At 33.2% G+C, this 53,618-nt stretch carries 74 protein-coding genes (2 of these 74 only partly in view); 31 read left to right on the top strand and 43 right to left on the bottom strand.

From position 1 onward, the window contains the following. The 3 genes from AC6EJA_RS08750 to AC6EJA_RS08740 form a co-directional block, all read left to right on the top strand. Window positions 1–175 carry the final stretch of a hypothetical protein gene (locus tag AC6EJA_RS08750; RefSeq protein WP_498502277.1) on the top strand. 230 nt of this gene lie to the left of the window's left edge, so 175 of the gene's 405 nt are visible here — the last part of the coding sequence; its start codon lies off the left edge, out of view; it ends in the stop codon at window positions 173–175. A 60-nt stretch (window positions 176–235) separates the two neighbouring features. Beyond that, complete coding sequence (locus AC6EJA_RS08745; protein WP_498502276.1) at window positions 236–466, top strand: hypothetical protein; 231 nt, start codon at window positions 236–238, stop codon at window positions 464–466. A 161-nt stretch (window positions 467–627) separates the two neighbouring features. Continuing rightward, window positions 628–753, top strand: a complete 126-nt coding sequence (locus AC6EJA_RS08740; protein ID WP_498502275.1) for a hypothetical protein — start codon at window positions 628–630, stop codon at window positions 751–753. Between the two features lie 25 nt (window positions 754–778). Here the strand turns inward: AC6EJA_RS08740 and AC6EJA_RS08735 are convergent, their stop codons facing one another. Together AC6EJA_RS08735 and AC6EJA_RS08730 are read right to left on the bottom strand one after the other, a co-directional pair. Beyond that, on the bottom strand, window positions 779–1,072 hold the full coding sequence (locus AC6EJA_RS08735; protein WP_498502274.1) for a hypothetical protein: 294 nt from the start codon (window positions 1,070–1,072) through the stop codon (window positions 779–781). A 536-nt stretch (window positions 1,073–1,608) separates the two neighbouring features. Then, the gene (locus AC6EJA_RS08730; protein ID WP_498502273.1) at window positions 1,609–1,839 is read right to left on the bottom strand and encodes a DUF8635 family protein; all 231 of its coding nucleotides are present in this window, start codon (window positions 1,837–1,839) and stop codon (window positions 1,609–1,611) included. A gap of 75 nt (window positions 1,840–1,914) precedes the next feature. On the opposite strand from AC6EJA_RS08730, the gene AC6EJA_RS08725 reads away from it, so the two are divergent. Beyond that, window positions 1,915–2,100: a Nif11-like leader peptide family natural product precursor gene (locus tag AC6EJA_RS08725; protein ID WP_498502272.1), complete on the top strand. Its 186-nt coding sequence runs from the start codon at window positions 1,915–1,917 to the stop codon at window positions 2,098–2,100. A 71-nt stretch (window positions 2,101–2,171) separates the two neighbouring features. Here the strand turns inward: AC6EJA_RS08725 and AC6EJA_RS08720 are convergent, their stop codons facing one another. The 3 genes from AC6EJA_RS08720 to AC6EJA_RS08710 all read right to left on the bottom strand — a co-directional run bounded on the left by AC6EJA_RS08720 (window position 2,172) and on the right by AC6EJA_RS08710 (window position 4,660). After that, complete coding sequence (locus tag AC6EJA_RS08720; RefSeq protein ID WP_498502271.1) at window positions 2,172–3,248, bottom strand: chlorophyll a/b binding light-harvesting protein; 1,077 nt, start codon at window positions 3,246–3,248, stop codon at window positions 2,172–2,174. A gap of 300 nt (window positions 3,249–3,548) precedes the next feature. Continuing rightward, complete coding sequence (locus tag AC6EJA_RS08715; protein ID WP_498502270.1) at window positions 3,549–3,821, bottom strand: small RNA NsiR4-regulated ssr1528 family protein; 273 nt, start codon at window positions 3,819–3,821, stop codon at window positions 3,549–3,551. Between the two features lie 125 nt (window positions 3,822–3,946). Beyond that, window positions 3,947–4,660: a GAF domain-containing protein gene (locus AC6EJA_RS08710; protein WP_498502269.1), complete on the bottom strand. Its 714-nt coding sequence runs from the start codon at window positions 4,658–4,660 to the stop codon at window positions 3,947–3,949. A 586-nt stretch (window positions 4,661–5,246) separates the two neighbouring features. Between AC6EJA_RS08710 and AC6EJA_RS08705 the strand changes: the two genes are divergently transcribed. After that, on the top strand, window positions 5,247–6,749 hold the full coding sequence (locus tag AC6EJA_RS08705) for an FAD-binding domain-containing protein (protein WP_498502268.1): 1,503 nt from the start codon (window positions 5,247–5,249) through the stop codon (window positions 6,747–6,749). A 41-nt stretch (window positions 6,750–6,790) separates the two neighbouring features. On the opposite strand, the gene AC6EJA_RS08700 is transcribed toward AC6EJA_RS08705, so the two are convergent. The 5 genes from AC6EJA_RS08700 to AC6EJA_RS08680 form a co-directional block, all read right to left on the bottom strand. Next, window positions 6,791–7,249: a peroxiredoxin gene (locus tag AC6EJA_RS08700; protein WP_498502267.1), complete on the bottom strand. Its 459-nt coding sequence runs from the start codon at window positions 7,247–7,249 to the stop codon at window positions 6,791–6,793. Between the two features lie 174 nt (window positions 7,250–7,423). Further along, entirely contained in the window at window positions 7,424–8,914 is a 1,491-nt protein-coding gene (locus AC6EJA_RS08695; RefSeq protein ID WP_498502266.1) for a cryptochrome/photolyase family protein, read from the bottom strand. 4 nt (window positions 8,915–8,918) lie between these two features. After that, window positions 8,919–9,047, bottom strand: coding sequence for a DUF2256 domain-containing protein (locus AC6EJA_RS08690; protein ID WP_498502265.1), 129 nt, complete (start codon window positions 9,045–9,047; stop codon window positions 8,919–8,921). A 95-nt stretch (window positions 9,048–9,142) separates the two neighbouring features. Further along, entirely contained in the window at window positions 9,143–9,679 is a 537-nt protein-coding gene (locus AC6EJA_RS08685; RefSeq protein ID WP_498502264.1) for a PAP/fibrillin family protein, read from the bottom strand. 242 nt (window positions 9,680–9,921) lie between these two features. Further along, window positions 9,922–10,224 carry a hypothetical protein gene (locus tag AC6EJA_RS08680; RefSeq protein WP_498502263.1) on the bottom strand — a complete coding sequence of 101 codons (303 nt, stop codon included), beginning with the start codon at window positions 10,222–10,224 and terminating at the stop codon, window positions 9,922–9,924. A 610-nt stretch (window positions 10,225–10,834) separates the two neighbouring features. On the opposite strand from AC6EJA_RS08680, the gene AC6EJA_RS08675 reads away from it, so the two are divergent. Beyond that, on the top strand, window positions 10,835–11,014 hold the full coding sequence (locus AC6EJA_RS08675) for a hypothetical protein (protein ID WP_498502262.1): 180 nt from the start codon (window positions 10,835–10,837) through the stop codon (window positions 11,012–11,014). Window positions 11,015–11,073: 59 nt separating this feature from the next. On the opposite strand, the gene AC6EJA_RS08670 is transcribed toward AC6EJA_RS08675, so the two are convergent. Then, window positions 11,074–11,622 carry a hypothetical protein gene (locus AC6EJA_RS08670; RefSeq protein WP_498502261.1) on the bottom strand — a complete coding sequence of 183 codons (549 nt, stop codon included), beginning with the start codon at window positions 11,620–11,622 and terminating at the stop codon, window positions 11,074–11,076. Between the two features lie 358 nt (window positions 11,623–11,980). Here AC6EJA_RS08670 and AC6EJA_RS08665 point away from each other — a divergent pair, with 358 nt between their 5' ends. Beyond that, a complete protein-coding gene (locus AC6EJA_RS08665) occupies window positions 11,981–13,168 on the top strand; it encodes a DegT/DnrJ/EryC1/StrS family aminotransferase (protein ID WP_498502260.1) in 1,188 nt (395 codons plus the stop codon). Here the strand turns inward: AC6EJA_RS08665 and AC6EJA_RS08660 are convergent. From AC6EJA_RS08660 to AC6EJA_RS08650, 3 genes are all read right to left on the bottom strand, one after another. Beyond that, window positions 13,165–13,446, bottom strand: coding sequence for a DUF1651 domain-containing protein (locus AC6EJA_RS08660; protein WP_498502259.1), 282 nt, complete (start codon window positions 13,444–13,446; stop codon window positions 13,165–13,167). The genes AC6EJA_RS08665 and AC6EJA_RS08660 overlap by 4 nt on opposite strands. Window positions 13,447–13,536: 90 nt before the next feature. Further along, the gene (locus AC6EJA_RS08655; RefSeq protein ID WP_498502258.1) at window positions 13,537–14,430 is read right to left on the bottom strand and encodes a polysaccharide deacetylase family protein; all 894 of its coding nucleotides are present in this window, start codon (window positions 14,428–14,430) and stop codon (window positions 13,537–13,539) included. Window positions 14,431–14,578: 148 nt separating this feature from the next. Next, window positions 14,579–15,307: a 5'-methylthioadenosine/adenosylhomocysteine nucleosidase gene (locus tag AC6EJA_RS08650; protein WP_498502257.1), complete on the bottom strand. Its 729-nt coding sequence runs from the start codon at window positions 15,305–15,307 to the stop codon at window positions 14,579–14,581. 84 nt (window positions 15,308–15,391) lie between these two features. Between AC6EJA_RS08650 and AC6EJA_RS08645 the strand changes: the two genes are divergently transcribed. The 3 genes from AC6EJA_RS08645 to AC6EJA_RS08635 all read left to right on the top strand — a co-directional run bounded on the left by AC6EJA_RS08645 (window position 15,392) and on the right by AC6EJA_RS08635 (window position 17,041). Next, a complete protein-coding gene (locus tag AC6EJA_RS08645) occupies window positions 15,392–15,910 on the top strand; it encodes an adenine phosphoribosyltransferase (protein ID WP_498502256.1) in 519 nt (172 codons plus the stop codon). Between the two features lie 89 nt (window positions 15,911–15,999). Then, window positions 16,000–16,767, top strand: coding sequence for a YdcF family protein (locus AC6EJA_RS08640; protein ID WP_498502255.1), 768 nt, complete (start codon window positions 16,000–16,002; stop codon window positions 16,765–16,767). Between the two features lie 124 nt (window positions 16,768–16,891). Continuing rightward, window positions 16,892–17,041: a hypothetical protein gene (locus tag AC6EJA_RS08635; RefSeq protein ID WP_498502254.1), complete on the top strand. Its 150-nt coding sequence runs from the start codon at window positions 16,892–16,894 to the stop codon at window positions 17,039–17,041. Between the two features lie 191 nt (window positions 17,042–17,232). On the opposite strand, the gene AC6EJA_RS08630 is transcribed toward AC6EJA_RS08635, so the two are convergent. The 5 genes from AC6EJA_RS08630 to AC6EJA_RS08610 form a co-directional block, all read right to left on the bottom strand. Further along, on the bottom strand, window positions 17,233–17,340 hold the full coding sequence (locus tag AC6EJA_RS08630) for a high light inducible protein (protein WP_498502253.1): 108 nt from the start codon (window positions 17,338–17,340) through the stop codon (window positions 17,233–17,235). A gap of 116 nt (window positions 17,341–17,456) precedes the next feature. After that, a complete protein-coding gene (locus tag AC6EJA_RS08625; protein WP_498502252.1) occupies window positions 17,457–18,800 on the bottom strand; it encodes an ammonium transporter in 1,344 nt (447 codons plus the stop codon). 143 nt (window positions 18,801–18,943) lie between these two features. After that, window positions 18,944–19,168, bottom strand: coding sequence for a hypothetical protein (locus AC6EJA_RS08620; RefSeq protein ID WP_498502251.1), 225 nt, complete (start codon window positions 19,166–19,168; stop codon window positions 18,944–18,946). A 142-nt stretch (window positions 19,169–19,310) separates the two neighbouring features. Next, on the bottom strand, window positions 19,311–20,612 hold the full coding sequence (locus tag AC6EJA_RS08615; RefSeq protein ID WP_498502250.1) for an NRAMP family divalent metal transporter: 1,302 nt from the start codon (window positions 20,610–20,612) through the stop codon (window positions 19,311–19,313). Between the two features lie 361 nt (window positions 20,613–20,973). After that, a complete protein-coding gene (locus AC6EJA_RS08610; RefSeq protein WP_498502249.1) occupies window positions 20,974–21,285 on the bottom strand; it encodes a hypothetical protein in 312 nt (103 codons plus the stop codon). A gap of 887 nt (window positions 21,286–22,172) precedes the next feature. Between AC6EJA_RS08610 and AC6EJA_RS08605 the strand changes: the two genes are divergently transcribed. Beyond that, entirely contained in the window at window positions 22,173–22,430 is a 258-nt protein-coding gene (locus AC6EJA_RS08605; protein WP_498502248.1) for a hypothetical protein, read from the top strand. Between the two features lie 202 nt (window positions 22,431–22,632). Here AC6EJA_RS08605 and AC6EJA_RS08600 read toward each other — a convergent pair whose 3' ends face one another. Further along, window positions 22,633–22,779: a hypothetical protein gene (locus AC6EJA_RS08600; RefSeq protein ID WP_498502247.1), complete on the bottom strand. Its 147-nt coding sequence runs from the start codon at window positions 22,777–22,779 to the stop codon at window positions 22,633–22,635. 286 nt (window positions 22,780–23,065) lie between these two features. Between AC6EJA_RS08600 and AC6EJA_RS08595 the strand changes: the two genes are divergently transcribed. The 3 genes from AC6EJA_RS08595 (at window position 23,066) to AC6EJA_RS08585 (ending at window position 23,986) form a co-directional block, all read left to right on the top strand. Beyond that, window positions 23,066–23,221: a hypothetical protein gene (locus AC6EJA_RS08595; protein ID WP_498502246.1), complete on the top strand. Its 156-nt coding sequence runs from the start codon at window positions 23,066–23,068 to the stop codon at window positions 23,219–23,221. Window positions 23,222–23,314: 93 nt separating this feature from the next. Next, window positions 23,315–23,539: a DUF3721 domain-containing protein gene (locus AC6EJA_RS08590; protein WP_498502245.1), complete on the top strand. Its 225-nt coding sequence runs from the start codon at window positions 23,315–23,317 to the stop codon at window positions 23,537–23,539. Window positions 23,540–23,557: 18 nt separating this feature from the next. Further along, the gene (locus tag AC6EJA_RS08585) at window positions 23,558–23,986 is read left to right on the top strand and encodes a DUF3721 domain-containing protein (RefSeq protein WP_498502244.1); all 429 of its coding nucleotides are present in this window, start codon (window positions 23,558–23,560) and stop codon (window positions 23,984–23,986) included. Window positions 23,987–24,038: 52 nt separating this feature from the next. Here the strand turns inward: AC6EJA_RS08585 and AC6EJA_RS08580 are convergent, their stop codons facing one another. After that, the gene (locus AC6EJA_RS08580) at window positions 24,039–24,821 is read right to left on the bottom strand and encodes a metal ABC transporter permease (RefSeq protein ID WP_498502243.1); all 783 of its coding nucleotides are present in this window, start codon (window positions 24,819–24,821) and stop codon (window positions 24,039–24,041) included. A 53-nt stretch (window positions 24,822–24,874) separates the two neighbouring features. Between AC6EJA_RS08580 and AC6EJA_RS08575 the strand changes: the two genes are divergently transcribed. Then, window positions 24,875–25,276, top strand: a complete 402-nt coding sequence (locus AC6EJA_RS08575) for a Fur family transcriptional regulator (protein ID WP_498502242.1) — start codon at window positions 24,875–24,877, stop codon at window positions 25,274–25,276. Between the two features lie 16 nt (window positions 25,277–25,292). Here AC6EJA_RS08575 and AC6EJA_RS08570 read toward each other — a convergent pair whose 3' ends face one another. Further along, window positions 25,293–25,988, bottom strand: a complete 696-nt coding sequence (locus AC6EJA_RS08570; RefSeq protein WP_498502241.1) for an ABC transporter ATP-binding protein — start codon at window positions 25,986–25,988, stop codon at window positions 25,293–25,295. Window positions 25,989–26,647: 659 nt separating this feature from the next. On the opposite strand from AC6EJA_RS08570, the gene AC6EJA_RS08565 reads away from it, so the two are divergent. Beyond that, a complete protein-coding gene (locus AC6EJA_RS08565; RefSeq protein ID WP_498502240.1) occupies window positions 26,648–27,058 on the top strand; it encodes an MAPEG family protein in 411 nt (136 codons plus the stop codon). A 92-nt stretch (window positions 27,059–27,150) separates the two neighbouring features. Here the strand turns inward: AC6EJA_RS08565 and AC6EJA_RS08560 are convergent, their stop codons facing one another. The 3 genes from AC6EJA_RS08560 to AC6EJA_RS08550 form a co-directional block, all read right to left on the bottom strand. After that, a complete protein-coding gene (locus AC6EJA_RS08560) occupies window positions 27,151–27,423 on the bottom strand; it encodes a hypothetical protein (RefSeq protein WP_498502239.1) in 273 nt (90 codons plus the stop codon). 104 nt (window positions 27,424–27,527) lie between these two features. After that, on the bottom strand, window positions 27,528–27,686 hold the full coding sequence (locus tag AC6EJA_RS08555) for a hypothetical protein (protein WP_498502238.1): 159 nt from the start codon (window positions 27,684–27,686) through the stop codon (window positions 27,528–27,530). 569 nt (window positions 27,687–28,255) lie between these two features. Next, on the bottom strand, window positions 28,256–28,579 hold the full coding sequence (locus AC6EJA_RS08550) for a hypothetical protein (RefSeq protein WP_498502237.1): 324 nt from the start codon (window positions 28,577–28,579) through the stop codon (window positions 28,256–28,258). A gap of 209 nt (window positions 28,580–28,788) precedes the next feature. Here AC6EJA_RS08550 and pstS point away from each other — a divergent pair, with 209 nt between their 5' ends. Continuing rightward, window positions 28,789–29,778: a phosphate ABC transporter substrate-binding protein PstS gene (gene pstS, locus AC6EJA_RS08545; protein ID WP_498502236.1), complete on the top strand. Its 990-nt coding sequence runs from the start codon at window positions 28,789–28,791 to the stop codon at window positions 29,776–29,778. Window positions 29,779–30,025: 247 nt separating this feature from the next. Here the strand turns inward: pstS and AC6EJA_RS08540 are convergent, their stop codons facing one another. Then, entirely contained in the window at window positions 30,026–30,547 is a 522-nt protein-coding gene (locus AC6EJA_RS08540) for an AbrB family transcriptional regulator (protein ID WP_498502235.1), read from the bottom strand. A 208-nt stretch (window positions 30,548–30,755) separates the two neighbouring features. Between AC6EJA_RS08540 and AC6EJA_RS08535 the strand changes: the two genes are divergently transcribed. Next, window positions 30,756–30,983, top strand: coding sequence for a hypothetical protein (locus tag AC6EJA_RS08535; RefSeq protein WP_498502234.1), 228 nt, complete (start codon window positions 30,756–30,758; stop codon window positions 30,981–30,983). Window positions 30,984–31,002: 19 nt separating this feature from the next. Here AC6EJA_RS08535 and AC6EJA_RS08530 read toward each other — a convergent pair whose 3' ends face one another. The 3 genes from AC6EJA_RS08530 to AC6EJA_RS08520 form a co-directional block, all read right to left on the bottom strand. After that, entirely contained in the window at window positions 31,003–31,428 is a 426-nt protein-coding gene (locus AC6EJA_RS08530) for a nuclear transport factor 2 family protein (protein WP_498502233.1), read from the bottom strand. 203 nt (window positions 31,429–31,631) lie between these two features. Then, window positions 31,632–32,066 (bottom strand): alternative ribosome rescue aminoacyl-tRNA hydrolase ArfB, encoded by a 435-nt coding sequence (arfB, locus tag AC6EJA_RS08525; RefSeq protein ID WP_498502232.1) that lies wholly within the window; start codon window positions 32,064–32,066, stop codon window positions 31,632–31,634. Between the two features lie 529 nt (window positions 32,067–32,595). Further along, on the bottom strand, window positions 32,596–32,769 hold the full coding sequence (locus tag AC6EJA_RS08520; protein ID WP_498502230.1) for a hypothetical protein: 174 nt from the start codon (window positions 32,767–32,769) through the stop codon (window positions 32,596–32,598). Window positions 32,770–32,935: 166 nt separating this feature from the next. Between AC6EJA_RS08520 and AC6EJA_RS08515 the strand changes: the two genes are divergently transcribed. Together AC6EJA_RS08515 and AC6EJA_RS08510 are read left to right on the top strand one after the other, a co-directional pair. Beyond that, window positions 32,936–33,088 (top strand): hypothetical protein, encoded by a 153-nt coding sequence (locus tag AC6EJA_RS08515; protein ID WP_498502229.1) that lies wholly within the window; start codon window positions 32,936–32,938, stop codon window positions 33,086–33,088. Between the two features lie 249 nt (window positions 33,089–33,337). Further along, window positions 33,338–33,595, top strand: a complete 258-nt coding sequence (locus tag AC6EJA_RS08510) for a DUF1651 domain-containing protein (protein WP_498502227.1) — start codon at window positions 33,338–33,340, stop codon at window positions 33,593–33,595. A gap of 90 nt (window positions 33,596–33,685) precedes the next feature. On the opposite strand, the gene AC6EJA_RS08505 is transcribed toward AC6EJA_RS08510, so the two are convergent. Next, window positions 33,686–33,907: a hypothetical protein gene (locus AC6EJA_RS08505; protein ID WP_498502226.1), complete on the bottom strand. Its 222-nt coding sequence runs from the start codon at window positions 33,905–33,907 to the stop codon at window positions 33,686–33,688. A 271-nt stretch (window positions 33,908–34,178) separates the two neighbouring features. Next, window positions 34,179–34,355, bottom strand: coding sequence for a hypothetical protein (locus AC6EJA_RS08500; RefSeq protein WP_498502225.1), 177 nt, complete (start codon window positions 34,353–34,355; stop codon window positions 34,179–34,181). Window positions 34,356–34,655: 300 nt separating this feature from the next. On the opposite strand from AC6EJA_RS08500, the gene AC6EJA_RS08495 reads away from it, so the two are divergent. Then, window positions 34,656–34,997, top strand: a complete 342-nt coding sequence (locus tag AC6EJA_RS08495) for a DUF1330 domain-containing protein (protein WP_498502224.1) — start codon at window positions 34,656–34,658, stop codon at window positions 34,995–34,997. 28 nt (window positions 34,998–35,025) lie between these two features. Further along, the gene (locus tag AC6EJA_RS08490; RefSeq protein WP_498502223.1) at window positions 35,026–35,226 is read left to right on the top strand and encodes a DUF8681 family protein; all 201 of its coding nucleotides are present in this window, start codon (window positions 35,026–35,028) and stop codon (window positions 35,224–35,226) included. Window positions 35,227–35,243: 17 nt separating this feature from the next. Here the strand turns inward: AC6EJA_RS08490 and AC6EJA_RS08485 are convergent, their stop codons facing one another. From AC6EJA_RS08485 to AC6EJA_RS08475, 3 genes are all read right to left on the bottom strand, one after another. Beyond that, window positions 35,244–36,308, bottom strand: a complete 1,065-nt coding sequence (locus tag AC6EJA_RS08485; protein WP_498502222.1) for a methyltransferase domain-containing protein — start codon at window positions 36,306–36,308, stop codon at window positions 35,244–35,246. Window positions 36,309–36,549: 241 nt separating this feature from the next. After that, complete coding sequence (locus AC6EJA_RS08480) at window positions 36,550–37,446, bottom strand: hypothetical protein (protein ID WP_498502221.1); 897 nt, start codon at window positions 37,444–37,446, stop codon at window positions 36,550–36,552. 80 nt (window positions 37,447–37,526) lie between these two features. Beyond that, window positions 37,527–38,405, bottom strand: coding sequence for a metal ABC transporter solute-binding protein, Zn/Mn family (locus tag AC6EJA_RS08475; RefSeq protein WP_498502220.1), 879 nt, complete (start codon window positions 38,403–38,405; stop codon window positions 37,527–37,529). A 389-nt stretch (window positions 38,406–38,794) separates the two neighbouring features. Here AC6EJA_RS08475 and AC6EJA_RS08470 point away from each other — a divergent pair, with 389 nt between their 5' ends. Both AC6EJA_RS08470 and AC6EJA_RS08465 read left to right on the top strand, forming a co-directional pair. Next, window positions 38,795–40,498, top strand: coding sequence for a protein adenylyltransferase SelO family protein (locus AC6EJA_RS08470; RefSeq protein WP_498502219.1), 1,704 nt, complete (start codon window positions 38,795–38,797; stop codon window positions 40,496–40,498). Window positions 40,499–40,519: 21 nt separating this feature from the next. Beyond that, window positions 40,520–42,277, top strand: coding sequence for an FAD-dependent oxidoreductase (locus tag AC6EJA_RS08465; RefSeq protein ID WP_498502218.1), 1,758 nt, complete (start codon window positions 40,520–40,522; stop codon window positions 42,275–42,277). 167 nt (window positions 42,278–42,444) lie between these two features. Here the strand turns inward: AC6EJA_RS08465 and AC6EJA_RS08460 are convergent, their stop codons facing one another. Beyond that, entirely contained in the window at window positions 42,445–42,747 is a 303-nt protein-coding gene (locus tag AC6EJA_RS08460; protein ID WP_498502217.1) for a DUF8646 family protein, read from the bottom strand. A 385-nt stretch (window positions 42,748–43,132) separates the two neighbouring features. On the opposite strand from AC6EJA_RS08460, the gene AC6EJA_RS08455 reads away from it, so the two are divergent. Then, complete coding sequence (locus AC6EJA_RS08455; RefSeq protein WP_498502216.1) at window positions 43,133–44,140, top strand: SDR family oxidoreductase; 1,008 nt, start codon at window positions 43,133–43,135, stop codon at window positions 44,138–44,140. A gap of 382 nt (window positions 44,141–44,522) precedes the next feature. Here AC6EJA_RS08455 and AC6EJA_RS08450 read toward each other — a convergent pair whose 3' ends face one another. From AC6EJA_RS08450 to AC6EJA_RS08435, 4 genes are all read right to left on the bottom strand, one after another. Next, window positions 44,523–44,711 (bottom strand): hypothetical protein, encoded by a 189-nt coding sequence (locus tag AC6EJA_RS08450; RefSeq protein WP_498502215.1) that lies wholly within the window; start codon window positions 44,709–44,711, stop codon window positions 44,523–44,525. A 418-nt stretch (window positions 44,712–45,129) separates the two neighbouring features. Then, on the bottom strand, window positions 45,130–45,291 hold the full coding sequence (locus AC6EJA_RS08445) for a hypothetical protein (RefSeq protein WP_498502214.1): 162 nt from the start codon (window positions 45,289–45,291) through the stop codon (window positions 45,130–45,132). Window positions 45,292–46,188: 897 nt separating this feature from the next. Beyond that, window positions 46,189–46,353, bottom strand: a complete 165-nt coding sequence (locus AC6EJA_RS08440; protein ID WP_498502213.1) for a hypothetical protein — start codon at window positions 46,351–46,353, stop codon at window positions 46,189–46,191. Between the two features lie 256 nt (window positions 46,354–46,609). Continuing rightward, complete coding sequence (locus AC6EJA_RS08435) at window positions 46,610–47,041, bottom strand: hypothetical protein (protein WP_498502212.1); 432 nt, start codon at window positions 47,039–47,041, stop codon at window positions 46,610–46,612. A gap of 918 nt (window positions 47,042–47,959) precedes the next feature. Here AC6EJA_RS08435 and AC6EJA_RS08430 point away from each other — a divergent pair. Together AC6EJA_RS08430 and AC6EJA_RS08425 are read left to right on the top strand one after the other, a co-directional pair. Continuing rightward, window positions 47,960–48,475 (top strand): HPP family protein, encoded by a 516-nt coding sequence (locus AC6EJA_RS08430; RefSeq protein WP_498502211.1) that lies wholly within the window; start codon window positions 47,960–47,962, stop codon window positions 48,473–48,475. A 278-nt stretch (window positions 48,476–48,753) separates the two neighbouring features. Continuing rightward, window positions 48,754–49,182, top strand: coding sequence for a cupin domain-containing protein (locus tag AC6EJA_RS08425; RefSeq protein ID WP_498502210.1), 429 nt, complete (start codon window positions 48,754–48,756; stop codon window positions 49,180–49,182). Window positions 49,183–49,371: 189 nt separating this feature from the next. Here AC6EJA_RS08425 and AC6EJA_RS08420 read toward each other — a convergent pair whose 3' ends face one another. Next, window positions 49,372–49,584 (bottom strand): hypothetical protein, encoded by a 213-nt coding sequence (locus AC6EJA_RS08420; RefSeq protein ID WP_498502209.1) that lies wholly within the window; start codon window positions 49,582–49,584, stop codon window positions 49,372–49,374. A gap of 330 nt (window positions 49,585–49,914) precedes the next feature. Between AC6EJA_RS08420 and AC6EJA_RS08415 the strand changes: the two genes are divergently transcribed. From AC6EJA_RS08415 to AC6EJA_RS08400, 4 genes are all read left to right on the top strand, one after another. After that, window positions 49,915–50,100, top strand: coding sequence for a hypothetical protein (locus tag AC6EJA_RS08415; RefSeq protein ID WP_498502208.1), 186 nt, complete (start codon window positions 49,915–49,917; stop codon window positions 50,098–50,100). 366 nt (window positions 50,101–50,466) lie between these two features. Further along, the gene (locus AC6EJA_RS08410; protein WP_498502207.1) at window positions 50,467–50,667 is read left to right on the top strand and encodes a DUF3721 domain-containing protein; all 201 of its coding nucleotides are present in this window, start codon (window positions 50,467–50,469) and stop codon (window positions 50,665–50,667) included. 2 nt (window positions 50,668–50,669) lie between these two features. Then, window positions 50,670–50,945, top strand: coding sequence for a hypothetical protein (locus AC6EJA_RS08405; protein WP_498502206.1), 276 nt, complete (start codon window positions 50,670–50,672; stop codon window positions 50,943–50,945). Window positions 50,946–51,460: 515 nt separating this feature from the next. Then, entirely contained in the window at window positions 51,461–51,589 is a 129-nt protein-coding gene (locus tag AC6EJA_RS08400; RefSeq protein ID WP_498502205.1) for a hypothetical protein, read from the top strand. A 79-nt stretch (window positions 51,590–51,668) separates the two neighbouring features. Here the strand turns inward: AC6EJA_RS08400 and AC6EJA_RS08395 are convergent, their stop codons facing one another. The 3 genes from AC6EJA_RS08395 to AC6EJA_RS08385 all read right to left on the bottom strand — a co-directional run. Continuing rightward, the gene (locus tag AC6EJA_RS08395; protein WP_498502204.1) at window positions 51,669–51,926 is read right to left on the bottom strand and encodes a Nif11-like leader peptide family natural product precursor; all 258 of its coding nucleotides are present in this window, start codon (window positions 51,924–51,926) and stop codon (window positions 51,669–51,671) included. 458 nt (window positions 51,927–52,384) lie between these two features. Beyond that, the gene (locus tag AC6EJA_RS08390) at window positions 52,385–52,558 is read right to left on the bottom strand and encodes a hypothetical protein (protein ID WP_498502203.1); all 174 of its coding nucleotides are present in this window, start codon (window positions 52,556–52,558) and stop codon (window positions 52,385–52,387) included. Window positions 52,559–53,168: 610 nt separating this feature from the next. Then, on the bottom strand, window positions 53,169–53,618 hold the 3' portion of the coding sequence (locus AC6EJA_RS08385; RefSeq protein ID WP_498502202.1) for an OsmC family protein. 441 nt of this gene lie beyond the right edge of the window; 450 of the gene's 891 nt are visible here — the last part of the coding sequence; its start codon lies off the right edge, out of view; it ends in the stop codon at window positions 53,169–53,171.

The raw sequence follows: 53,618 nt of genomic DNA, 5'->3' as shown, positions 1-53,618 counted from the left end.
AAATAAAAAGGGTTGGGGGACTTTCTCTATAGAAAAGCTTCAAACTCTAGTTAATGATGAATTTTTAAAAGAAAAGGACATTAGATTTCTTATATGTAGAGATTTACATTGGGAAGCGACTAAATTTTCCGATTTAAATCTAGAGAAACAAACGCTAAATTATCCTGGCAACTGAATTTATTTAGATAAAAAATATTTGAATGCAATCTATTAATCTAAAAACATCAGTAAAAAAATGATCGAAAATAGTCCTACTGAAGATATTTTTCAAAAACTTTCAAGAGAAGTTGAAGAGAATAAACCCGGAGTAGCTAATGAAATAAGAAAATTGCTTCAGAATTCAGAAGACCCCTCAAAAATGAGATATCTTGAAGGTTTATTATTGATGCTTAATGAGTCAGCGGGTGAGCTTGAAGACCCCCCCGACATAGAAGATGATATAGAAGAATATTGGGAAGAATATTAAGCTCAATAGAATAGAGAGAATAATTACTTAAGTCATTTATCTCATAGACAAAACCAAAATTTGCTCCTAAATCTATATTAAATGGATTCTGATTCTTTTATCGGTTATAAAAATAACCTAATAAAAGTTTATCTCCCCTGAACCAACGAAAACACAAAGCCATGACTCAAATTGAATCATTTATCCCAATCCTCATATCAATTTCTATTGGAATATTAGCTTTAATGGGAATTCGTGAGTTTGTAAAAGAGAGTTCAGCTTTACTTAAACGAAGAAAATTTCAATAAATTAAATATCCTAAGACTAATTGCATTATTCCGAATAAATAATTTTAACGAGTTTACTTAGATAATTTCTATACTTCATTATTTTATTTGCATCTTTAAACCCTTCATCCCGGAGTATATTTATAAAGTCTAAACTGAAACCTTGTTCATCTAATTCTTCTGTTTTCTGACTATTGGCATCAAATAATTTCTTAATTTTTCCTAACGCTATTTCATATTTATCTTTTTCTTCAATAGTAGCAAATACTGTTCCATCACTTGCTTTAATGGTATTTTTATTTGTTGATAATAATAAAAAAATAACAAAGGAAATTAACAATAAAATTGTGGGTATCCAAATCCATACGAACTTGAATTGTGAAATACTTGAAGCAACAAGATACATGATTTTTTTAATTAAATAAATATTCAACAAATGCCTATATTGGCGTTGACTTCAACACCCCCGGTAGGCATCTAATAATACAATCTAAACCTAATTCAATAAGCTCTTAAAAAAAGAACTAATAATTTTTATTTTTTCATAAAATAAAAATTATTAGTATTACCTCAAGTATTTCTTTTTCGAATAGAGTATACTATTTTCAAATCATGTTAAATTAGTTATTGAATTAATAGCTAATTAACTCAGATTTTTTGAATCGCAAAATAATTATTTAAAATAGTATTCTAATGCTTGTTAAATTCCTAATATTATTTCATCCCTACAGGATGACCGTTTAACATCCCAGACCAAGAATTTAATAAGAATAGAGATGTGTATATAAATATAATGAGATAAGCCCAGTTCAACCAAGGAGGCCTTTGTTTTCTACCATTCATGAAAGCATTTCATCTAATTTAATTTTAATACAGTCAAGCCAGGTCTTTTATTGCATTTTTGTTCTTTTCATTATCAGGTTTAAATACTTTTTTAGTTTTACCCTCTATGGAATCATGTAAAGCCGATAATTGCTCATAAATTGACCTTAATGAAGTCACTTCAGGCAGAAGGCCATCATTTCTTAAATCCTCATCAAGATATCTTAATTCCTCCCTAACAAATCGGAGAATAGTTTTTGCTTCGTCTTTTTTACTTGTAGCCACTAAAAGAAAATCAATGATTTTGTATGATAAACCCAAAAATAAATTAACAAGAGTCTTTTATTGAGGTTGAAACAGATGGCGAAAAAAGATTTCGAGATTTTCACACAAAAAATAGAAAACCTAAACAAAATGCTTTTTATGATAAAACAAAATAATGAACTTAAAAAGAAATTAATTTCTTGCACAACCCATGAGGAAGTTGTGGCTCTTGCAAAAAGTTGGGGTTTGAAAATTGACTCACGTTGGGGAGAGGACCAATAACAAAAAAGACCTCCTCAATTAGAGGAGGTCTTTTTTGTTAAGGGAGGCAAACAAACCCTAAAACTAACTTTTTAACCTTCGAGAGTAATTCTTGCATTATCAAGATTACTGATAGCTCTAGTAACGCTTCTAAAGTCGAAGCCTATTGCTCTCAATGCGTGCCACAGATGCCCTTGAATAAAGAAGAATCCAAAGTAGTAGTGCACATTAGTTAATGCGGCTCTTGTGGTATGTCCAAGGAAAGAAGTGCAATCAGAAACATCCCCAGTATCTACCCAATACGGGGAGATGCCAAACTTAAGTGCAAGAGGTTCTCCATACCAAGCCTCAGGATAAACTGTTGTGTTTTGTGCACACCAGAAAGCTGCGACAATAGCCATCCATCCAATCCCAGCGAGTGAGAAAGAAAGGATTCCTTCTGCTGAAAGTACCTTAGAGCCTTTAAAAGTTGTGTACTCACCTAGCAATCCTGAACCCATCTTTGTAGCAATGTGATGAGCACCACCAGAGATTTGAGCGAAAGCCAAAAATGCATGGCCCCCCATTACGTCTTCAAGACTATCTATCGTCAAGAAATCAAGTTGATGGCCCCAAATTGCATTGAGATTCAAATTGTACTCAACTTGTCTGACAGCACCAATTGCAGGATCATATATTCCATGAGTCCTAGCCCACTCAACGAACATAATGTTCGCTACTCCAAAGAAGAGCAAATGATGTCCAAGAATGAAAGTTTGATTGTCAGGGTTATTCCATTCAAGTTTGAATTTTTTGGTTGTCGGAACAGGTCCATCCGCCAGATCGCCATCAAATAGCAGCGAATGGGCAAGAGCTCCACCGGCATAAACCATTGAGGCAATCAAATGAACGACTGCAATGGATACAACGTTTTCACCAGTCCAAACTCCGGCCTGGTCAAAACCGATTCCCATAGAAGCCAAATGGGCAAGAAAAATGGAGCTTTGATGACCCATAGCTATTGAAGGGTCAAAACGCGACATTTCCCAAATGGTGCTTGCTCCAGCAGCGAAAGAAATTAAACCGGTATGAGCTGCATGTGCTGCGATAAATTTCCCAGCACGATTAGTTACACCAGCATTACCAGCCCACCATCCATAGGTGACATCTGGATTTCCATAGGTTTGCATAAGTTAAAGATTCACTCGCAAATCGACTTAAAGGTTACAGCGATTTTGACCAAGCAAAGCAAACATTTAAGTATCCTTAATGAGCAAGCAAAAAATTGAGCGTTGTAGCTTGATTGAAATCCTAATAATCCCCACATGAATTTTGACCTGAATGGTTCGAATCCATTGGTATGTCTTAGATTAAATTAATTATTGGTTCAAAAAAAACAACTTACTTAAACTATAAAAAAAACCTATAGAACTGAAAAATTACAACAATTTGAAAAACAAAAAACCACTATGAGCAATTGTTTTTGTGATTTAGCCATAGAAAAATTCTATTTCTTTTGTTTTTAAACCATCCCAACCTGCCTCCTTCAATTTTAGATCCAAGGTCTTTTGATCAAAATGTTTTGAGCCACTACGCACAATTCGATTTCTCATTGATTTTTTAACGCCACTCCTACTTCTACTATTCTCCTTATCCATCACCTCTCTATACAGATCTAACATTTTCACAGGGATAATAGACCCATCAAGGTCAACTCCAGAATTAATCGCTTTATCGACAGCATCAGGGCCTTTAAAATCCATTTTAAGTTTTATATTCGTGATAAATAATAGAACCTTTTACGTATATAAAATTATCAAAAAATTTTTCGCAATTCAATTCTTGAAAAAGATTCAGAAAATGTTTATCTGAGGTGTATTTTAAAAAATCATTCCTCTTTATCCCAAATTTCCAAAATATCTGGGAAATGTTTCTCCATGCAAGGATCACAGATACCATGACTAAATCTAATATCACTAATTTTAGAGAGGTACTTTTCTAGGTGCTGCCACTCACCTTTTGAATCCCTTACCTCCCTGCAATAAGAACAGGTTGTGATAATCCCCTCTGAACCGTGAAGATGGCTAAGCGCATCTAAGAGACGAAGAGAGCGTTTTCTCAATTCTAAAAATACTACAACCTGCCTGGACAAAGCCTCCATAATTGTGTGCTGCTTATCAGATAATCTTCCTGGTTTTCTGTCAATTACACATAGTGTCCCAATTCTTTGATCGTTAGGAGTTTGAAGAGGAAAACCTGCGTAAAGCCTGATTTTGGGATCTTCAACCACTAGAGGGTTGTACTTAAATCTATCGTCAATTGATGCATCCTCAACAATTAAAGGCAAAGGGCTGAGAATTGCATGCGCACAAAACGAAACATCTCGACTTGTCTCTTTAGTCTCAAATCCATAACTTGATTTAAACCATTGCTTCTCAGCGTCAACAAGACTCATTAAGGAGATTTGTGTGCCGCAGGTGAGTGAGGCAATAGTAGTTATGTCGTCGTAACAATCTTCTGGCTGAGTCCCAAGTATTCTGTACTCAGCAAGTGCTTTTAGTCTTGCATCTTCATCTTTAGCTTTTGGAGCTCCAATATTCAAAATAAAAAGCTCTGCTATGAACAGCTTGGCCAAAGATGTGAATTAACTCAAGTATCATTTACAAAAAAAAATTTTGTTTTGTTTACTGCGGAAATGATCGAGTCAACGCCTAATTTTATTAATGATCAGCCTGAATTTATAAATTTGAAAGCAGCAAGATTTTAATTATTCGTTTTCTCTCTGAAAAAAATTTAAAATAAATTGAATAAATACTGCCGTAAAGAAAGTACTTAGAGCTGGGATAAGTAATGGAAACCATATCTTTTTAAATATTTCTATCAAAAAGATTTTGCCACTGAGACTAAATATAAATCCTAAAAGAAATAATAAAAAACCCAAAAAAATAACTATTAAATTTAAAATCAAAAATCTATCAACCCAATCTTTAATCATATTGCTATTACGGTTATTCAATATAATATCGCAAAAAAATAAGATTCATAAGTCTAATGATTTTTCAAAATGTTAAAGATTTCCAAAAGTAAAAAAACTTTTATTTTTTTCGCAGAGGGCATCAAACAATCATTTAAAAATTTAGCTATAACTCTCAAGGTGAAAGTAAAAGCTAAAACTCTGAGGGTTCAGTATGAATTTTAAAAGATGCATTTTCTGGCACAGAAAAGATCTAAGATTTGAAAATAATATCGGCTTAATGGAAGCCAATAATTTCTCCCAAGAATTAATTGGGGTATATTTTTTTGATCCAGAAATTTTTGAAAAATCAATCATGGCGACATCCCGAGCGTGGTTTATATTAGAGAGTCTTAAGGAATTGAAGAACAGTTGGATAGGTTCTGGTAGAAACTTTTTAATAATTAATGGCGACCCAAAAGATAAGCTGCCAAAGTTAGTAGAGTTAATAAAATCAGATTTAGTAGTATGGAACAAGTCAGTTGAGCCTCAATATATAGCGAAAGATAAAAAAATTACTGAAATACTTAACAGAAAGAATGTCAAAACAAAAACGTATTGGGATCATCTAATGATGCAGCCTGGGTCAATAAAATCTAACACAAATACAGACTATAGGGTATTTACACCTTTCTCAAAATCATGGAAAAAAAATTATAATAAAGAAATCTCCGAAGTTATCTATAAAGATACAAGTAGACTTAAAAAAGTGATACCTAATACAGAAGATAATATTCAAAATATTACTAATATTTCTAAAGATATTTCTGTAATAGATAAAATACCAACAGTTGAGTTTTTTGGATTTACTTTTTACAATGGATCTAAATGTCCTTGCATGCCAGGTGAGTCAAATGCAAAAAGGCAATTAAATCAATTCCTCCTTAAGTTCAAAGATAAAAGTATTAATTCAGGAAACAACATATACAATTATAAAAATAATCGAGATTTCCCTTTCATAAAAGGTACATCATTATTAAGTGCAGCATTGGCTTTAGGGACTATTTCAATAAGGGATCTATTCAAATCGATGAGTCAATGTAGAAATAATTTGAATAGTCATCAAGATCAAAATGAATTAAATAGTATAAATACTTGGGAGCAAGAACTTATATGGAGAGAATTTTATAATCATGCGCTCTTTGCTTTCCCTGAACTCGCCGTCGGACCTTACAGGGAAAAGTGGAAAAAATTTCCATGGGAGAATGAATCCAATAAATTTAAGCTATGGGAAAAGGGATTAACTGGTTTCCCCATAATCGACGCAGCAATGCGTCAACTAAATACTAGTGGTTGGATGCACAATCGATGCAGAATGATAGTGGCATCATTTTTAGTCAAGGATTTAATTTGTGACTGGAAATTAGGAGAAAAAACTTTCATGAGAAATCTTGTTGATGGTGATCTTGCTGCTAATAATGGAGGTTGGCAATGGAGTGCAAGTAGTGGTATGGATCCTAAGCCTCTGAGAATATTCAATCCGCATACTCAGACCTCAAAATTTGATCCTTTGGCAAACTACATAAAAGAATGGATCCCAGAGTTAAAACATATCAACCCAAAAGATCTAATAACTGGTGAGATATTACCGATAGAACGAAAGGGATATCCGTTGCCAATAGTTAATCATCAAAAGCAGCAAGCATATTTTAAAATTCTATATTCACAAATAAGTTGATAACATATTTTTTAACTTTTTAAAAATACATACCTTTTAATTCAATTCATTCTAATCTCATCAAGGATTCTTAAAGCTTCTGTCACATGAGCTGGACCATTTAGTAGATCATTAAATACATGCCTTATAATCCCCTTCGAGTCAACAATATAAGTTACTCTTCCGTCAAACATGCCCAATACCTTTGGGACTCCGAAAGCAATCCTCAGAGAATTATCAAAGTCACACAATAATGGGAAAGGTAATTTATTTTTATCTGCAAAATTCTTGTGACTAATTTGATCATTATTATTGACTCCCCAGACTACTGCACCGAAAATTTTAAATAAATCATACTTATCTCTAAAACCACATGCCTCTGCTCTGCAACCAGGGGTATCATCCTTAGGATAAAAAAAGATAACTAAAGGCTTACCAGCAACATCCTTGTTACTTCTAATTTTCCCAGATTGATCGCTCAATGAAAAATCAGGTATACGATCTCCAACAGCCAGTGTCATGAGTATAAAAAGAAGCGGAAATTAATAAATTTATCATCGATTTAAATAATATATCAAAAAACATATTTGAAACAAAGTCTTATGGGAATAAATTTATAAATCCTCAGTAGGATGACTGAAATTAGTATAGATTTTTTTGATCTAAAAAAGTTGAATTTACCAATAATTGAGGTTTTAATTTAAAGATATAATGAATTTTTCGGCATTTTTCTTATGTTTAATTAACTTATTAGAATCCATTTTCTCAAGAATTTTAGTAATCATCGACAACCTATATTGCGATTCAAAAAAATCCTTATAATCATCGATAAAACACCAAAATAAACCGTCCCATATTTTAGACCAATTACCTAGATCATAATTTGACATTTTTTTTATATAGTTTGAGCTTGATATATAGGGTTTTGTGGTGAAAATGCCACCATCAGCAAATTGACTCATTCCATAAACGTTTGGAACCATAACCCAATCATAAGCATCAATAAATAATTCCATAAACCACTTATAAACATTATTGGGATGAAATCGACAAAGCAACATAAAGTTACCCACAATCATTAAACGTTCAATGTGATGACAATATCCTAACTTTAAGGCATTTTTAATAGCATCATCAACTGGCAAAATCCCAGTAGAGCCTTCATAGAATGATGATGGAATTTCCTTTTCCTCAAAAGACCAGAAATTCGAGGTTCTCATTATAGATCCATATTTCAAATACATCATTAAGATAAATTCTCTCCAACCAATTATTTGCCTAATAAAACCTTCAAGTGAATTTAGAGGAACTTGATTTTCAAAAGCATACTCAATTGATCTACTTATTATATAATCTGGGGTTAGGAGACCGCTATTTAATAAAGGGGATAAAATACTATGCCAAAGAGTATTATTTTTTGAATGAATTGCATCTTCATAATCGCCAAAACAATGAAATTTATGCTCTAAAAAAGAATCAAGCCAAGTAACAGAATCTTCATGTGTTACTGGAAAATTGAAAAAATCATTTGAACCAAGAAAATCATTGTAATCATTGCCAATAGATTGCCTAGAAATATCAACATATTTTGAGTGTTTAGCCTCTGGAATCGTAGGAAAAATCACATTTTTAGGTAATTTTTTTCTATTATCTTTATCAAAACTCCACTTCCCTCCAAGTGGATTTGAATTGTTGTCAATTAATATTGAGTGTTCCTTTCGCTGCTTTTTATAGAAATTATTCATCAAAGGTTTTTTTGATGTGTTAATTACTTGATTTTTAAGATTTTCAGAAGTTAAAAAACAAGGATTTTTAAAGATATTTAATTTACAATTTTTAGCCTCAACAAAGCCTTTTATTCTTTTTTCTAAAACGTAATCATTTAATTCAACTATATTAAATACTCTGTATCCTTCATTATAAAGTTCGATCAAAGATTCATTTGTCTTAGAGTGTCTTATGTGTTTAAAATAATGAACTTTATGGCCACGTAACCTACATTTATCTGCGTAAGCGAGCATGGACGCTTTATGAAAAAGTAACTTATTTTGATGAATCTTGTTAGGCCAATCTTTATCGAGTCCAAAAAATAAACTATCTTCTAACAATGCAATATCCACACCATCTTTAATAGCTGGATTTTCTTTAAATAGTTGATTAGGAAAGATTATAGATATTGTTTTCATTATTTTATCTTCTTTTGTTCCTACAACGATTAGAGCAATATTTAACATCTGACCAACATTGAGACCATTTTTTTCTGTAAGAAAAAGGGCGGCAACAAACAGGACATATTTTTGAAGGTAAATTCTTTTTCATAAAAATGAAACAAAATCAACTCAGTGATTCATTCTCACGAACCTTATTAAAAGATGTGATCGATGATTGTACGGATTGCTGTAAAAAGATAAAAATTATTTAAATAAAAAAGCTAACTCTCCAAGGGATATGTCATTTCTCTTGGTTAAAGCAAATGTAGTCCCTTTTCCACCTTTACAAATTCTAAGATTTTCATCTAAATAATTTATATCTAACCAGGAGAGTTGAGGTTTAGCCAATTTAGGGAGAAATGAAAATCTAGAATTTCGTATTTTAGGTCCTAATAAGCCGACTTTCATAAAGGCAACTTCGGTACGAATTTGACTTGTTATTTTTAGTTTCGCCAAAATAGCAGTGGCCCCAACATTTGACATATATCCTTTTGGACGTAACAAATTAAGCCCTACAGAATTTCTGGGGTCGAGAATTTGTAAATTTTCAAGTATTGGATTTACATTTAAGAAAGGAACTTTCGAACTACTCCATTTGAGTTCCCATGCTCCTTCAAGCAAAGAGAAATCTTCTTGAAGATTAATATTCGATTCGAGATTTAAAGTTCTTATTAAAGAAGGTATTTCTTTATCAAAAGGACTATTATTAAGTAAATCAATTAGGTACTCTGTAGAATTCATACAAAATATTTTATGTCTTATTGAGTGTTGGATATAATCTACTAATTTTCTTTGTTTGAACGTTCCTTTGAACTTCTATCTGTTTTTGACGGTATTTTAATTGCAAAAGAAAAGCAGGAATTAACCATGTCCCAGAAATTAAAAATGTCATGAGAGTTTGATTTCTAAATAAGTTATCAATCATGTTTATTTGAATTTTAACAACATATATTTTGAAGTGCCTGATGGATACCGTACAAGAATTAAAGAATGGGTGTAGTACTTCTTATTTGCTTATAGGCCTCTCCATCAAGTATACAAAATTGAAAAGCGAAGAGTTTTAAAGCATCAGGCAGTTCCACCCATTCCTTTTTTATTAGACTATCAAGATCCTTCTCTGTCAGCCTTTTCATGTTTGCATAAATATAAAACATGTCATCTATCTCTTCCAGGCTATTGTGAAGAAAAAATGCAACTTTATTTTCATCAAAGAATTGAATTTTATCAGTATCTGTTTTGCATGTAATTGCTTTATCCCAAAAAGATTCCTCAAAATTAAAATACATTTTTTTTATTAGATAATCATCTATTATTAAATAAAAATCAAAAAATCGTGTGTCGAAATATCACTCCAAATCGTAATTCAACTACTTTCCCTATTCACCTATTCATTATGGATTTATATCTTTATCTATTCCTAGATCATTAATGGAAATTATTTGTAGAATAAAGTTTCCAAAGCCGCGCACCCTGTATCCTATAAAAATCCCCATATTCTCCTGCTAATTATCTCAACAAAATTCCTATATTTTTTCTTTGATGATCAAGTTTTGCCACCTCCATACCAGATCAGCCAACATGAATTTAATTTTGAAAAAACATTGTTATTAACTTACAAGCACAGCTTTCTTTTTCAAGCTGATACTTAACTTCGGCATCATGGCCAGTAATATCATGAGGTGTAGTTCTATTCAAATACCTTTTTCGTCAAATCATCGCCATTCACCCTAGGATTATTTGAATCTGATATTGGGCATTTATTGAAATTAATCAGTAAGGCTGGTCATTTAGAGCTGAAAAATAAAATCCAGAATGATTTTTTTCAGAGGAAAAGCCATCACAGTGCCACACTTAAGACTTTCTTAAGGTAGAATTGCAACAATTGGTAACAGTGTGTTGACTACTTCATCAAGAACTAAAAGCGGCAGTCTCGTTGATAGAGAAACTGTTAATGAGATGATTGAAAGCGCTATTAGGCGTCATAACAGGCGATCAACAATAATTTCAGCCGTTCTGGGGTGGATTCTTATCGGCGGTTATTCGTTTGGTTTATTTCATACAGTTGGAATGTTTTAGTATTGAATAGCTAATAAATAATTAGTTTTTTCAATTAAAACCACTGCAAAAAATTACATTTAACTTTGCTTGAGTCTCAGGTTGGACGGGTTTTTTATCATAAATATATCAAAGATTCTATAAATTAATTCCATCATTAAAAACATTGAAAATAATACATGAATAATAAAGAAATCTAAACCTAAACTTTTATTTTCCAATATTCTTCCTCCTTTATAGGTTTTCCTTTCTGAGTAATTGCTGCTATTTTTATTTGTATTTTCAGTAAGAATAATATTCATTTTATTAAAAACTGAAACTAACATTTTATTTAATAATTGAAGATATACTATATTCCTATTTTCTTCCGAAATATTCAGCTCAATATCAATATTGCAGGACATTTTTAGAATTGAATTATAAGATACCTTTACTATAATAAATAGTAAAATAGTTATTGAAATGGATGTTTGCCATTGATGAATATACATAAATTGAGTAAAGATGTCTCTGCTGATTAATTCTTCCGAGATTTTATATGCCCCCTCTTTTGTCCATCCTAATAATTCCAATTCCTTTACTCGATTAAAAAAATCTAATGTCAAATAAATATTTGTATTTAAATTCATTTCTTAATAACTCTGATAAATAAATAATAATTAGAATCCCATTATGAATTTGAATTTAGGAATTCTAATTTGTAATTTTTATAGATTACTCATAAGATATCATTGAAAAATCGGATTGATTCAAATTCATACAATTGTGACATTTGATTGTCATCATTTTTCAACATTAAGGGTACTTTTATTAATAAAAGTTTGAATTTATATTTAATATAATTATGCTTGGAGATAATAATTTTACTTTCTTTTTATTTTATAAAGAAAAATTATCATAAAGTTTGAGATATAAATAAAAAGGTTTTCTCAAATTTTGCTCAAAATGGGGCAGAATAAGTATTCTATACTTAGTAATAATTAACTAATGACAATTGAGGAAATTTCTTGGGAAGCAGAGCTAGACCTATCAACAGTTGGTTCTTCTGTTCAGGAGGCTATAAATACAAAAAAGCTTTTTAGATACCAATTTAAGGACACTAAAAGCTATGTAAACATTCTTGAGGATGAGGTCAAAGTTTACACAGGCACTAACTTTGCATTGGGAGTCTCTTCTGCTACCAATGCAATTTTTCTTGCATTGAAATCTTTGGGTGTGGACAACACATCAAAGGTGCTTATACCAGCTTTTACCTTCACTGCCGTACCTAGTGCAGTTATGCAGTGCGGGGCTTCTCCAGTGTTAGTAGATATTACTGAGAATTATGTTATTGATCTTGAAGATTTAGAAAAGAAAATTGTCAAAAGCAATTCAAAGTTTCTTCTTCTTTCCCATATGAGAGGCCACCTCTGTGATATGGATGAAGTTGTAAGAATTTGCGATAAATATTCAGTCATACTTATAGAGGATGCCGCACACGCTTTGGGGGTAAAATGGAATGGTAAGCAAGCAGGAACATTTGGTATTGCTGGAATATATTCATTGCAATCATATAAAGTTATTAATGCTGGAGAAGGTGGATTATTAGTAACCAACGATCCAGAAATATTCTGGAAATGTGTATTCATGTCAGGGTCATACGAAAATAATTATCTTCTTCATTCAACATTTCGACATGAAGTTGCGGAAAGATTTAAAAATAAACTACCAGTTTTTAATGTAAGAATGAACAATATAACGGCAGCAATAGCAATCCCACAAATTAAGTCAATAGAGGAAACAATTGAGAGAATTAATTATAACTATTCCTTGTTATCTGACAAACTTTCTGTCAATAATTCTATTATATTCTGTGATGAGAATAGTAGTTTACGACCTGTAAGAGATTCTGCTCAGATGAGAATCAAGCTGGATGAAAAAAAACGAGAAGAATTAAAATTAAGATTGAATCAAGAGGGAATTCCAATAAGTTATTTTGGTGGTAAAAATAATACGAACGCAAGACTTTATGAGAACTGGAATTTCCTTCCTGATAAAAATCAAGAATTACCTAATACAAAGAAGAACCTTTCAGAGGTTTTTGACCTTCGTCTTCCCATTCATTTTACCCAAGAAAATATAACTATGATTACAAATAAATTCATAAAAATCCTTGAAGAAGTTATAAATAATTAAGCTGCATTTTGCTTACATGCATAAAGTTTCTCCCATCCATTAAGAATAAGGCAGTCCCAAAATTGAAAAGCCTCAAGCTCGGTAAGTATTTTCCTATTTTTGAAAGTACTTCGTTTGCCCTCTTTTGCACTCCATTTATCCACATAGAATTTCTTATGATCCTTATATGACATTGGATCTTTTATAAAAAGAATCATGATTTCGCCTGAAGGATCGGTTAGCCAACCGCATGGAGAATTTTCTTTATCCGGCATAGCATAAGAAGGAATTATATCCATAAAAAGTCGGCTCAGAAAAAATGCAAGTACTAATATTTATTTGAAATTAAAATTATTTGGGATTTATATTCAAAAATCAACATGATATTCTTAAATCCCTCTTATGAACCCTGTAGCTTTTACTTTTGCCTCACTAAAAGTATTTGCATCAAAACCAAAACGGCTATGAACTATATTTTTTGAGTTAGAAAATTTATTATCTACTAAAAGGATATGTTTAAATCCCGATTCCTTTAAAATTCTTAATTGATTAGAATTATATGAATTATTGGGAAAAGCATATATATATGGTCGTTCGAGAAAATTAGAATGATACCAATTAATACATTTCTTTAGATCATTCTCAAAAAAATAATCTGATTCAATATCCATATTTGAATGATAATAAGAATGTATTCCCCAATCATAAAAATCAAATATAGATTTTATATCTTCAACACTCATCATGGGCGAAGAATATTTATATAAATCTTCGCCGATTTGATTAATGATAATTTTCTCTATATCATTTTGCTCTTGCATTTTCTTATTTTTAATATATTTAGATAATTCAAATCCGATATTATAAATATTTTTTATTTTTTTTATATTATATCCAGGTATAATAAGATTTTCCCATTTCGACTTTTTATTCTTACCAATATAGTCTTGCAAAGCAACATTGATAGGAGGACGATTATTGTCAACACAATAAGGTATTATATTTTGATTAGCTCTTATATTGTATTTGCAGAGAATTGGATGAGCTATTTCAATAAAGTCTTTATACCCATCATCAAAAGATAAAATTAATTTAGGCAGAGTTGAACTTTTATTATTTATTGAAGAATAAATCTCAGAAAAGCTTGTTATCTGATAATGAGAAGATAAAAAATCTAGAAGACTCTTGAACAGCGAAGGATCTAATGGTTTATATGTACTCCCATCATCTTGAGATATTCTATGAAAATTTAAAATAGTAATCTTTCCTTTATTTTTTAACATTAAGATTCTTATTTTAAGTCTTATTTTATTAGCAAGAATCCTGAAAACAAAAGATTTGAATATTTTCTTGAATTGCGGATGAGATTTTTTAATTATCATAAAATATATGAGTAACAGTTATTGATATGTAATTTGAACATCATTTTGGTTAAAAATTGAAATTCTTTAATAGATTTTCTATTAATTTCCATGAAATTTTTTCATAATGAACCAGAAATTTTGAAAATTCTTCAGCTGCAGAGTCATCAGCACTATCAGAAATAACTCTAAGAATTATCCAGGGGATTTTTTCTTGTTCAGCAACTTGTGCAACAGCAGCACCCTCCATTTCCACCGCTCCTAAGTCAGGCAATTTTTCTACAAGAGATTTAATAACAGACTTGTCAGAAATAAAACTATCACCAGTTGCCACTAAACATTTTCTAATATCACCGAATTCGTGAAGATCCCCCTGCTTTTTACTATCTTGGAGGGTTTTAAAAGCCCAATCAACCCAAACATTAGGGGCACTTAAAATGGAAGAATTTAAGGCTGGAATTACAAATTCCTCATACATAGGACGAGCATCCATATCATGCTGAACTGCTTGGGATGTCAAGATCAGATCCCATTGCTTAAGGTCATGAGCAACTCCTCCAGCGACTCCGGTAAAAATTAATAGTCGAACTTTTAACCCGTCATATAAGGTCCCTAATAATCTTGTCGCAGCTCTTGAAGCACTAACCTTACCCCAACCACTCCAAGCAACACTCAAAACAATATTTTTGGAATTTTTGCCGCCACCTTCCCATTCTCCTGAGCAAATTCTTAAGTCACCATAATAGGAGTATTGTTTATTTTTTATGTGTTGAAGTGTACAACCGATCTCCTCAGGCATTGCACATAAAATACCAATATGAAAACGTTCTTCTGATTCCGAATACAATATAGTGAAAATAACTACAATCAATTATATCGGAAAATGATGCAAACTAAACTTGATCAAATAATAAAAAAATATCCTGACTTTCCAAAAGCAGGAATTGTTTTCAGAGATTTATTGCCCATATTAGAAAATCCAAAAGTTTTTCATGATCTTGTAGATGAAATGTCATCGAGTAATTTATTCAAAGATTCTGAGGCAATTATTTCCATTGATGCAAGAGGTTTTATTTTTGGATCTGCCATATCAATGAAATTAAATAAGCCAATGCTGGTTGCAAGAAAGCCAGGAAAATTGCCTGGAGAATTAATAAAAAAGACTTATGAACTTGAATATGGAACTAATTCTCTATCAATTCAAAAAAATGCGCTTGAGAGATATTGCTCCTTTGTGATTGTTGACGATTTGCTCGCTACTGGTGGAACAGCAAAGTGTGTGGCTCAAATTTTATCTGAAAACAAAAAAGAAATCTTAGGGTTATCTGTAGTAGTTGAATTACAGGATTTAAAAGGTAAGGAAAACTTTAATTATCCAGTTGATTCTGTTATAAAATATTGAGATTAAACAATAAATTATTTTTTATTGCATAAAAAGACCTAATTAATTAATTTAAGAACAATTTTTTTTCTTTCAACCAAAATACTTTTATGGTCATATTTACTCTTAGTAAATTAATTCCTCTTTTAATATTGCCACTTGGTTTCTGCCTAATTTTATTAATTCTTAAATCAAAGTTTAAACGAAAATTAAAATTTTCTAATTTAGTACCTTTAATAATTCTTACTTTGTTTAGTCTTGGAGTAGTTGCAGATTATTTATGGAGATTAGTCGAGCATCCTTGGCAGCGCATACATGCATCTCAAGCGCCTAATGCAGATGCAATTGTTGTTTTAAGTGGTGGGATGCGCCACCAGGTCCCTGGGGAATCAAATATAAATGAATGGAATGATCCAGACAGATTCATTGCGGGAATAAAATTGTTTAAATCTCGAAAATCGTCAATATTAATTTTTACAGGAGGTGATACACCATTAAATCCCTTGCTTGAAAATGAAGGCTTGACAAATAAAAAAGAAGCATTACTACTTGGTATCCCAAGAAGTTCACTAATAGTGACAGATAACGTAAAAAATACTGCAGAAGAGGCCAGAGAAATCTCAAAATTACTTAAAAATAAATTCAGAAATCCAAAAATTTTGCTTGTAACAAGCGCATTTCATATGAAAAGAGCGAAAAAAATTTTTGAGCGAGAGGGATTGGACGTTTTGCCATTTCCTGTGGACTTTAAAACTAAAAATATTAATAGAATTCAGTTTAATAATCCTTACGATTATTTTCCCAATGCAAGTAGTCTTGAAAAGAGTTCTCGTGCATTAAGAGAGTTATTAGGAAGACTAATTTATAGAACTTGGTAGTTTTTTATTGAAATACAACTTAAAAAAAATGCGTCGCCCTTTTTATCTATAATTTTAATTAACGAAATTTTGGTTGACCGTAGGTATTTTTTTTATTAGTTTTTGATTAGAGAAAGATTTATTTATGACTTCAATCTTTAAAGAATGGTTTCAAAAGCTTCCTGAGACAGGAAATGCTATCAATCAAATAACTGAGTTATACAAAGTTCACCATCCCTACATTGCAGAGGGATATTCAGATTTACTAGAAGATACCGAGTGGGGACGATACTAAAAATCAAAAAAAAAACCACAAAGCCAAAACAAGTGACTTTGTGGTTTCAATTATTTAAGAATGGATCAAAAGAAAAAATTAGTTCCAGTCTGTGTCTTCATTTAGGGAAGAATAATCGCAATAATTAAAGAAGACGTCTTCGTCTAATAAATCATCTAGATCAGCTCTTAAGAAGTAACTTAAAAAAGACATTAGAAAACACCAGGTATAACTTGACCTGTAGTTGCATAGGCACCAAAAAGGGCTACAAAACCGAGCATTGCTGCCCAACCATTAAATCTTTCTGACTCAGGGGTCATAACTTTGAAATTAACTGTTAAGAAATATAACAAGTACTACTGTTATTGTGCGAGCTGCTTTCTCAAGAGAGTTCATATTTTTCTCAAAATTAAGTTTTTAATTTTTGAAATTAATTTCAACTAATACTCGGCGATCCAGTTTCTTCTGCATAGGCCTCTTCTCCATGCTCAGTTATGTCAAGGCCTCTTTCTTCTTCAATGGGATTAACTCTAAATTTGCAACCCAGAGCCTGCAAGCTTAGCGCGATGAGGAACGTTCCAAAAGCTGCAACACCATAGGCAACAAGAACAGCCTGTATTTGTCCACCTATTAAGCCAATTCTTCCCTGTTCGATAAAAACTTGGCCAGCAGGATGAGAGGAAATCAAACTTGGGCTTGCAAAAATCCCTGTAAGAATTGCACCAACAGTCCCTCCAACACCATGAACTGCAAATGTATCTAGAGAATCATCAAATTTGAGGCGAACTTTTAACTGCACTGAAAAGAAACAAAACAAAGAAGTTATCAGGCCTATAACCAAACCACTAAAAGGCGTGACAAACCCTGCGGCTGGAGTAACTCCCACCAATCCAGCCACAGCACCTGTAGCCATACCAACAGCAGTAGCCTTTCCAGACATGTACCACTCCACTAATCCCCACATCACTAGTCCCGCAGAAGCTGAAATATGTGTTGTTGTAAATGGGATTTCGGCTCCTGAAACAGTTAACTGACTCCCACCATTAAAACCAAACCATCCGAACCAAAGCAGACCAGTACCAAGAAGAATTTGGGTTACATCATGAGGAGGCTTGATGCCATTTGGCCAAGCACATCTGGAACCAACCAAACCAGCTAAAACAAGAGCAGAAACACCAGAACTAATGTGAACAACAGTTCCTCCAGCAAAATCTAAATCTTTACCAAGTAAGCCATTCCCCCAAACCATATGAGCAAGAGGGGAATAAACTGCAATTATCCAGATGGGAGTAAATAGACACCAAAACTTAAAACTAATTCTTTCAACCAATGCGCCTGAAATTAAAGCAGGAGTTATGATTGCAAACATTCCTTGAAATAAAGCAAAGCTCAGACTTGGTATTTGCAAACCATCCCATTGATCAGGAAGATTTTCTAGACGTGAATACGTAAATGGATTTCCAATAATATTTTGAAATGAGCCGCCATCTGAAAAAGCTAGACTGAACCCGAAAAGTACCCAGATTATTGTTGCGATTCCCATCATCACAAAACTCATAGCCATAGTGTTCAAAACATTTCTAGCTTGAGTAAACCCCCCGTAAAAGAACGCGAGCCCTGGTGTCATGAGTAGAACAAGGGCAGAAGAGGTCAGAATCAACACATTGTCTGCAGGTGATATTCCCTCACCTGCATGAGCTGGCAAAAGTGTTGAGGTTAAAAAATGGAAAGCTGGTACAGCTATAAGTGCTACGAGAAGCCTTGAAAATCGATTTTTCAAAACAAAAAAGTATTAACAATTACATAATCGAATAGAAATCAAACGAGGAGGTTCATTGTGAACCTTTTTTGGAAGAATGTATCAAATAGAACATTTTCTTACCGTACGAGAATTTATTACTCTTTTGGCTTGGTGAAAAATAACTAAAAAGCCATTAACTGAGCTTCATGAACAAGTCGCGCCTTGTGCTTTCTATCTGCACTATGCGCGTTTAAGGTTGACTGATCGTGGTAATGACTGCCACAACTGGTAGATATTAGTTGTGCACGGTGAAGTCGCTCAGCTTTTTGAATCTTGGAGCGAATTAATGGAAGCTTGTTCATAGCATTCCTCCAGGATGGCAACCCCGTTCCATGTTGCCTAAGCATGCATCTCGCGCAGAGACGAACGTTCTAAAAATGTAGCAACCGCTACCGAATTTTGTCTTTAGATATTTATACTCATTTACGATTAATTCAGGCTTATCGGATAGATTTTCGTGTGTAAAAAATAGTTGATTCTTCAAAAATATCAGGCAATTTTTCCAAGCCCTAAAAAAGAATTTGCAATAAACAAAAGACTGAAGCCACTTAAAAAAATCAAGCCTCCCCAAGATAACCATCGCATGATTACTCCATATCTAAATTTCCTTGGAACCAATGGACTATTCATTGTGTCAATTGCCATCCACGCAAATATTGGTGCCGACAGAAAACTTCCAGTCATTGCTCCAAAAACAAAGTCCTTTACGCTAATTCCGCCCGATCGGGCAAAGAGAAGTGCAAGCAAAGCAGCAAAAACATGCAATACAATCCAAAACTCAAAACGTTTTTGCTCTCCGGAAGACCCCAATCGTCCTAAATCAGAATTACTTAGCAGGCCCTGTATGGCAGAAATGCTTCTCGGATATGCATCAAGGCAAGTTAATGTTGTACTAAACATCGCAGCGAATGAGGCTGGGACAATGATCCATTTAGCCCATGTACCCATGGCCTCCTCATATAGCCTAATTAAATTTTGAGCAAACGAGACACCTCCACCAGAAAGCATTGCATCACCACTTCCATACATAGTCAATGCTCCTAGTGTCAAAAAGAAAAAAGCAGTAATTACAGTTACTAAATATCCCAAGTTAAAATCAAATTCGGCCTCATTTTTACTGGGGACATACTTGGTCACTTTTGATTTTGAGAACATCCAAAGTGATGGCCAAACACACAGTTCCACTGGTCCCGGCATCCATCCCATTAGTGGAATTAAGAAAGACAAATTTTCAAAGGTATAAGGTTTTGAATCAGAATTGAACCAACTCGCATCTATTTCAGACAATTGCCCTTTTAAAACAAGAGAAATTACAGCAAAACAAGTCAAGGCAGTTAACAAAGAAACAAGGATCTTTGAAATCAGGTCTAGCGCCCGATATCTACCAAACAACAAAATGAATCCGCTTACTACTAAAACCCCAATAGACAAATCCATCGAGGGGTAATTAGAGAGACTTGGAATGTTCGTGAGCAAAATACCACTAACAAAGCTCACAGCCGCGATAGTAAAAGTCCCAGTAAAAAGACTTACAAAAAGATAAATAGGCAAATATGCAGAATTTCTTGCCTTGAATCCCTCAAGTAAAGAAAGACCTGTTGATGCAGTAAACCTCGTCCCAACCAAAAGGAATGGGTATTTAAATAAATTAGTAATTAAAATAAGGCCTAATAATGAAAAGCCAAATTTCGCACCCGCCTGCGTAGATGACATTAAATGAGAACCACCAATGCAAGCTCCAGCTAATAAAATTCCAGGGCCAAGTGTTTTTTGTACTCGCGCTAGGTTCAAGTTGCCAATTTATTAATGTTCACTTATATGATGTCTGATATAAAAGATCTTGCACATTATTTTAAAGAATTTCACATATTGTATTTGTCAAAAAAACTATATTAAGATAATTCCCAGATCTTGTTATTTGAGTTAAAAATCAGCTATTTTTTTTAATTACTTTTACAGTATAATTAAATGAAATAGAATCATAATTAAAAATATAATTTTCGCAATTGATAAAGCAGTATTGATTTGTCAATAACTAATAAAAAATAATATTAAGACATCTAAAACATATAATTTGCTTAAATTTTAGTTCATATTAAAAAATATTTTAGACATTTCAAATCACAACTCAGATTTCCAGTCTGCTATTGCATTAGATATCGCACTTAGCCAATTCAGCATGGGCCAGCCTTGAGATAATTCTTGTTTTATCAATAGCAGATAATTCGCTATCTTGATTCCACTTAAGAGTTGATTTACGCTGCTCAACAACATCTTTTAAAAAATTTTCATGATCATTATGTGAAGATTCGATAGAGTCAAGTTTATCTTTAGCCTTATATAAGTCTCTGGTGTATATACAATGTTTGAAAGAGCAAGACTGAAGAACTCTCCTTGTAGGAGTTCTGAAACAAACAATAGAACCCCCTTTTGGGCTTATATATATTGGTGTTGTTTCGATCATTAAATTAACTCCATTATTTTTAGAAATAAAATTCCCAAAATGCCTTTTATTATTTAGTTGGAAATAAAATCATTGAAGAGAACTTTTAAACTGAATCTTTTGGTAATAAGCTAAGCCTCCAGATATTGGGGATGCATTTTTTAGAATAGGGAGAAAAATATGTCACTTTCTAGTAAATTTTTGCAAATTAACTAAGTATTTACAGCTAGGATTAGACTTTAAGAGTTGCAAGTATGCTTAGCTATTGAAAAAAGAATATGATCAAGGCGAAAAGCATTAATAGAAAAATATAATTCCAAGAGGACTCTTCTAAATAAAATTATTTATTCTATCAAATTCAATTTATTAATAACTATTTTTGAAGCTTATATCCGTTCTCAATCAAACGCTTGTAGATTTCTCTAGCTTGAAGAGACTCAATAGTTAAAGATCTCTCATTGTCTTTCTGGAGAGAAAACACCCTGTTTTCATTTTTTATCTTACAGAAAGTTATTTGTTCTTTCCCTTTTTTAATTACCCAGCACTGCTTCCTTGACTTCTTACTGCCAGTCAAGTCCCAAGGCAATTGAAATTTAGTTGATCGCTTGTCAGACAATCTGTTATGTATAATTGATTACCAGGATAAATCCTTTAATGGTTAATGCAAGTGTTATTTAGCCCAAAAAGAGCCAATAAAATGTTGATTCCAAGACAATCAGGTCTATTATTATGCGTTCTCCCTTTGGGCGGCAAGTAAATAAAGTATTTTAGTTGACCTACCGCATATCCTGTCTTAGATATCTTTTCATTATTCAATACAAATAACATTAATAATTTAGTGGTTATTATTTTTCGAAAATTTCATTTTTCGTTATTATGTAAAATTGATTCTCCGCATACCTATTATCTTGAAAGATGATCTAAGGCCAAGTAAATTCCAAGTTAAAGCTTTAGCCTCAGATGATGAAATTTGGTCAAAAGCTCTGGAAACACTCTCCCCAAAGGACCGAGAAGAAGCCGATAAGTCAATGTCAACAATTTCGGAGCCGTACTTAGGTGGAAAAGAAATATCCATAAAGAGAAAAGATAATTCAGTGATAGCTTTTGCCTCGCTTTCTGAGATTCATAAAGACAATGATGAATGGGCAGTTTATCAAGAAGGTTGAACCTAATTTTGATCAAAAGATGAATAGTCTAAAAAAACCTTACTCCTAGATTTGTTTCTCAAGGAGTAAATTTTAAATCCTTGATTAACACATTCCTTTGTTATTTGTTAAAAATTAAAAAAAAGTATCCCCCCTCAATTCATTTTAATAAAAATCAGCTATTGAGTAGTTAATTAACCGGGTTAAGAAATTACTGGAAGAATTAATAGTTGAACAAACCCTTTTTGCAAGGATCATCCTTGAATGGGATAGGATCCATATGAGGTGGTGCATTATCTCTGTAGGGATGAAAAAATGCGTTCCCCATTGAGCTTAACAAAGTTTCAAACCATTTAAGTGTTTTCTTCATGGCATTTTCAAGTTAATAGTAAGGAGATAAGCGAATTAATCCCCTGAGAGTCAATCACTAAAATCACAAGTTGAGAAAGTTTTTTGACTCCTTTTTTATTTATAGATAATTTAAAGCAAAAATACAATAAGGGAAATTACTTGGTTATCAAACTAAGTATTTACAACTAAGCTAGAACTTAATATTATTTTTCAGGAAATTAATTTAAAGTAGTAAATACTCAAGTCAATACACTCATGACTTTAAGATATTTTTAAATTAGTAATGTTAATGAACACTAATTAGTATGAATTTTTCAACAATGAATAATTCCCCTAGTTGTAAAATTCCAAGAAAAGTTGAGTTGCTTTACTCATTAATTTGGAAAATGTCAAAAGATCAAAGAAAGAATTTTCTTCAATACCTTGAGGATTTCAAAGAAAATGTTGATGAAAAAAAATAATTTTTATTCTTATATTTGATTTAGAAGATGAACCTGACATCAATTAATGCTAAGTGTAAAAATGGGGCTAATCTATAAAAAAACATTAAAACATTGCCTGAAAAAAATTTTTTATCATCTTTTTTCTTGATTACTTTAATTCTATGGGGTTGCTCTCCTTATCAGAATAAAAGAGGAGGTGTCCCTGTTCTTTTTGAAACTAAGCAGCAAGCTGAAAAAGCTGCTCCACGTTTCAATTGCATTGGGGCACACAAAATGGGTGAGCAATGGATGCCTTGCAACAAGCATCAGCCTATTCATACTCATAATCACAAATAAAAATTGAGAGCTCAAGCATTGAATCAATTTAATAACCCCTCCCCCTCTCCCACACACTGCGGAGGAAAACCAAAAAAAATTGCTATTGGAATAGCACCTCTCGGATTTATTTCTATTGGGGTAGTACCTATGGGAATAATTACTATAGGAATTGTGCCAATGGGAGTTGCCTCGCTTGGAGTTGTTGGAATGGGTGTCATTAACGCATCCATTGTCGGTATGGGAATTTTTTCAGCGGGATTCACAACAATGGGTTTAAAAGTATGGAGTCCAGATGGAACAACTCTCAATCAAAATCTTGACAAATATTTGATGCCATCAAAAGAAAATATTTATGCTTTCCCAACAAAAGAAATCGCAGAAGAAGAAGCAAAAAAATTAGGTTGTATGGGTGTTCATAAAATGGGTAATTTTTGGATGCCCTGCGCAACTCATAAAAATGATTAATAATTTATGGATAAAAAATGTAATGGAAGTAATTAAAATTTCAAAATTTTAATTACTTCTTTGTAATAAGAAATAAGGATAAAACACAAAAAATTCCAATTAGTGGTCCAGGAGAAAGATTAAAAAAGATTGCACTCATAAAACCCAGAAGTGCTATTAATACTCCTACAATCGCTGAACGCAACATAGCAATTGCTAGACTTCGCGAATTTGATAGCCCAAATATGCTAGGCGCAGAAAGCAATCCAATCACAATAATCACACCAACTGTAGAAATAGAACTAACTATTATTAAGGTAGTTGAAAAGCCTAAAACTAATCTCAACGCACCTACTTGGATGCCATTTGCAATTGCTCCCTCTGGATCAAGGCCAATGTATATCAATTTTTTATAGGCATAAAATAAAAAGGTTGTAAAAATAAAAAATGCTATCAAAGTTCTAAAAAGATCCTCAAAATTAGCCGTTAAGAGATCTCCAAAAAGTATGCCCTCAAGGTCAACTCTGATTCCTAAAAGTGGAATCAAAAGAACTCCCAGTCCCAGGGAACCTGAAAGAACAGTATTAATAACTGCCTCAAAATTTTCATTATTGCGAAAGGCCAGTTTCTCGGCGATTAAGGCTCCGGTTAAACCACTCAAAACACCTCCTAAGGCAGGGTCAAAGCCAAGAGCAATGGCAAAAGCCAATCCAGGCAAAACTGAATGAGAGATTAAATTAACCTGCAAAAGTCTTCTTTGCGTTATTAATATGGTGCCTGCAGCAGGACAAAGTATGCCAGTGAAAAAAGTAACAATAAGTGGCAAAAGCCACCAGCTTTCTCTAAAAACAGACATTAAACAAATAAGCAACTATGGTCAGGTAAAAAGCTCAAACTGTGCATAAATCCATGATCAAAAGTCAAAATGATATTTCTATCCGTCAAAATCATATTCTTGAGGAACTAAGTAAATGTCAAGATGAAATGAGTGGCCAAGACTTGCACAGATCACTATATAAAAAAGAATTATCCATGGGTTTAGCTACTGTTTATAGGAACTTGCAAACCCTCATAAAAAAGGGATTGGTTAGATCTAGGCATCTTCCAACTGGCGAAGTACTTTATGCTCCTGTTAATAGAGATATCCACCATATTACTTGCGTTGACTGTGGGAAAACCACTCAACTGAAAGTATGCCCAGTTAAAAACATAAATTTTCCAAAAAGCAATACAAAAGATTTTGAGCTCTTGTTTCACACACTCGAGTTTTTTGGTCTTTGCAATCAATGCTTTCAGAAACAGAAAGCGTAGAAAAAAATTTTTTACCTCAATCACAGCAATGGTTCCCCATACATGGTATGGCAGGCAGTTTTTCTTGTACTTCTCTAGGTGTTCCGTAAGCTAAAACTGTTTTATCAAGAGCTACTACTTTGTCATAGGCCCCAAGAGATTTACCCCAATCATGACTACTTACAAAAATTGTAAAGCCCGCATTGGCGAGTTGTCTCATTATGACTAAAAATTTTTCCCTGGCTGGCGGATCAAGCGCTGAACATGGTTCATCAAGAAGAAATATTGAGGCTCGTCTCATCAAGGTCTTTGCTAGTAGTGCTCTTTGTTGCTGACCACCGGATAAAGAATCAAGCCTCCTATTAGCCAATCCAGATATGCCTACTCTCTGAAGTGCAGCCTCAATTTCACAACAAGTTATCTTCGGATGATTAACTCGACCCAATGAAACCAATCCCTCAACAGTAATTGGAAAATTCCAATTTATTGAACTCCTTTGAGGCATCAGTGCAACTTGATCAAGTGCCTTTTCTAAGGGGTTTCCATCAATGGTGATTTCACCCTGAAAAGTTTTATTTTGGCCTTGTAATAATCGCAAAAGTGTTGATTTGCCAGCACCGTTCGGACCCACCAGGGCTGTAAGAGTTCCAGGGGTGAGCTTAATTGAAACATCTTCAATAACTGACTGCCTTTCATAAGAAAAAAACAAATTCTTTGCAATCAGTTTGCCCATAAAAAAAATCCAATAATAATTTCATACAAAATACCATTATTTCTATACATAGACGATAATTATTTCCATTACAAGTAATAGCCTGATCCTTGGATATTTTCAAATTCAACAATAAGCACTCGAGAGATTGAAGAAGCATAATATCGGAATCAGTTTCTCAGGAGGTCTCTCTCCACTGGCGTTATATCCCTTACTAAACAATATTTAGTTTTCTTAATTAAAAATGATCATTCAATTCATTATTTTAAGTTTTCTCCTAATCAAAAAAAAATTTTAAATAATTCAATTCTTACTTTTACTTTTGGGAAGGGAATGACACCTGCAATAGAAAATTAGGTCGGCAAATAATCGACTGTTGAGATTAGTATGAGTTTTTCATCAAAAAATGGGGGCAACATGACCACCTAATTGATTGTGCTTGGATTGTAATTAATTCATTAGGTGTGAAATGAGGCGAAAAAGCTTAAAAGGCATCTTAAAGAAAATTGATGAATATTGATGGCAAGAAATTTTTTAAAATTATTTTTACTCTTAACTTCGACTTCCAATACAAAAATCAATAAAATAATTTTGAAAGAAAATTTTCCAATAAATAGCCCTAAATGATGATTAATTTCACAATAATAAAAACAATACTCTAAGCTAACATTTTGACTTTTATGGAAAATGCATTTGCATTAAGTCTTTGTCTTTCCAGTTTTGTTGTAATGACATCTATTGCTCCTCTAACTTATGGAAGAGTTAAAGCTGGTTATTCTTCAGAAAATATGAGTGCTCCAAGAGCATTATTTGATGATTTACCAAATTTCGGAAAAAGGGCTGTTTGGTGTCATCAAAATTGTTGGGAAAGTTTGATATTTCATGCTCCCGCTTGTCTCTTATGTCTCATATCTGGAGTGGTATCTCCAATAGCCTTAGCAGCTGCATGGATACATCCTTTTGTAAGATTGATTTATATCGTGGTTTATGTCGGGGATATCCCTACGGCAAGGGGGATTTCTTGGGCCTTTGGAATATTATGTTCAATAATACTCTATAAATATGGTTTGTTTGAGGTGCTAAATACTTGAAAACAAGTAATATTAATTAAACTTAGTGGCTAATAATATTTTTTTTATGACTGATAGATTTAAAAAATAAAAGCAATATTTCTGCTTTACTTTTAAAAAGTAAGCTCTGGCTTAGATCCCACAACTTTATTCCATTCTTTAGCTGACACCTTCAGATATTTCAACACAGGTAGTATTGCTTCCTTGTTAAAACATTCTGCAGGTATTAATAACTCAGTATTAAACCACTTCACTAGAGGATCTATGATATAAAAATTACCCTGGTCTTTACTACTTCTTATCATAATCAAAGCAACTACTCCAAACCATGCAAAACTACATAATGAAAGCACATACAATGCAATACACAAATTTGTTGTACACATAATCCTTAGTTGATATATATCTGAAACTAACGCCTCATTTAATAATGTCTATACCTTGTTTATTAAAACTTTTCATAACGAATCTAAATATGGTCAATATGACTTTATTTTCCCATATCATATAAATTTTTTATCAAATCAATTGCATTGAGATTTAATCTATTTTCATACTTTTTTATTGGCTTGAATTCAAAACTACTTAGCTCATCATTTTTTATCATGTGTGTACTAATAAAAGGGTCAACTGAAATTTTTTCAATCATTATCAATAGGGTTGCTTTTTTAAGATTCTGATAAAATTCAAATAAATCAAGTCAGTATTTTCACTCATATATTATTTTTAGTAATTTTTATGAAATTTTGATTTTTTTAAATCTCTTCATATTCTTAAAACTCGAATTTACCTTAACTTGACAAGGTTATTAATCCACTCAGCATGAAAGCAAGGGAAATCGTCTCATGCAGTTAATCCATGGAGTAAATACTTAATGGTATTGGAATTTACCTTTGCGTGGATCAAAAAAAAACCAAATTGCTAAATAAAAATTACATGAATGTGATTTATGCACTGCGAAATAAAAAAAATAAGAGTATTTTCGTTATTATTTTCTTGTAATCATGGGATTAATTGGAGAGGAGCTTACTAAGGCTGTTGACTTTTTAAACCTCCAAGAGTCAACTGGAATATTTATTTTATTTCTGGTGGTAAGTGCACTATTTTCATTTTTTTCAATCGGTATGGTTTCACTCTTTTTTACTCCACAGACAAAGCTCAATTAATTAATAAAAAAATAATTTATGCCATCTGAGTGAGAGGTTTGAAAATTTGCAATCACGCATCCTCTTTGGAAAGAACCTCTGCATCAACAACCTCTTTAGAATCAGTGGCAAAATTTATTTTTTGGTCTATCCATGAATTAATACTTTCAACCAAAGGTTTAGAACCTCTGTAGATAAATAAAGTAGTTGGGAGGACACTTATTAATCCAACCAACGGGCTTTTAAAGAGTAATCGACCAGCCTTAACGTTAAACAAAACAATCAAAATGGATGGTATCAGTACACTGATGAACAATTTCGTGGCTCTCAACCATCCAACCCGATATATCCACCAGATAGAAATGATACCTACAACATAAATAAATAAATATGTCATGTCCTGATCATAGTTAAGTCTATGGTGATTTGAAAAAAGTTAGCCGTTTAACAAGGTTTAATTTCACAAGCAATTCATCAAAATTTCAATAATCAATAACATGTTCCTAAAGAATAGAGATCCTTAGGAAAAGTCAACACATCAAAAAAACAGCTAAAAACTTGATGCCTTTGACGGATAATACATTTGAAATCAATTGCGGGCTTTTTATGCGTATTTCAAAAAAGGCCAGGTTCATCATACCTCTCAGCATTCTTTGTATTGGATTAATTTCATGCAGCGCGCCCACCACTAAGTCAAGAAGACTTAGTGGTGCGGGTGCGACATTCCCTTCAAAAATTTATACACGTTGGTTTTCAGATTTATATACGGATGGTGGGCCAAGGGTGAATTATCAAGCTATTGGATCAGGTTCTGGTCGAAAAGCTTTCATTGATCAAACAGTTGATTTTGGAGCTTCGGACGATCCAATGAAAGCTGAGGATATTGCAAAAGTGTCACGTGGATTGATTCAAATTCCAATGGTGGGAGGTACTGTTGCTTTCGGATATAACAATCCTGAGTGTGATCTCAAGCTTACTCAAGAAAAAGCAGTTCAAATTGCTATTGGCACCATTGATAATTGGAATGAACTAGGTTGCCCAACTCAAAAGCTTATTTGGGTGCACCGCTCAGATGGATCTGGAACAACTAAAGCCTTCACGAATTCAATGGAGGCATTTTCTCAGAATTGGACATTAGGAACCGGTAAGTCTGTTGCATGGCCTTCAGGCGTTGGTGGGAAAGGAAATGCCGGGGTTGCAGGTATCATAAAAAAGACTCCTGGAGCGATTGGGTATATCAACCAATCCTATATTCAAGGAAATATTAGAGCAGCTGCACTTCAAAATTTATCCGGCGAGTTTGTCAAACCCAATATTAAGGCTGGTGCCATAGCGCTTAATAACATTGATCTTGATGAGAATCTAGCTGGGAAAAACCCAAATCCAAGTGCAAAAGGAGCTTATCCAATTGCAACTCTCACTTGGATACTCGCTTATCAAACGGGTAATGGCTCAAAAACAGAGTCTATTAAAAAATCTCTTAACTACCTTCTCAGCGATAAGGCTCAGAATAAAGCCTCTAATTTGGGTTTCATCCCTTTAAAAGGAGAAATACTAAATAAAGCTCGTAATGCCGTTACTAAAATTAATTATTAACATTAAAAAGATTTCATTACTTAAACTATTTTATTTAATTTATAAATAACTTATGCGAAATTAGTAGTAGAATTTAAAAAATAATTACGGGTTAAGTAGATATATTAATATTCTACACTATTCAAAAGAAGTCAATGTTCATGAATACATCAGAAAAGATAGTTAGTTATTTTTTTATCTTCACTAAATTCTAAAATACTTGAAATCCAATTTAAAATCAATTTATTTAACTTTTTTAAAACCTAAATTACTTTAGGATATCAATACCTTTACCAAGCGTTAAAAAATTTACAATTAAAGGAACAAGAAAAAGAACAGTTATTAACCTAACCGCATGAAGCGCAGCCACTGCTGCGCCAACACCAAATTCTGCCCCAATTAGACTCATCCCGATAGTTCCGCCAGGCGCTGCACCTAAAAGAGCAACTATTTTTTCAACTCCCAAATATTTGCTTACAGCCAATCCCACTAAAATGCCGGTAATTAAAAGAGTAAATGTAATTATTAATGCAGGTTTCCATAGAACTTGCAATTCCCCCAATGTATCTTTATTAATCCCCGTGCCGATAACAGTCCCAATACCTATCCCCAAGACCGTCTTTGTACCTAAAGGCCAAGCTGCTACGTCAAGCAAACCGCTAATGCTCAATAAACCAGCGCCCAATATTGCTCCCAAAAGTGGGGCTGCAGGGATCCCTGTAAAAAGCAGCAGAGACCCAAAAGCAGCGCCCCCGAGAATATAAAGTAATAAAGTGATTAGCGAAGGCATCTGAGTGTTTTAATAGTTGTCTGGGTTTCAATCTTTTGTATTGATTTCTGAGATTTTAGTTAGTGAAACTGATAATCACAAATAATCAACTAAAGAAAGCTCCAAGCTCAATAAATCTATTAAAAGTCAAGTTTGGGAAGTTGCAAAAGTTTTTTAGAGAAAATTTTGTTATAGCTTATTCAGTAGCTTCAAGAGCATTATGAACGCAATGAAAAATTTCGAATGGATAAAAATAATATTGATTATTACAACTATTATATGTGCGGCAAGTCTTGCTCTGATCGCAATAACTCTTCAGCCAGTTGCAAAATGGGCTAACTTCCAAAAAATATGCGTTGAGCAAGAGAGTCAAAAAGCGCCCATCTCATGGGCAGTCAGGAAATGTAACGGGAGGTCGAAGGTATATCAGATCAAAGATTCCAGCAAAAGCCAATAGTTCTGTCTTACAAACTAATTCAGTCAACAAACAAAGAATATAACCAACGAAAAAAGTTCCCTAAAATTGGAACATTAGCAAAAGTGCATGAGCAAAAGTCAAAGTAATCTCTGTGTTCAACAACTTTTTGATACTCATTAAATCTTAACCTAGTTGTTCCCTCATAAATAAATTCAAAGCCTTTTATTTTAAGCCCCATAGTCCATTCAACGAAAGCTACATTATTGGTAAATGCAATGGCATGGGGTTTGAGGAAGACATCATCGCATCGTTTAATTAATTGATTTTGAGCATTTACATATGCATCAATACCTTCTTTTTTTTGAGTAGGGTCGATGAATATGACATCCTCACTGTAAAGAGACTCCCATTTTTTTTTATTGGGGGGGGCATCTCCATATGACAAAGTAAAAAGTCTTCTTAATTCCTCTTCATTAGTAAGCATAAAGAAAAAATTCTTAGATGTTATTCACAATCTATATCAATTAAATTGAAATTGTGGATTAAAAAATTTAATCAAAGATTATAGAAATACTGTTTATCTGTATTTGATTAAAGATAATTTTATGAACCAAAAATCTGCCGCATCATAAATAACGATCAAAAAACAAGAAAAAATCTATCTAGTTTTCAGAAAAGATTTGATATTTAATATAAATTGTCAGATATGGATTTATATCCTCTATTTTTTTTTATTTCTCCTCGTCTCTTTTTTTCCTGAATTCTTTTCCTTTTTGAGGATTTAGAAGGGAGAGTCTTAATACGTTTTTTAGGAAGTGGCTTCAAAAGTCTCTTAAGTGTTATTGAAAGTTTTTTCAACGCAAGCTTTCTATTCTTTAACTGAGTTCGTTCCTCTTGAGCAAATATAATGATATTGCCACTTTTAAATTTATTTTTAGAGTTGAGTTTTATAAGATGTTTATCAGAGGCAGATAAAACTTTTGATTTCTGAACGTTAAAAATTAGTTCTACCTTACTATCAATTTTATTCACATTCTGGCCTCCTGATCCAGATGATCTTGAAAATCGCCATTTTATTTCACTGGATGGGATAATAAGTCTTGAGCTTAAATAAAGATCCAAGTTATTATTTTGAGTTTATATTTAAGTTAAAGATTATTAAATATTAATAAAAAAACTATTATTTTGAGTTTTTAAAATTATACGTCTCTTCTCTGTACTTTTTCATTGTTTCCTTACCTACAGCATCTTCTATTAATTCAAAAAACCAATTTTTCACAGCCTTTATTGGATTAGCCATAACGAAAAGAAAAACTTAAAATCCTTGGTAAACCTTGGTCGCTAATAGTCCAATAATAATTACCATAGCAACTCGACCATGGATTAACTCAGATCTACTCATGCGAGCGAAGATAGACATCGATATACTATCAACTAATTCAACATAAACTACTTTTCACCAAAACTCTATGGGTAAAAACTACAGGTATTCAGGAACTTAAACCTATTTTTACAAAACAAAGTTAAAATAATGTTTGATAATTCTCGCGTGGATGACAATAGAGCAAATAGTTTAGTATGGGGTTTCTGAAATATTGAGAACTGCATGTAAATAGGTCCTATGAAAACTGTTGATTTATAAATAAATCGATTAACTTTTTACTGGTTGAAAAGCAGGAATCATTTTTCCTCCCCCAAAATCATCATCGTCATTGGAGATAGCGCGGGATATTAGCTCAATCAAGACTAGAGCAGCCATAGGGTAAAAACACCACAAAACAGCTTTCCACATTGGGAAACTATCAACCAGTTGTAATTCAGACATGCATTTTTGTTTTTCTTAATCTTAGGAATCAATAATAACAACCGTGATTCGGTTTACACCAATCATGCACAGGCAAGCTTTTTGATTTAATCAGTAATCGCACTCACATAATATTCGATTATAATTAAGTATAACTGTTATGAACAATCTCTAGTCTTAACCAATAATGACAATACAAAATATATTAATTTTACTTACTGGTCATATATTAGTAGGCTATTCAATAACTTTAATTTTTAGCTGGAGTTGGATACCTCTCACAAAAGAAGAACGCTCTAGAGGTAAATCTCTATCGTCAATACAAAAACATATTTCCTGATTAATAATTAATAAACTGAATTTCTTTTGCTAATTATAAGTTATTCAATATCTGACAATTTTAAACATTTGATTATTATTATTCACAAATTTTTACTAATGGTTAAGTTACCACAAAAAATTCGATTATTAGCGTGTCCAGCAATATGCTATAGTATAAATGTACCATTCACCTGGTTGGTTCATAAAGCAACTCCGGTAATCATCCAGAGGAAAGGTCAACCTTAGTTTTAAATAGCTGATCTAAGCAGTGCAGAAAAAACAATCAATCCCAACTGGGTGGTTAATCAACCCCAAAGGTGAAATGGTTCTTTTTTTTATAAAAGATCCAAAGTCACTAATGCGTCTACCACAAATTATTACTCAGCTTTGGTATGCTCTTGATGGGGTTCCCATTCGAATAAAAAACTCACGAACTCTTGATTTAAACAGCGCTGCTGAAACTTGGAATGAATTAATGCGCAGTGGGTGGAAATTAGTTGAAAACGAACAAATAGAGGCATCTTGAACAAATAAATAACAAATTGACTAGTCTCCAAATTGATGATTTTTAAAATGTGTATACGCAATTATTTTATTAATTAACTTTAAACATTCATTAGATTCTTCTATTACTGTTTTTTTTTAGTTCAGGAAAACAGCTTGTTATTTCAATCAATTCTCTTATTTCATCCTCAGCATAGTTCGAGGCTTGACTTCTTTTCACTCCACTACCCTCCTCTAGCCCCTCCATTCTCATTTTTTCTCGAATTAATAATTGGCGTTCTTCACTTGACATTCTTTTAAATCTTTTTTTTCGATCATGTGACGTCTCTTTCATTGAAAAAGTATAACTAACAATTAACTATAAATGATTTTCAGTCTCATATGTTTCAATTGATAAAACAAGGGCAGAAAAAGATATCTATTTAATTGACAAATCTTGATTAAAGCTTGTGTTAACAACACTAAGTATAATTTAAAATATTCATTGATATATCTTCTAAGTAAATGAATTAAAGCCACCAGCAAATATAGGTTTAAATACAAACTACACTAAATTCTTAAACGTAGATCAATTTGGGTATATTTTATGATTTTTAAAGGAGAAATTATCTGAGAGATGTACAGAACCAAACTCTCTCTTTCAATTCATCATCTGCGAGCCATTCTTTAAATTCACCAGCTAATGCAAGTCTATCGTTCCCTTTTAATTGATTCAATCTGAGTAGAACATAATCTAAAGCCACCTCAATTGACTTCATTGCCTGATTGTCGCTAGAAGACATAAAGACTCCTTGAGTAGGTAAAACATAAAAAGTAATAGAGCTAAGAAGACAAGACTTTAGTTCTAATACTTTATTTTAATGCCTTATAAAGCAACAGTAATAAACAATGCTCCTATGATACAAAGATTTTTGCTCCTTTAACTTAAAAATCACTCAAACTAGATCAATTCTCATTTTTCTGATATCAATTGGACATTAACTCATGAAAAAGCTAATTATGAAATGCTTAAGCAGCGAATTTTTTTGCGACTACAATATGTCTATAAATAAATTCACTTAGGTCTTACAGAGATTAGCCTTATGGACAAAAGAGGAGCTAAAGGGTATTGGATCTCAACTGCAAAAGTTGTCGATCAACAACTTTTTTCTAATTATGTTGAGAAAGTAGTGCCATGGTTGGAAGCTGTTGGTGGACGAGTATTTGCGAAAGACACAAGCCCACAGGGGAAAGAGCAAACAAAAGGTGCAAACTTGGCAGTGATATGTGAATTCCCATCAATGCGTGCAGCAGTTGATGCCTATGAATCAAATGAATATCAAGATTTATCCAAGTTACGACATGCTGCCACTAAGGACTCAACTTTCACCATAATGGAAGGTATGGATGAAACTGAAAAATTAAGAAGAGCAATGGGCAAATAAAATTGAAAAACGCTATTTAAATCATTCGATGGAAGTAAAGCCAGGAACAATACCTCTTGTAACTCTAGCTTTTATTTTTGCTGGTCTACAAGTTTGGTGGATTTCTCTCACTTTGAGAAATAACAAGTCAGTGTTAAAAACAAAAGAAAACATTTCAGAGAATAATCATTCAAAAAAGGATTCATTAAAAAAGCAAAGAGATAGACTCGAAAAACTTCTTAAAAAATAGAGCTAATTCTAAGACAATCAACAACAACTGCTATTACTGATGTTAATTTCATCTGATTTCATATCTTCAAAAGGCGAATTTAATCCACACCCCTTAAAAATCCCAAAATGTCTACTGAAGTCTCCAATAAAATGAAAGTGTGGTGAAAAACGTGATTCAAGAAGCATTCTGAAGGTATTTGAACAAACTGGAAATATTTTATTTTTTTCCATGCGATGATGCTTATCAAAGACAAACATGTCAATTTGATCAGGAATAGTTCCTCTGTAAATTACTGCTTGTCCATAATCCTCGCAGGCATCTTCAATCTCTGCTACGTTGAAAAGTCTGTATACTGCTGAATAAAATTTAATTGAACCAGTCTTTTTTAATAACTCAGGATCAGTAATCATTAAGCCGCGATCTGTTATGAGCCTGGGATCATTGAAACCCTCTTGTTTTGCAATACGAAGAAAATCATTCCAATAAAGGGAACCGCTTAGACATTCTCCATAGAGCAAAGGATCCTTTTTTAATTTTTCCGGTATACGGCGATCAGAATAAATATCAGCAAAATAAAATTCTCCGCCAGGCTTTAAAAGCTTCTTAATACCTGAAAAAACGGCATTTTTATTAGTACTCAAATTTACAACACAATTTGAAATCACCAAGTCAAAGCTATTGGGATTAAGATTAAGTTGATCAAGTTCTTCTATATAACCTTGATAAAATTGAAAATTTTTAAAGCCAAACTTATCAGCATGATAATCACTATATCTATTCGCAACAGCTAATTGATTTGATGTCATATCAATCCCAATAACCTCTCCTTTTTTTCCCACTAATTGCGAGAGTAAATAGACATCGCGACCACTACCACAGCCTAAATCAAGAATACGTAATCCCTCTAATAACGAGGGTGCAACTAAGCCGCATCCATAATAATGAGAGAGGACTTCAGGATGAATCAAATCTAGATATTTCTTCAGTTCCTCTGGCACGTTTGTTGAATCACAACAGGCTGAGGTTTTTAAATCAGCGGTGCTTTTAAGAGTTGCCCCATAATATTCCTTGACTATTTTATTAAAAGAATTTTCGCTCATTTGCACTTCATACTCCTAAATGAGATTGATAGTAAATAAGTTATTATAAAAACATAACCACTTGCTCATTATAAAGGTAGAAATTATTTTAGATATTAAATCAAAGTCAATTATAAGTAAAAATATACCAAATATCGATCTTTGAGAGAAAGAAAGAAATTTTCTATCAAACATCTTAAAATCTCTCACACCTTTCACTTAGAAATTTCAAATGATAGGAATTTGTATTTGCTTGTAAAAGCTAAAACCGGTAGGTAAGACCAGCACCCACATGATGATTCCAAGCAGCACTCCATTCATCGCCATCCTTTTTAGCAAAACTGGGTTGCCAGTGCACAAACAATTCAGTCTTATCTCCAAGTGGTCGACTAACCTCTACTTCGCCTGCGAAATCAGTTCTATTTGTCAGCCCAGAGTTGGCTCGAGGAGAATAAAAACGAGGACCTCCCTCTAATCGAAAACTCAAGAGATCATAATTAAACTCTACCCCTAAACGAGGATCCGTATAGCTACCTTGCCATTTACCATCAGATTCCCACCCTTGGCGGTGTTCAAGGCTTAAATAAGTGCCTTCAACTAAATCCGAAAATTCATCGCCTAAAGCAAAGTTAACGTCTCCTTCTCCAAATTTAAAAAGGGTTTTTGCACCAATATCATTCTTAGTACCTTTCTTTTCCTCTCCCTGTTTTTTTGTCACAACATGCGGTTTAGTATCTAAAGAGAAGCTCAATCGAGCATTAGGCATGTACTTTATTTTTAAAAGGCCACGAAAGTCTGTACGTTTAAAATCATTATCGTGAGCATGCTCTTCTTCTTCTTCTTCGCCTTCCTCATGATGAATAGCTCCGTAGAAATGATCTGCTTCACCCCAAACCAATACGGGCCCCGCAGCAGCCTCTATAGAAAACATTCCATCATCTTTTAATCCCCAATCAAAATTCATGCCTAAGAGAGCATCAAAACCCTGATGAGTAGGCGAGTTTGACTTACTATTTTCGACTCCATGATGTCCCTCAAAAGTCACATATGTTGTCTTTCTGAATTCACCAGGTTCCAAAGGTTCTTCTCCACCACCGCCATGAGCATTAGCAATAAGAGGAGATGTAGACTCAAAACTAATGAGAAAATAAATTATCATCAGTAGAGTCTTGAAAGGATTTGTTGTTTTAGAGAAAAAAGTAAGCATAGTAAAAAAATGAAATTAAAAAAATTAAGTAATTAATTTATATTTCTCCAACGAGAAGCTAATTTATTTGCCTCGTCTTTATCACAAGAAGCACCTTGAGCTTGAACAAGCAAACATATGTTTGAAGTTGCGGTTTCGATAGTTGAAAGGCCAGGAGCAAGTCCATCAAGATACAAAGGTGTATTTGTGATGGGAATCCCAGTTTTACGACTAATACGCTTTAATCTCTTTGAAGGAGGTATAGACTCAGGAAATAGAGCTAAAGCACCTGAATTCTTGAGTTCATTGCTTATTCGAGAAAGATCAGATGGTCTCATCTTTCCTCGAGTTTCAAAAGACTCAATCATGGGAAGCTCTCTCAATTTGAATCTTTCGGATAAATGAGAGAACGCACGATGCTCGGTAGCCATAACTCGATTTCTTTCAGGAATTTTATTCACCTGAGAGAAAGTCCAATCACTGAGATCTCTTAATACTAATTTTGCTTTTTCAGTTCTGAGAGAAAGATTATCCCAATCAGATTTTGGTAATACTTTCTTTAAGCTTTTCTCTAAAGTAACTGACATTAATGAAACATTGTTTGGATCGTGCCAAACATGTGGATCAGCAGAACGAGTATTTGAGAATCGATAATCTTTAAGAGATTCTTCTGCAACGGCAATAGTTGGTACGTCAGTAGGCAATCGCTTTGCAATTGGCGTCAAGTCAAAGCCATTATGAAAAATAATGCTGCTGTTCGATAAAACTTCTAATTCATTTGGTTTAAGGCGGTAAAAATGTGGATCACCAGTTGGAGGAATTAAACATGTAACATCTGCAGATGAAGATGCAACAGTGCGGACAAGGTCGCACAAAATACCATCAACTGCAACAACCTTGGGGGGGGAACTTGCCCAAGAGGCAGGTGTCATCCCGAGTATCAGCCCTGCAAACAAAGCAAAGCTTTTTGCTGAAAATACCATAGTCAAAAGACAGGGATTATATTAGAGAATGATAATCATTCTCATTCTTCTATGTAATCCCTTGGTCCGCTTAAATATCTGTCTCCTAGAAATCCTGATAATCTTAGGGTTATGTTTTCGCCTTAGGGCAGTATTATTATTAAGTCCCGAATTAATCAATATCTATGAAAATACTTTCCCTGAAATGTTTTTTGAAAGAAATTCTTTAAGCCTCATTTGATATTTTTTATTAGCTTGGTAGGGACTAGTATTGATAAAAAACAGTCAACTGGTGGGGTCAATTACGTTCTTATTTTAGAGAAGCATTGACAGTCACTCTTATCCAGAGATACAACTCGATGTCAAAAGACTCAAACTCACTTGAATTTTCCGAAATATATACTTTCTCTGAGTTTTCTAACCTTGCTGACTATTCTTTTATGGATTCATTGCAAGAAGATCCTCAAGCCACTACTGATGGCAATGATCATTTACCACGAGAAGTAAAATCAGGTCATTACGTTCCAGTTAACCCTACTGCAATCCCAGAATTTGAATACATCACACATAGCAAAACTTTATTCAAAGAATTGGGGTTAAGTGACGACCTGGCCTTGGACAAAAATTTTCAACGTCTATTTTCTGGAGATATAAGCGTAGCAAGAGGATCTATGCGTAAGACAGGTTGGGCCACAGGTTATGCATTATCAATCTTTGGAACTGAATACACACAGCAATGTCCTTTTGGTAACGGGAACGGCTACGGAGATGGCCGTGCAATTTCAGTATTCGAAGGTCTTTTCAATGGCAATCGGGTAGAAATGCAACTCAAAGGGGGAGGTACAACTCCCTACTGTCGTGGAGGGGACGGACGTGCCGTCCTACGTTCAAGCATTCGAGAATTTTTAGCACAGGAGTACATGCACTCTCTTGGCATCCCAACTTCACGATCACTAACTCTTTTTGTTTCTCGCTTAGAAACTGTTAAAAGACCTTGGTACTCTCAAAATTCTACTACGATTGACCCAGATGTCCTGATAGATAACCGCACAGCAATCACGACTCGTGTAGCATCATCTTTTATTCGTGTTGGTCAGCTCGAACTATTTGCACGTCGTCTACGTAGTAATACTCATCAGGGAGCATTAAAAGAATTAGAGATGATTGTAAAGCATCTTATAAGCCGAGAGTATAAACATGTAATTAATACAAATCAAGATCTGGCAGTTCAGATAGTCGAATTAGCAATTTTATTTCGAGAAAGGCTTATATTACTAGTAGCCAATTGGATACGCGTTGGCTACTGTCAAGGTAATTTTAATAGTGACAATTGTGCCGCTGGTGGCTTCACACTTGATTATGGGCCCTTCGGATTTTGCGAACTGTTCAATCCCGAATTTCAACCATGGACTGGCGGTGGTAATCATTTCTCATTTTTTAATCAACCAGTCGCGGCAGAAGCTAATTATCATATGTTTTATACAGCAATCCGTCCTCTACTTGTGAATAATAAAAAGGAATTAGCAAAACTTGATTCTATTCGTGAAAGCTTTGCTGATGCCATGAACAATGAGATAAACACTATGTGGGCAAATAAACTTGGCCTTATTAATTATGATCAAGATATTGTAAGCGAATTACTTCAACTTATGGCTTCATCAAAAGTTGACTACACTATTTTTTTTCGAAAATTATCTAATATACCTGACCAACTCCAGTCTCTCAAGGAAAGTTTCTACCACCCTATATCCAAGCAAAATGAGCATCAATGGAATAATTGGCTACAGCGATGGAGACATTATATTTTAAATGGTTCTGACAAACAATTAAAATCTGATCAGATGAAACTTGTCAACCCAAAATATACATGGCGAGAGTGGTTGATTGCACCAGCTTATCAGGAAGCTGAGCAAGGCAATTACAGTCTCATCAAGGAGCTTCAAGAGGTATTTAGCAGGCCCTACGACGATCAATCCCCGGAAAATGAATCAAAATACGATCGTCTTAGACCTGAGAAATATTTCAATTCAGGTGGAATATCTCATTACAGTTGTTCTTCCTAATCTCAGTATCACAAATCTAAAATGACTATTAATAATCACACTACTCAAATCTCCAATGTTCTTGTAATTGGTTGCGGTGGTGCAGGATTAAGAGCAGCAATAGAGGTCAAATTATCTGGACTTGAAGTTTTAGTTTTGGGCAAAAGACCCAAGACTGATTCACATACTGTTCTTGCAGCAGGAGGAGTTAACGCAGCTTTCGGAAATTTAGATCCCAAAGACTCTTGGGAACAACATTTTGCAGATACCTTCTTAGAGGGATATGGCATTGGAGATCCTCATCAAATCGAAATAATGGCAAAAGAATCTCCCTCTCTTGTTACTGAAATAGACAAATGGGGTGCAAATTTTGCAAAATTAACTGACGGTAGATTGGATCAAAGATTCTTTGGAGCGCATACGTATAGAAGAACTTGTTATTCAGGTGATTATACAGGCCTTTCAATTCTGAGAACACTCCTCAAGAAGGCAGAGTTATTAAATATTCCCATACAAGATAATCAATACGTTACGGAATTACTTACAAAAGATGACATTTGCTTTGGAGCTATGTCATTCAATATCACAACAGCAGAAAGAACAGTTCACTTGGCCGATGCTGTGATCTTGTGTACAGGTGGTCACACAAGAATATGGAAACGAAGCTCCTCCAGGAAATATGAAAATACCGGTGATGGATTGCTCTTGGCGTTGAATTCAGGTTGTCAATTAACAGATATGGAAATGGTTCAATTCCATCCATCTGGAATGCTATACCCCGAAGAAATTGCGGGCACGTTAGTGACGGAGGCTGTTCGAGGAGAAGGTGGAAGACTTTTAAATAATCAAGGTGAAAGATTTATGGCTAAATATGATGGAGAAAGAATGGAGTTATCAACTAGAGATATTGTTGCAATAGCCAATTACAAAGAGATAAGCGAAGGTCGAGGGACAAAAAATGGTGGGGTTTATTTAGACATAAGTCATAAAAGTAAGGAGTTTATAATGCAAAAAATACCAAGTATTTATAGACAATTCATAGATGCTCAAATGCTTGACATCTCAAAGGAACCCATGGAAGTGGCCCCTACTGCTCATTACTCAATGGGTGGGATTGTTGTCGACCCTTTAAAGCATCGCACTTCAATAAAAGGTCTTTATGCCGCTGGAGAGGTTGCTGGGGGGTTACACGGTGCCAATCGGTTGGGTGGTAATTCACTTGCTGAAATTTTAATATTTGGAAAAAGGGCAGGGCTAGCGAGTGTGAATTACTCAAACCAGCTGAATGCTCAAATAAGATCTCCTCAAGCAATTGAAATAGCTCATCAAAATATCAATAAGAGGATTAAAAGCGGTAAAGAATTAGTGAAGCCATTACAACATCAATTAAGCAATGTAATGTGGAAATATTGTGGAGTTATAAAAGAAGAAAAACTCCTCAATGAAGGGTTAGAGAAAATTCTTGCAATAAAAAATATTATTGATGAAGTTGATGTAAGAATCGATTCTCAAAGTTGCTCTGATCTGGTTGAAGTTTTTGACTTAGAATCATCTTTAATTTCTGCACAATCAACAATCTTATCAGCATTACATAGAGAAGAAAGCAGAGGAGCTCATCAAAGAAGTGATTTCCCTGAATTAAATACTTCAGATATGTACAATATTAAAGTAAATCTGGATAAAGATAGTCTCGATCTGATTATCTCAAAAAAAGGAATTCCTCCTTTAGACAATAATCTTAAGGAAGTTGTTAATCAAACTAAAAAACAAGATAATTTGAAGGGTAAATTAATTGAATAGGAATCACCGTAAATTGATCAGATTAAACGTTGATACTAAAATATTTTAACTCTGAAATCTTAAATCAGATTATTAGTAAGGCAAATCAATTTGTTGCACTTAAGTAGTTCGATAAAGCGGCTATGAAAATAAATATTTGATTATTTCACTTTTTGATGGGTATTAATTTAAGACTCCAATTCTGCTGCTACAGCTTTAACATGAGCCAATTTTGCCTCAATCATTGTTATAATCGATATTAAGAATAATCCCCCGATTCCAATTAATTGATCTGAGTTTGTAGTTTCGGAAACTCCATTAGTAATTGCGCCTAGAACAAACCATGCTGTAGCTACTCCACCTGTAGCGAAATACGGAATCCACCGCCTTTGATAAAGGTAACCCGCACCCAGCCCTGGTAAAAAATTCAGAAAGGTTGCTACCCATCCACTTGATGAAGCAAGAATTTGGTTCTTAGTTGGTTTCTGCACTTAAATATGCTAAAAGTAGATTATGTCAACTTAAAGCATTTATTGTGGAACGAAAAGTCATATTAAGAGGAAATGATCATAACCGACAACAAATTGATATGAGATCAAACTTAAAGTCTAAATTAATTAGCCCCAAATAATCAAACCACTTCTTAGAAAAGATCTTTAGATAAATAACTTAAATAATCAGAAGAAAAATTCAAATTCATCCTACTTCTAAAGCTAAAGATAAAAACTCAACATATAATTTTGAAGATTTACAGTTGTAATAAAGAACTCAAATAATTTATTTAACCAGAAATTCATATAGAAATTGAAAATAGATCAAAGAATAAATTGATTTTAAAGGATCACAATTAAAAGTTTTTACTGATATTATAAATTTATGGAAAATTTCAATGAAAAAGTTCTCGTAACTGGAGCCTCTGGATATATCGCATTACATTGCATTTCAGAATTATTTAAAGAGGGATACAAGGTTAAAGGATCTCTGAGAGATCTAAGCCGCGAGGATGAAGTAAGAGAAGCGTTAGGCTCAGAATTTGATCATCAAAAGCTAGAGTTTTGTGAATTAAATCTCCTAGAAGATAAAGGTTGGGAAGAAGCCGCCTCTGATTGTCATTATCTGCTCCATGTTGCTTCTCCATGTAAAATTGAAGAGCCAAAAAATGAAAAAGAACTTATAGAACCTGCTCTTGAAGGCACTTTAAGAGCCTTAGAAGCTGCGAATAAAACTCAAATTAAAAAAGTAGTTTTAACTGCATCAATGGGTTCCATTGCTTATGGTCATAAAAAAAGAGTTTGCGATTATAGTGATTGGACTGATATTTCTAATAATGTTGGGGCATACATAAAAAGTAAAACAATAGCTGAAAGAGCTGCATGGGATTTCATTAAAAATAATTCTATAAATTCATTTTCTATGACAACAATCCATCCTGGGATGGTATTTGGTCCACTGCTCAGTAGTGATATGGAAGGAATATCTGCAAGTCTGATCAAGAAAATGATTACCGGTAAATTCCCTGCTTTACCGGACATTTACTTTACTGTTGTCGATGTTAGAGATGTAGCCAAATTACATGTTAAATCATTAAAGACTATGGAAAGTGATGGTAAAAGAATCATTGTGACTTCAGCAAAAGGTATTCAGTTCTTAGAAATATCCAAAATATTAAGGGAGCTTGGATTTAAAAAATCACCTAGTACTTTAATCCCTAATCAAGTAATTAACTCCTTAGCCATGTTTAATAAAGACATGCGAAGTACCGCCTCTATGGTCAAAAGAGGTTGCTACGATGCAGATATATCTGAAACAATAAAAATTTATAATTGGGAGCCCATACCATTTAAAAAGACCCTAGAGGATATGACTAATTGCCTTATTAGTTAGCAACTTAATATGAAAATAAGGCTTTAAAAGCATTATTTTCATACCTTTAAATTTCACAGATAGGTTTAATTCATTTCTAACAGTTCACGTTCAAGAAGTTTCGGTTAAGTTGATTTAATAAGAATATTAGAGGAAGATTTTGCCATCTAGAACTCTTTACTTTTGAGGCTACTGTATATTCATATCTAAAGATTTGGGGATTAGAAAATTGCGCCACCTCAACTCCAACAAAGAGTTGGGATTAATCTAAACGGTTGATACTACACTAATATATCTAAAAACAAGTTTTATAAATATTTACTTTCAAATCTATCTATTGACTATTAGTAATGGAATCTTTATAAAAAAGTTTCCTAATAATTTCAATCATGCTGAGATTTCTTTAAGCTGAGATATCTCCTCGTAACCCTCTATCTCGACTTCCTTTGAACCATTGAGGTCTTAAAAGACGATCATGCTGAGGCAGCAAAATTTCACTCTCTAAAAAGCAATTATCAATTTTGAAGTCTTTTACAGTATTAGCTTTTTCATCCTTTATTGAAATAACACCTTGCGATCGTTCGGGTTTCATAGCTAATGCTGTTTTTATGATAATGACCTATTTTTTAGATATCGGCACTTTGAGTGAGCTTTTGCTCAAGAATGACTTAGAGCTTGTACGTTTTAAATTCTTTACTTTGTTTTTCTCTCTTACTTTCCTCCACTATCTAGCTGCTGTAAGTATTTATCATATTGACTAAAAGATATCACTGCAATCAAATCAGCTAATAAAGCAATGAAAAATATACCGATTCATTGCTTGGTTGAATAGATACGTTCGTCGAATATATTGCTCGATTAAATAATTTTGTGCGATAAATCAGAAGTTAATTTACAGATAATTTTAAAATGTTTTTATAGCTTACACATTTTACCAAGAAGTAAAATGAATAACAGATAAAAAATCAAATTTTTTTGGATTAATTAATTTCTGATAACATCGTTGATTTTCAAATAAACATCATGTAAATAAGAAAACTTGCTGGAACAATTAGCATTGCAGCTATTCCAAAGCCAACTGTCTTACCAAACTTTGAATCTCTTGAGTAATCAGTGAAGTGTTTTGCATTATTCCACTCTGACCAGTTATTTGGCTTTTTACTTGAGGTCATTTTATTGAGATATAAATTAATAATATAACCTAAAAATTCCAACAAATGTGAGGGGTCAAGGTAGAGAGAACCATATTTATATATTAAATTCATAGCAGCTCAACAAATTATCTATATTCATTTGAGACTTTAAATCAAAAAAACTTTTGATAATTAGATCTTCAAAGATAGTCAATACTGATGGCGAAAAAAGTTTGCAATAGGTTAAATTAGCATCATATAGACTATAAAAATAAAGAATATAGATAGCTTACCAATTATAAAATAAGGCAGCAATTTCTTGAAAGATTCAGTGTTAATAGTATTCTTGACTGATGTCATATGAGGCCCATACTTCCAAACGTGTAGCCCACAGCGCAAAAGAAAATGAATTCGAAAAGCTCTCTACTTCCCGAAGGAATTGAATTTAATGCAAAGTTGATTCGTTGAGCCATTTTACCTTGTACTCTCAGGTTAAAAATATAATTTAAGAACTATTTCGACAGTCCGAGCTCATATGATGGGCGCTTAACCGTATAAGTCATTGAAAAATAAGGTTATCGAAGCAAAATTTTTAAGATTCAATAATAGTTTTCAAAAGAGTACGTAGAAAGACAAGTAAATTTATCTCATAAATATGGGGTTCTTTCTGACAAACAATGGTTGGTAATATTAATGAAATTATTCTCCATCATTAAATCTCAATTTAAAAGGGGGACGTGTTGCAATTGTCCCCCTTTGAGTCCAGCTCTTATTTTTTTCCTACCGAGCTTGGACTCCTAATCTATTCTTAATTGATTAATCGATTAGCTCCAAGAGTAAAAACACCTCATTAGGAAACATTCATGAGAGTGGATCTTGCCGTAAGATTTGCAAGCTGAAAAAGCATCCCTGATTGACTGATAGAAAAATCTAAAATCAATTAACTGATAAAGAGAGAATTTTACGCGCTTTTTTTTGTCTTTTTTCAAAAACAGAGAGTTTGTAAGAGATTTTACGCCCATTTATTGTGGCTAAAATTTGCGCTTGATGAAGTCTTTCTTTTCTTTTAATTTTTTCTTTGATAAGAGGTAAGTGATTCATGACCTTTGAGGTTAATGGAAATCCCGTTCCCTATTTCCATGTCATGCGTCCAAATATTAGAAGGATGAACGTTGATATATGGTAACAAAAGAATATTAAGAATGTAGGATGTTCATCTGCAAAAGTTTCAGTCGATTTAGCATCATCATTAATTTGAAAAATTCTTTTTGATTTTGAGGAAAATCGACTACATAAAAGGAATTTTTGGAAAGAATCACAAAATGCAACCTGGCACTCTCAATAAAATTAATCCATATTAATTACTATCAGACGTCTTTTTCTCTTGAGTTGAATCATCATCCATAACTATCTTTTTGTCTTCGGTAGCTGTATGTCCCTCTTTTAAATTCTCCTCCTCAGCAACCGTTTCAACCTCTTCTAGCTTTTCCCCCTTAGCAACAACGGCTTCTACCTCTTCTAACTTTTTCTCCTCAGCAACAACGGCTTCTACCTCTTCTAATTTTTTCTCCTCAGCAACAACGGCTTCTACCTCTTCTAATTTTTTCTCCTCAGCAACCGTTTCTTCCTTTTCTAACTTTATCTCATTGATTTCTTGATTCAATTTATCCTTTTCATTCGATGTACTTGTATTTTTTAAACTTTCTATCCCAAAATCGTTTTTGGAAAATACTGCAAAGAACGCTATTCCTAAGCCAAAAAATAAAAGAATCGATATGACTTGTAACATGGACGAAAGAAAAAATTTGAAAAATAATAATAGAAATTAATTGAAATTTATTTTCGGCTAAATACTTATATAGATATATGTAAATAATGATTCCCCTCGGATATCATTTATCGCATCTAAGTGTGGCAAATTAATCTATTCCACCAAGGGGATTACTTTAAAAGCAATAAAGAGCTTCGAATCAATGCTTAATGGAATTTATTTTTTCTATATACTTTTTACGATTTTATTACTGAAAAGGTAAAATTTATCACAATCACCTAGTAACTTAGGCAAAATCTGAAGTGATTAAAATAATAGGATTTTTACTTTTTTGAACCATATTATTAATGAGCATGGAATATGATTTATTATAGAAATAAATTATCCTATAAAAATGACCACAATACTATTCATAAAAATCATTTCTTCCTCGATATTTTTTGCTTTTATAATTTTATTTATTTCACTAGTAATCAATAAGGCAATTAAAAAAGAAGCAATAAGATAAGATTAATTAATCTATATTTCTTTAGGGAGTTTAATTTTCTATCAATTACTAAAACCCATAAAGAAAAATACTTAAAAAGGCCCTTGATGACTATAAGAACACAAATAATGCACAAAATTTATTTGTGACAGCTAAGGGATAGAATATTTTCTTCGCTGAATAGATTCGACAGAATTTACCCATACCAGCAGATCGAGAAAGAAATGAAACCAAAAAACTTCTCTGGCTGGGATATATGTCAAATGAGCATAAGGAATTCGTCAAAACCACCTAAGCCTTTGTTATGAGTAGCCTAAGTAGGGCAAAAGAAATAAACGACTAGTCAAAAAAGAATTGGGTAGTTGTAATAACAAGGGATATGAACTAGTTGCTAAATTCTCCTCCAATTTGTTTTATTAATCAAAATAATGAGTCGTCTTTTATCTTCTTTGATCAAATTCAAAAAAAAAGAAGTTAAGAATGGGGAAAATTTGCAACCATGTTTTCATAGATGTCAAACATTTAGGGCTTTTATAGGGGGCCTAATAGCCATTTTTTGCTTAGGAATACTAAGCAACCTATCAAATTACTCTATTTTGGTTGCCCCATTTGGAGCTTCTACTGTTCTTTTATTTGGTGTACCTAATAGTCCTTTGGCTCAGCCAAGAAATCTTATTTTGGGAAACTTGCTTGGAGCAATCGCTGCTGTTCTTTGTGTGTATTTATTCGGAACGTCTCCCTTTGCAAGTGGTATGGCTGTTGGATTATCTATTGCTCTGGGGCAATACTTTCGTTGCTTACATCCACCTGCAGGAGCAGTTGCATTGCTTGGGGTACTGCTTAATGCATCACCGATTTTTATTTTAATTCCTGTCTTATCTGGTTCTTTAATTTTACTAGGAATTGCCGTGGTCTTTCATAGTCTTAAAAGCGGCGAAAAGATTTACCCTTTACATTGGCTTTGATCTGTATGTTTTTAACAATAGGGCGCTGCTTAATTATTACAAATTAGGTCCTTCAAATGATTAATCAGATTTATTGATAGGTTATTAGTGTTTATTTTGTGAATGGATTACAAGGAAATAATTAAGAGTTATTTGCAATTACAAAAGATATATAGAAAGTTACTTTAGTAAGTAAATAGAACCCATAAGTCTAATTTTTATAAGCCGAATTTAGAAAGCGAAACAACACCAACAAAAATTGTAAGAGAGAATATACTAAGGTGAAAAATAAACCACTCATGAATATACTAAAGCCCCTTTTGTTTTTGGCTCTATTAGTGTCAAGTCCCTTCTTAGCACTCAAGTCCGCAATTTCATTTGAAAAGATTGAAGTTATTCCTTTAATTCAATCATCAAAAGGACTTAGCGGTAAAAAAATTTCTTACCCAAGATGGAAGCAAGCAGAGCTGAGACTTTTAAAAGTAAAGATTCCAGTAGGTGTGAGAACTCCCTTGCATGTTCATCCTGCACCGCTACTTGTTTATGTACAACAAGGGAAACTCAAACATTCCAGAAATGAAATTATTAATTATTTCAGGGCAGGTGATTCATTTATTGAAAGTAATAATGGCTCTCCTCATCTAGTCGAAAGCATTGGGAAAGAGCCAGCGGTCCTTTTTGTCGGTGTCTCATCGGTTGTAGGTAGGCCAACAACAATAAGCAAATGAGTTTTGAAAAAAGAGTCAATAGTTCAAAGTTAAGAGAGTAAAAATTGGGGCAAACTTTGCATCCTTACTCTTATTAAAATTTCTCCATAATATTTTTATATATTTTTTACTAAAAGTGAATCTAAAAGTAAAATTAGTTTTATTGATAATCATGATTTTCTTTTATTGACGAAGTAGCTGAAGATTCATTTATAATATCAATTTATAGAATTTTAGGGCAAAAAATACACCTCCAAAAAGACTCAATATTGCAGCACCATAAAAAAGAAAAGGAATAATTGGATATTTATATAATGTGGACCTCACTTTTTTTTGAATAGATTCTTTATCAAGCTTAGGCAAATCTATTTTTTTTTGTCTAGGAGGAAGACCTAGTTCTTTTCTTCTTTTTGCTTCTCCCATGATAATTTAATAAAGAATTTGAGTGAAATAAAAAATAAGATTTTCATAGCTATATTAAAACTCTTTTTCAAATATTAGTAAACAAGCTTCAGCATTTGAAGGATAAGAGGGAGCAATGTTCCTCTGCCAATTATTTAAAGGATTGATTGATGCTTTCTCTGAAAGAAAGTTTAATAAAAATTCTTAGTAAAAATATCTATTAAGCCTTTACTTCATCAGAGAGTTTATTAATCAGGATCAGAATTTAGATGTGATAACTTAGTCTAGTAAATACTATGATGCGAATTACTTAAAATCTTTAAGTCATCTTTAAACCTTTATTATAGTTAGATGAACTTCGCTGATAACTGGGCAAGGGTTTTTGTTGTGATTACGTTTCTGACTTTTGGAGAAGCTCAGATTATTGGTGGAATCGTACCAAATCTGATTGCTTTGAGTTTATTCATTGGCGCAATTGGATATTTCGCCATAACCGGTAAAATGGGTGAGATGTTCGGCTGGAAAAACAAGAATTAACAGATATCACTGGCAAAGCGATACTCAACAGGGACCCATAAGGACTCTTAGGAGTATTCCCATTCAAAGGGACAAACTTGAAAAACGTTGTATAAACATAGGTGCGAGAATTTAACTTGCTACGTGGTTCCACCAAACTTCTAGATTAAAAACAGTCTCACTTCAGAGTCATTAAGACAAATTAATTCCAATCAAATTTCAAAACCTGCATACTTTGGAGTGTCCAAATAAAAGGGTGGAATCCCAAGCAAAAAAATTAACCCCATTACCCTTGCAAGACAATTTTATAGTAAACATTAGAGTTAATTAATTAGATTATGGCTTTAACAGTGGCAATCTTGTCGCTATTTTGGTCTAATAATTATTATGCGCTTTTTTCTATTTGCATCGTTCATACTTGCCCTTTCTTGTCCTGCTCAAGCTCACCCAAAAGGAATTTACAAAAGTCAAAATGAAGCTCGTCAACGTTCAACTGAATTGCAATGCCAGGGTATTCACAAGAATAGAGACTATTGGATGCCCTGTGCTAATGAGAAAGAGCTACACAAAGCGCTTAGAGAGAGATAAGTATGCATAGGGCTCCACTAATAAGTCGTTTTTGGCATAGGAGAATTGCTTTTTTTCTGGTCATTCCACTCTCAGTAACAATTATAAGTGGATCGATCTATTCAATTCTTTTAACGTTTCGTATCGATGCTTTTTGGTTAATCAAGCTACACACTGGGGATTTTGGAGTTATTAATTTACAGTCCGTATATTCACCATTGATCGGCATATTTACCCTAATGCTACTTTTTACAGGAGTGTCGTTATTGAGACCGCATCAAAGAAAGCATTCACTGTAGAACTTTACCTATAAAACATCAATTAAGAAATGTTCTATCAATAAATAGAAAAATTTTCTCAGCATTAACAATATATTGTTATTTCTTTAAAGGTTTTTTCATTAAAATAATATTTATTCTATTTTAATATCATTGAAAATTCATGATTTTAGCATAACAATTTTTGGTAAATTCTATATTAATAGAAATTTGTGAAATTAACTTATGCGAGATTTGCGCAATAAATTTCGACTTATTGAAATCAACTAATGGCCATAAGAGGTATTCAAGGATTAGACAAGCTCAAACCACCCGAACTGGTTAGCCCTACCTCAACCGAACCTCAGCAGGAATTTCAATCAATTAAATTTGTCTCATAGCTTTGATTTTTTTCACCTCATATCTTCAATTTCAATGTCTTCTGCCAACATCATCTCAGTAGCTAAATTTTTGTCTCTTTTTTGCATCCCTGCATTGATAATTGCATCAGGCGCATTTGACATAGCTAATTCGGTTTCTGTTTGAGTAAAGTAATTATGAACTCACAATTTTCATCTGACTTTTACCAATCCATTGTGGAGGCTTCTGAAAGAGGAGAGCTTTGGGGTATTGAGAATAGTGATTTAACGCCACTAGAATTAGAACTAATTCTATCATCATATTAATTAATATAATTTATAAAGAATTTTTAGATAAATCTAACTTTAACATGTCAAAAGTCATTGATATCTCAATTGATAGAGACTATTTATAATTTTTTTCATTAGGGTCTATTCCACTTTCACCAAAACTATAAGAGGGGGAAGTATCTTGTTTTTTAATTTTTACACCGGCAATATTCTCTTTTGAGGCAGCTTTTAATTCATCACCTGAAAATTGATAGCCAAATTCAGAGGCTATTTCTGCAATTTCATTTGCTGTGGCTGCAACTCTTATGGTACTAAGTAAATCTTTGTTTTTTTGAAGCTCTGAAAGAAAAGCCTTTAGTTGATCTATTGCCATGTACCTATAATGCCAAATTAAGGTCCGGTAATTGAACATCTAATCATATTCCTTCAATCAAAACAACTTTATAAAGCAACTGGATGTCCTCTCATAAGTCTTAAAAGACATATTTGCGATTGCTTCTTTGGTGATAATTTATCGATTTGTTCTTGTTGCATCATGAGTCGGTCCTTTTCTTTTTTTAGAGTGCTATAAGTTCTCCTAACGCCATAGGCGATGAAAATTGCATGAATGACTCCGGCTATGATATCCCTATAATGATTTTATTAATCCTCTCAGGTGACCCTAGATATTCTAAAAGAGCGTCTTGATTAAACATTTAGTACTGATTTAGTCTTTTAAGAAATAGAGCAGCGAAGACTCCCTTGAAAAGACAAACCAAAGCAATCAATAATTATTTAAGCCCAGCTTCTTTTGATAACAAGCAATTATTTTCTTATGATTTTCTATAAATTTCATTCTTCTACCTCAATAATTTCATAATAGGGTCGATCTCCATAGTCAGCATCAGAACAACAAACATCAGAATATATTTCTTCTAAAAGATCATATGCCTCGTCATAGCTGTTAAATAATTGATTAGTAATGTCATCAGATTCTTCATCATCTCTGATGATTTTATAAATCATTTTACTGGCTTCTCAAATTGATCAACATACCACCAAGGGAATGCTTTCGCTATACACTTTTTCTCTACTGAAGATATTTCTACCCAATAATTTTTCTTGCAGATCTTTGCTGTTGTATCTTCAATAATTGACTTACAAGAATAAGAAGTTTTTCATTATTTATCGTTAAATGTCCTCTTTGAATTATTTTCAATATTTAATACATTACTCTTAGTAAAATCATGGACTTTCATCATGGCTCTGAAAAAGTCTCTCGCCAATAACTTTGCTTAAACTTCTGTCTTGTCACTTTTGAGGTCTTTGTATAAGCGAGAATAGCAATTATGAGGAATTCTGTCATACAAACTTCTTTTCCACGCTCATCGGAATTAAGCTTTACTTTTTTGGATAACTTTTCTCAGTCTTTCTTTACAGGTTTCTTTATCTCAGAGTTTTATATGGCGACTACTCAAATAAGTGAAAGGAATAGGAGCTAAAACTAATTTCTTGATTCATTTGCTCGGGGTGAAACAGATATGCACGCATTGCAATAACTAACTTTATTTAATTAAATTTAAATTGAATCAACACCTCGGAGTATCCCACTTCCTTAGAGGTTTAAATATTACAGCTAAACCCTGATCTTTTGCTTGCCAGTTGAAATACCACCGACTTTCAATCTTCTGATTTGTCCATCTTCCCAACTCCAAAAGACAGGATCAGCTGCTTTTGCCTTCTTCAAGTCAGTTCTATGTCTCAAGCTAACAGGCTTAAATTCCTTAGCTGGATCAAAATTGCTATCTCGAAAGGCTTGATTTAATACAATACTGCCCTCTTCTCCTGATACTGATCGATGATAAGTCCCAGTGGGTATTTGGAGAGCACCCATTTTTTGATTAAGGAAAATTACATGATGAGGCTCTTCCCATTCTGGATTGAGCAAAGTGAAAGTGCGCTTTCCTGCTAAGACTAAATTGTTGTCAACCTGATGATGATGCACATAATACTGTTCAATTTCATCGTCATTAGGAGGAGAGATTGCACTTCCATGATGAATGACTACATCAGAGCTATTAGAGCC

This window comes from Prochlorococcus sp. MIT2309 (assembly GCF_059772305.1).
Note: the sequence above shows the minus strand (reverse complement) of the source record. Positions and strands in the feature narration are given on the sequence as shown.

Bases quoted from the DNA above. Each gene is read 5' to 3' on its own strand.
- AC6EJA_RS08745 (WP_498502276.1), top strand. From the start codon at position 236: ATGATCGAAAATAGTCCTACTGAAGATATTTTTCAAAAACTTTCAAGA.
- AC6EJA_RS08740 (WP_498502275.1), top strand. From the start codon at position 628: ATGACTCAAATTGAATCATTTATCCCAATCCTCATATCAATTTCTATT.
- AC6EJA_RS08725 (WP_498502272.1), top strand. From the start codon at position 1,915: ATGGCGAAAAAAGATTTCGAGATTTTCACACAAAAAATAGAAAACCTA.
- AC6EJA_RS08720 (WP_498502271.1), bottom strand. From the start codon at position 3,248: ATGCAAACCTATGGAAATCCAGATGTCACCTATGGATGGTGGGCTGGT.
- AC6EJA_RS08715 (WP_498502270.1), bottom strand. From the start codon at position 3,821: ATGGATTTTAAAGGCCCTGATGCTGTCGATAAAGCGATTAATTCTGGA.
- AC6EJA_RS08705 (WP_498502268.1), top strand. From the start codon at position 5,247: ATGAATTTTAAAAGATGCATTTTCTGGCACAGAAAAGATCTAAGATTT.
- AC6EJA_RS08700 (WP_498502267.1), bottom strand. From the start codon at position 7,249: ATGACACTGGCTGTTGGAGATCGTATACCTGATTTTTCATTGAGCGAT.
- AC6EJA_RS08695 (WP_498502266.1), bottom strand. From the start codon at position 8,914: ATGAAAACAATATCTATAATCTTTCCTAATCAACTATTTAAAGAAAAT.
- AC6EJA_RS08690 (WP_498502265.1), bottom strand. From the start codon at position 9,047: ATGAAAAAGAATTTACCTTCAAAAATATGTCCTGTTTGTTGCCGCCCT.
- AC6EJA_RS08685 (WP_498502264.1), bottom strand. From the start codon at position 9,679: ATGAATTCTACAGAGTACCTAATTGATTTACTTAATAATAGTCCTTTT.
- AC6EJA_RS08680 (WP_498502263.1), bottom strand. From the start codon at position 10,224: ATGTATTTTAATTTTGAGGAATCTTTTTGGGATAAAGCAATTACATGC.
- AC6EJA_RS08670 (WP_498502261.1), bottom strand. From the start codon at position 11,622: ATGAATTTAAATACAAATATTTATTTGACATTAGATTTTTTTAATCGA.
- AC6EJA_RS08665 (WP_498502260.1), top strand. From the start codon at position 11,981: ATGACAATTGAGGAAATTTCTTGGGAAGCAGAGCTAGACCTATCAACA.
- AC6EJA_RS08660 (WP_498502259.1), bottom strand. From the start codon at position 13,446: ATGGATATAATTCCTTCTTATGCTATGCCGGATAAAGAAAATTCTCCA.
- AC6EJA_RS08655 (WP_498502258.1), bottom strand. From the start codon at position 14,430: ATGTTAAAAAATAAAGGAAAGATTACTATTTTAAATTTTCATAGAATA.
- AC6EJA_RS08650 (WP_498502257.1), bottom strand. From the start codon at position 15,307: ATGCCTGAGGAGATCGGTTGTACACTTCAACACATAAAAAATAAACAA.
- AC6EJA_RS08645 (WP_498502256.1), top strand. From the start codon at position 15,392: ATGATGCAAACTAAACTTGATCAAATAATAAAAAAATATCCTGACTTT.
- AC6EJA_RS08640 (WP_498502255.1), top strand. From the start codon at position 16,000: ATGGTCATATTTACTCTTAGTAAATTAATTCCTCTTTTAATATTGCCA.
- AC6EJA_RS08635 (WP_498502254.1), top strand. From the start codon at position 16,892: ATGACTTCAATCTTTAAAGAATGGTTTCAAAAGCTTCCTGAGACAGGA.
- AC6EJA_RS08630 (WP_498502253.1), bottom strand. From the start codon at position 17,340: ATGACCCCTGAGTCAGAAAGATTTAATGGTTGGGCAGCAATGCTCGGT.
- AC6EJA_RS08620 (WP_498502251.1), bottom strand. From the start codon at position 19,168: ATGCTTAGGCAACATGGAACGGGGTTGCCATCCTGGAGGAATGCTATG.
- AC6EJA_RS08610 (WP_498502249.1), bottom strand. From the start codon at position 21,285: ATGATCGAAACAACACCAATATATATAAGCCCAAAAGGGGGTTCTATT.
- AC6EJA_RS08600 (WP_498502247.1), bottom strand. From the start codon at position 22,779: ATGAAGAAAACACTTAAATGGTTTGAAACTTTGTTAAGCTCAATGGGG.
- AC6EJA_RS08595 (WP_498502246.1), top strand. From the start codon at position 23,066: ATGAATTTTTCAACAATGAATAATTCCCCTAGTTGTAAAATTCCAAGA.
- AC6EJA_RS08580 (WP_498502243.1), bottom strand. From the start codon at position 24,821: ATGTCTGTTTTTAGAGAAAGCTGGTGGCTTTTGCCACTTATTGTTACT.
- AC6EJA_RS08575 (WP_498502242.1), top strand. From the start codon at position 24,875: ATGATCAAAAGTCAAAATGATATTTCTATCCGTCAAAATCATATTCTT.
- AC6EJA_RS08570 (WP_498502241.1), bottom strand. From the start codon at position 25,988: ATGGGCAAACTGATTGCAAAGAATTTGTTTTTTTCTTATGAAAGGCAG.
- AC6EJA_RS08565 (WP_498502240.1), top strand. From the start codon at position 26,648: ATGGAAAATGCATTTGCATTAAGTCTTTGTCTTTCCAGTTTTGTTGTA.
- AC6EJA_RS08560 (WP_498502239.1), bottom strand. From the start codon at position 27,423: ATGTGTACAACAAATTTGTGTATTGCATTGTATGTGCTTTCATTATGT.
- AC6EJA_RS08555 (WP_498502238.1), bottom strand. From the start codon at position 27,686: ATGATTGAAAAAATTTCAGTTGACCCTTTTATTAGTACACACATGATA.
- AC6EJA_RS08550 (WP_498502237.1), bottom strand. From the start codon at position 28,579: ATGACATATTTATTTATTTATGTTGTAGGTATCATTTCTATCTGGTGG.
- pstS (WP_498502236.1), top strand. From the start codon at position 28,789: ATGCGTATTTCAAAAAAGGCCAGGTTCATCATACCTCTCAGCATTCTT.
- AC6EJA_RS08540 (WP_498502235.1), bottom strand. From the start codon at position 30,547: ATGCCTTCGCTAATCACTTTATTACTTTATATTCTCGGGGGCGCTGCT.
- AC6EJA_RS08535 (WP_498502234.1), top strand. From the start codon at position 30,756: ATGAAAAATTTCGAATGGATAAAAATAATATTGATTATTACAACTATT.
- AC6EJA_RS08530 (WP_498502233.1), bottom strand. From the start codon at position 31,428: ATGCTTACTAATGAAGAGGAATTAAGAAGACTTTTTACTTTGTCATAT.
- AC6EJA_RS08520 (WP_498502230.1), bottom strand. From the start codon at position 32,769: ATGTCTGAATTACAACTGGTTGATAGTTTCCCAATGTGGAAAGCTGTT.
- AC6EJA_RS08515 (WP_498502229.1), top strand. From the start codon at position 32,936: ATGACAATACAAAATATATTAATTTTACTTACTGGTCATATATTAGTA.
- AC6EJA_RS08505 (WP_498502226.1), bottom strand. From the start codon at position 33,907: ATGAAAGAGACGTCACATGATCGAAAAAAAAGATTTAAAAGAATGTCA.
- AC6EJA_RS08500 (WP_498502225.1), bottom strand. From the start codon at position 34,355: ATGTCTTCTAGCGACAATCAGGCAATGAAGTCAATTGAGGTGGCTTTA.
- AC6EJA_RS08495 (WP_498502224.1), top strand. From the start codon at position 34,656: ATGGACAAAAGAGGAGCTAAAGGGTATTGGATCTCAACTGCAAAAGTT.
- AC6EJA_RS08490 (WP_498502223.1), top strand. From the start codon at position 35,026: ATGGAAGTAAAGCCAGGAACAATACCTCTTGTAACTCTAGCTTTTATT.
- AC6EJA_RS08485 (WP_498502222.1), bottom strand. From the start codon at position 36,308: ATGAGCGAAAATTCTTTTAATAAAATAGTCAAGGAATATTATGGGGCA.
- AC6EJA_RS08480 (WP_498502221.1), bottom strand. From the start codon at position 37,446: ATGATAATTTATTTTCTCATTAGTTTTGAGTCTACATCTCCTCTTATT.
- AC6EJA_RS08475 (WP_498502220.1), bottom strand. From the start codon at position 38,405: ATGACACCTGCCTCTTGGGCAAGTTCCCCCCCCAAGGTTGTTGCAGTT.
- AC6EJA_RS08470 (WP_498502219.1), top strand. From the start codon at position 38,795: ATGTCAAAAGACTCAAACTCACTTGAATTTTCCGAAATATATACTTTC.
- AC6EJA_RS08465 (WP_498502218.1), top strand. From the start codon at position 40,520: ATGACTATTAATAATCACACTACTCAAATCTCCAATGTTCTTGTAATT.
- AC6EJA_RS08455 (WP_498502216.1), top strand. From the start codon at position 43,133: ATGGAAAATTTCAATGAAAAAGTTCTCGTAACTGGAGCCTCTGGATAT.
- AC6EJA_RS08450 (WP_498502215.1), bottom strand. From the start codon at position 44,711: ATGAAACCCGAACGATCGCAAGGTGTTATTTCAATAAAGGATGAAAAA.
- AC6EJA_RS08445 (WP_498502214.1), bottom strand. From the start codon at position 45,291: ATGACCTCAAGTAAAAAGCCAAATAACTGGTCAGAGTGGAATAATGCA.
- AC6EJA_RS08440 (WP_498502213.1), bottom strand. From the start codon at position 46,353: ATGAATCACTTACCTCTTATCAAAGAAAAAATTAAAAGAAAAGAAAGA.
- AC6EJA_RS08435 (WP_498502212.1), bottom strand. From the start codon at position 47,041: ATGTTACAAGTCATATCGATTCTTTTATTTTTTGGCTTAGGAATAGCG.
- AC6EJA_RS08425 (WP_498502210.1), top strand. From the start codon at position 48,754: ATGAATATACTAAAGCCCCTTTTGTTTTTGGCTCTATTAGTGTCAAGT.
- AC6EJA_RS08420 (WP_498502209.1), bottom strand. From the start codon at position 49,584: ATGGGAGAAGCAAAAAGAAGAAAAGAACTAGGTCTTCCTCCTAGACAA.
- AC6EJA_RS08415 (WP_498502208.1), top strand. From the start codon at position 49,915: ATGAACTTCGCTGATAACTGGGCAAGGGTTTTTGTTGTGATTACGTTT.
- AC6EJA_RS08410 (WP_498502207.1), top strand. From the start codon at position 50,467: ATGCGCTTTTTTCTATTTGCATCGTTCATACTTGCCCTTTCTTGTCCT.
- AC6EJA_RS08405 (WP_498502206.1), top strand. From the start codon at position 50,670: ATGCATAGGGCTCCACTAATAAGTCGTTTTTGGCATAGGAGAATTGCT.
- AC6EJA_RS08400 (WP_498502205.1), top strand. From the start codon at position 51,461: ATGAACTCACAATTTTCATCTGACTTTTACCAATCCATTGTGGAGGCT.
- AC6EJA_RS08395 (WP_498502204.1), bottom strand. From the start codon at position 51,926: ATGGCAATAGATCAACTAAAGGCTTTTCTTTCAGAGCTTCAAAAAAAC.
- AC6EJA_RS08390 (WP_498502203.1), bottom strand. From the start codon at position 52,558: ATGATTTATAAAATCATCAGAGATGATGAAGAATCTGATGACATTACT.